A 41,794-nucleotide genomic window follows, 5' to 3' on the forward strand; every position below is an offset into this window, starting at 1 on the left:
GAGAAGAGCTACTGTTTTTGCCAGCTGACGGAGAGCCACCGGATATCTGGCAGGTGCCACGCTGTAACGAAGTACCACTGCGTGATAGCCCATTCCCATAAACCGGACAGCAATGGCTTCTGCCTCTCTGTCTGAAGTCATGCAATAAGCTCCGCCCGGACAGATCACTATGACCGGACGCTTCTGTCCCGGATAGAGTTCTTCCGACTCCTGCCAGAAATAGGTCTCTATCCATGCCTCATTATAGTCCTTTGTTTTTTCTTCGATCACAATTCTTTCGTTGATCATTCCGACTTTCCCTTCTTCATTTCATTGCTTCTCTGATCGCTGCAAGAAGTTCATCGTACTCTTCGTAAGCCGGAATTTCCGGATGATCTGCACGGATCTGCTCTGTACTGCGGAAAAGGAAGCCTGCTTTGCTTGCCTGGATCATTCCAAGATCATTGTAGGAATCTCCACTTGCAATAGTCTCAAATCCCATGGACTGCAGTGCCTTCACAGTTGTCAGCTTGGATTTTTCACAGCGCATCTTAAAGCCTGTGATCTCTCCGTTCTCTGCTACTTCCAGGGAATTACAGAAAAGTGTCGGACGTCCAAGCTTCTCCATCAGTGGAGTTGCAAACTGTGTAAAGGTATCACTGATCAGTATCACCTGGGAAAAGGATCTCAGCTCATCCAGAAATTCCTTCGCTCCCGGAAGGGGATCGATCTTTGCAATAGTCTCCTGGATCTCTTTCAGTCCCAGACCATGCTCTTTCAGAATTCCAAGTCTCCAGTTCATCAGCTTATCATAATCCGGCTCATCACGGGTTGTTCTCTTGAGCTCCGGGATTCCGCTTGCCTCTGCAAATGCGATCCAGATCTCCGGTACCAGTACACCTTCTACGTCCAGACATGTAATATACATCTTTCATATCCTCCTCTTGATCCAACTTACCGTTAATATTTCACAGAGTCTGACTCCTTCCGGCTGTCAGAACTCTTTAATCTTTTAGCACTTTACCCTGATATTACCATATGCTCTCAAGGTCTGTAAACAGTTTTATTTTTTCTTCTTTTCCGATTCATAGATTTTCAGCTCTTTCAGTGCTTTTTCCCCAAGAGGATACAGCATGAAAATATTAAAGATCGTCATCAGGCCGATTCCTACATCTCCCAGATCCCATACAAATGTGTAAGCCGCGATCCCACCGATAAACAGCATCACCAGTGCCAGCACCTTATATCCTGTCTGTGAACCCCAGTTATCACCAAAAAGATAAGCCACATTGCCTCTTGCATAAAACAGGATTCCCAGGAATGTGGAAAAGCTGAACATAAACAGTGTTGCAGCAATAAAGATCACTCCAAACTGCCCCATATGATAATGCATGGCAGTCTGAAGAAGTTCCATTCCGGAAAGCCCCTGTACCAGATCTTCCGGGGCCAGAAGCATGATCATAGCTGTACAGCTGCAGATCACGATCGTATCCACAAATACACCCAGGGCCTGGACAAATCCGGCTTTTACCGGACTGTCACATTCTGCTGCCGCTGCTGCACAGGGAGCGGAGCCGCTTCCCGCCTCATTGGAAAAAAGGCCTCTTTTTACTCCGTTCATCAGCACGACGCCAAATCCGCCGGCAACAGCCTGACGAAATCCGAAAGCTTCTTCAAAAATCCGTTTAAATACTCCCGGCATACTTCCAAGATTTGTAAATATAATAAACAGCGTGATCACAAAATAAAGCACTGCCATCACCGGTACCAGAAGATCCAGAACTTTAACCGTTGCATTCTTCCGAAGTACGATCACAGCTGCAATCACTACCAGCACGATGGTAGTATACAGCGGCGGAATATCAAAAGCATTTTTGAAAGACGCCGTGACGGAATTGCTGATAACCTGACTGATCCCACACCAGCAGATCAGGCCGGAAATGGCAAACAGAACGGAAAGCAGAACCTTTTTTCGTTTTCTGCCCTGTTTTTCTTCCCAGTAGCGGTGGATATAGTAGGCAGGACCGCCCCTGTAGCCACCATAAAGAGGATCCTTTTCTTTATAGAGCTGTGCCAGGGTTGCTTCGATAAAAGCAGTGGAGGAACCGATCAGCGCCGTGATCCACATCCAGAATACCGCTCCTGCACCTCCTGCCGAGATCGCAGCTACCACACCGACCAGGTTTCCCATTCCCACACGGGTAGCTGTAGACACGATCAGCGTCTGAAATGCTGAAAGATTATTTTTGTCACTTTTCTTTTCTGACAGGGCTCGTACCATATCCGGAAAAAGACGGATCGGCAGAAGCTTTGTCCTGATGGTAAAATAGATACCGGTCGGAATCAGAAGCAGGATCAGAAGTGAGATTCCCAGCGTACTTCCTCCCGGAAGCGGGATCTTTATCAGATCTCCCCACAGAAATGTATAGACCTTTTCGATCATTGTTACTATCATGTTACTGTTTCCTTTCCCCAATCACCCCATGTGATCGTTTTGTTCTCTTTTTCTGCCCGTTGTTTGTATTTATTTCTGCAACGTTTTAAACGGGCAAAGCGTATCTTTCATTATAATAGCTTTCTGTTTGTATGTAAAGAAAAATCCCGAATCTTTCGATCCGGAATTTTTTTGTATTGGTAACTTTTCTGTTATTCGACAGATTTCTGATATCTGTCTGTTTTTATGTGCATAGCTGCATTTTACTCTCAGCCAGCCAGGTGGAATATCTCGATCAGGAATATCCAGCTCATTCCATAGTATGTTATCACGGCTACAAGGTCATTCACCGTAGTGATCAGAGGACCTGAGGCTACTGCCGGGTCCACACCAACCTTTTTCAAAAACAGCGGTATGCAGGTTCCCACTGCACTGGATACCAGCATAGCCACCAGCAGGGATAATCCGATACAGCCGGATACCGCATAGGCAAATACGAGTGTTTTTCCTTTGAATAAGAAAATATACAATCCGATCAGTACAAAAGACAGAATGCCGAGCAGACCACCGTTGCAAAGACCGATCCGCATTTCCTTCAGCACAAGCTCTGCTTTCTGTCTGCCCGTCAGCGTCTCATCCATCAGTACACGAATGGTTACAGCCAGGGACTGGGTTCCAACATTTCCTGCCATATCCAGGATCAGCGACTGAAAGCACATGATGATCGGCAGACAGGTAACTACTTTTTCAAACATTCCCACAACAGAAGATACCACCATACCAAGGCCCAGAAGAACGATCAGCCAGGGCATTCTTTTTTTCATGCTTTCAAAAAGAGGTTCTTTCAGATCTTCCTCTGCAGTCAGACCAGCCAGCTTTGCATAATCCTCTCCCATCTCATCGTCTACCAGATCGATGATCCCTGCGGATGTGATCACTCCAAGGAAACGATTGTCATCGTCCAGTACAGGAATGGAATCTTCAGAATAATCCTTCAGCCGTTCCATACAGTCATCGATCTGCTCAGTACCATACACATATGGATAGGAGGTTACGATCAGCTCTTCCATAGGGTGGTCCTGTCTTGCTGTGATCAGATCCTTCAGATCCAGGGCTCCATAAAACTCCCCTCTGTCCGTCACTGCAAAGATCGTAGAAATATTATCATTATCTGCCGCCTGGGAAACCAGCTCACTCATGGCCTGCTTTACGGTCAGGTTTTCACGGATCACAATGCAGTTCGTTGTCATTCTGCTTCCGATCTCATCCTCATCAAAAGAGCGGATCATTTCGATATCTTTCCGCACCTGTTCATCCAGAAGCTGGATCAGAAGCTTGCGTTTTTCTTTATCGATCTGCTTTAAAACATCTGCCAGGGCATCGGTTTCCATTTTGGAAAGAATGGCTGCCGCTTTTTTTACATCCATCTCTTCCAGATATTGTACAGTTTCTTCTTCCTCCAGATATTCAAAAACATCTGCCAGCATACTGCTTTCCAGGATACGGTATAGTCTGCTGCGCTCTGCAGTGCTTAATTCTCTTAATACTTCCGCCAGATCGTTTTCGTGGAAATCCTGCAGCCTTTCACTTAAAACTGCCGGAGAAACACTGCTTCGGATCAGACTCAGAATATCTTTTGAAAAATCCTGATTTCTTTTTGTCATTTTCTCATCCTCCTCACATAGTTTCGCATAAAACACGCACACCAAAAACAGACATGTTAAAGCGCATGTCTATGTGCTGTTTGATTTTCGATTGTGTTTCCTTGGGATTTGAGTATAAAGCGAAATGAATTTATACATGATCGCCTTACTGTAAGATTCTCAGAATGAGAAGAATGAAAAAGATATCTATTATAATCCTGCTACAATTATAATGTAATAATATCGTACAGATTCTGATGACACCGATACATCCTGTCAAATATATCCTTCTGATATATAGATATAATATTCCCACAGATATTCCGTACACTTAAAACAGAATGTAACAGTCTCATCCCGCTCTGTTCTTTCCATCTTTCACTCTGAGAGCTACAACTTCGCCCATGAGAATCACAACTGTCCATTCTGTTCACCTGCCTTTTTTTCTTAAATTTTTTTATCAACCCGGCCATTATAACGTTCCCGGCCGGGTTTTGTCAACCGGATTTATGGTTAAATTTATTGTAAATCCGGGTAAATTTTTATGCTTCACAGAGGAGGATGTTTATGCAGCAGCATTTGCGTTGATCGTATCAATGATGTTTTTTCAAAAAGGATCAAATTAAAAAGTCCAACAACAAATGCTTCTACACGGATCTTCAGCATTTACTGTCGGACTTTTATCCTTTTTATTTCTTTTTGAAATATATCACAATATCATATTGTAGAGCAAAAGATTATTCTGCATGGTCTTTCAGGTACTCTGCACGCCCCTCTTCGTAGAGGTTATTTCCCTCGCTGTCAATGATGACTACAAGCGGCATGTCTTCCACATAAAGCTTGCGGAGTGCTTCTGCTCCGAGGTCTTCGTAAGCGATAAGCTCTGCTTTTTTGATGCATTTTGCAAGAAGTGCACCTGCACCGCCGATGGCTCCGAAATATACACCGTCATATTTTTTCATTGCATCTACGACTTCCGGAAGGCGGGCACCTTTTCCGATCATTCCTCTGGCGCCTACGGACATCATGGTCGGTGCATAAGCATCCATACGGCCGCTGGTTGTAGGGCCTGCGGAGCCGATGACTTCGCCTGGTTTTGCCGGAGTCGGACCTACATAGTAAATGGTAGCATCTGTAGGGTCAAAAGGAATCTTTTCTCCTTTTGCAAGGGCCTCGCACATTCTCTTGTGACCTGCATCACGGGATGTATAGATGGTTCCTGTCAGTAAAACCTGGTCGCCTGCATGGAGAGTTCTTGCCAGCTCTCTTGTCAGAGGCAGTGTGATCTTTCTTCTTTCCATATTAAAGCACCTCCGTTTTATGACGTGTTACATGGCAGTTGATGTTAACTGCACATGGCATACCTGCGATATGGGTAGGCATAGTCTCAATGTTCAGACCGATAGCTGTGGTCTTTCCGCCAAAGCCCTGAGGTCCGATACCAAGCTTGTTGATCTTCTCAAGCATCTCTTTCTCAAGATCTGCATAGTAAGGATCCGGGTTCTCTGTATTCAGAGGACGCATCAGCGCTTTCTTTGCAAGAAGTGCACATTTGTCAAAAGTTCCTCCGATACCAACACCAACTACCATAGGCGGACATGGGTTCGGACCTGCAGTTTCTACAACCTCAAGAATGAAATCCTTGATTCCCTGAAGGCCTGCAGATGGCTTGAACATACGGATCTGGCTCATATTCTCGCTTCCGAAGCCTTTTGGTCCTACAGTTACTTTCACCTGATCTCCAGGAACGATCTCTGTATAGATCATAGCCGGTGTATTGTCACCTGTGTTTCCACGGCGTATCGGATCCTTGACAACGGATTTTCTCAGGTAACCTTTATCGTATCCGCGGCGTACACCTTCATTGATGGCATCATTTAAATCTCCGCCTGTAAAGTGGACATCCTGGCCAATTTCAAGGAATACGCATGCCATTCCGGTATCCTGACAGATCGGAACATTCTCACTGTCTGCGATATCAAAATTCTCGATAATGTTATCAAGGACACCTTTTGCGATCTCGCCGTCCTCGCAGGCACGGCAGGTTTTGATGGCATCCTTCACATCTTCCGGGAGATGTTCATTGGCTTCGATACAGAGTTTTTCGATAACCTCTGTAAGTCTGCTTACTTCGATTTCTCTCATAATAGACTCCTTTCGCTTATCTCATATGTTTTTATTATCATAACATATTTTTAACTTAACGTTCGTGGCGGGCATATTTCGGCAGAAGCATGGGAGATACGTCTCCTGTATCAACTCCTGCATTTTTCAGTTCCTCTTCATATTTTCTGATATGATCCAGATTCATGGTGCCAAGCTCTACCTCTTTGCATTTGGCAGCTGCTTTTTTACCTGCATTTCGTCCGAATACAATTACATCAAGAAGAGAGTTGCCCATCAGTCGGTTTCTTCCGTGGATTCCGCCTGCTGCCTCTCCTGCAACCAGAAGGTTCGGGATTTCTTTTGTAAAGCCGTCTCCGTTGATCTCAAGTCCGCCGTTCTGATAATGAAGGGTCGGGTAGATCACGATCGGAACTTTTCTCATATCAATGCCGTAATTCATGTACATACGGAACATGGCAGGGATCCTCTTTTCGATAGTTCCCTCACCGCCCAGGATCTCGATCATCGGAGTATCCAGCCATACACCTTTTCGTCCACCTGGAACTTCCACGCCACGGCCTTCCTCACACTCACGGATAACACCGGAAGCATTTACGTCACGGGTTTCCAGCGGATGAATATAAGCTTCTCCGTTTGCATTTACAAGCTGTGCACCAACGGAACGAACCTTCTCTGTTACCAGGGCACCAAGGATCTGTGACGGATAGATCGCACCTGTTGGATGATACTGGATAGAATCCTGGTAAAGAAGGGAAGCGCCTGCTCTGTATCCAAGCACGAGTCCGTCAGCAGTTGCTCCGTAGTGATTGGAGGTCGGGAATCCCTGATAATGCATTCTTCCTGCACCACCGGTTGCAATTACAACTGTTTTTGCTCTTGCAACGGAATAGTCTCCGGTTTCCATGTTGAGAAGAACTGCACCGGCAGTCTGACCTTTTTCATCCTTCAGAAGTTCTACAGCGGAGGTAAATTCCACTACCGGGATCTTAAGATTTAAGACCTCATCACGGATAGTACGCATGATCTCTGATCCGGAATAATCCTTTGCAGCATGCATTCTCTTTCTGGATGTACCGCCGCCATGTGTAGTGACCATGGTTCCGTCTTCTGCTTTATCAAACTCAACACCAAGGTCGTTGAGCCATTTGATCGCATCCGGGGCTTCCATTACCAGTCTTTTTACCAGCTCCGGTTTTGCTGCAAAATGTCCGCCTCCAAAGCAGTCCAGATAATGCTGTACCGGGGAATCATTTTCTTTATCTGCTGCCTGGATCCCGCCTTCTGCCATCATGGTGTTGGCATCACCGATACGGAGCTTTGTAACGATCATAACGTTGGCACCTGCGTTGTGAGCCTCGATGGCACAGGAAGAGCCTGCTCCGCCACCGCCGATGATCAGTACATCTACATCATAATCGATTTTTGTAAGATCGATTTTTTCGTTGAGCAGACGGCTTTCTGAATGGAGCATTTTTGTCAGTTCCAGTGGTGCTTTCTGTCCCTTGTTCGGTCCTACCTTGATCTCTGCAAATGCATCCGGGTTATAGTCCGGATGGAATTTTTTGAGAAGAGCATCTTTCTCATCTGCACTCAGACGTCTTGGCTCTGTTGCCATACGCTCCGCTCTTGTAGCCTCTACCTTTTTGATGGATTCCATCATATTTTCTGGATATGGTGCATACATGTTTTACGCCCTCCTACTTCTCGATTTCTCTGCTGTTGTAAAGTTCCTGCATCTCTGTGATCGGCTTCTGCATGATTTTCTCGATCATATCGTCAAATTTGCCCTCGTGGATCTCTTCCACACGTTTCTCCAGATGCTCGCTTTTCGGCGCAATATATTTTCCGGTGAGACGTCTTGCAAGAAGGCCTACCATCGGATGGGAAATTCCTGCCGGACATCTTACGGAACAGCAGCCGCAGCTTACACAGTCAAAGGATTCCTCTGCACATTTTTCAAGCTCGCCTCTCTGCGCATATGCAATATACTGCATGACATTTAAGTCCTGTGTACAGGCCTTTGTGCAGGCATTGCATCCGATGCAGCTGTAGATCTCCGGATAAAGCTCCATCATTACCTGCTGGTTCGGCTTAAGATCTTCTATATTATAAAGTCTCTTGTCTGTAGGGAAGAACGGGATACTTGCCACATACATTCCCTCCTGCACCTGTGTCTGACAGGCGAGACAGGTTTTCAGCTCATTCTGTCCCTTGATCCTGTAGATGGTCGCGCAGGCACCGCAGAATCCGTGTCTGCAGCCGCATCCTCTTTTTAATGTATAACCGGCATATTCCATAGCTGTCATAATGGTCAGATCACCGGGAACGCTGTATTTCTTACCGAAAAAATATACGTTTACCATATTATTTTCCATGTTGGTGTCCTTTCTTTTATCCAAATCGTACGCCATGTGGAACAGCCATCTCACACGTGCCCGTCGCAACGCTCTGCTGAACTAAGTACTAACTGCGACTAAGGAGTTCAGGAGAGCCTTCACTCCTAAGTCTTCGTAAGTACTGGATTTCAGCGCCGCTAAAACCGCTCCTAAAATGGGCATCTTAGCGAGATGGCTGTTCCACATGGCTGTGTACTGGCTATAACCAGCGCATATATTTGAAAGTTTCTTAAGGTGCAATCTATAACTTAGTACTCATTAGGTAATTCATCCACCTCATCACATCGGAATACCGGGCCGTCTTTGCAGACGTATTTGTCTCCGATGTTGCAACGGCCGCATTTTCCGACACCGCATTTCATACGAAGCTCCAGTGTGGTATATACCTGCTCTCTGGAGAAGCCCAGCTCTTCCAGTCCTGCCAGAACGAATTTGATCATGATCGGCGGGCCGCAGACCAGAGCGGTCTTATTGGTATCAAAACCAATCTCCTTCAGATAATTCGGAACAAATCCTACATGACCGTCCCAGCCTTCCTGCTCGCGGTCAATGGTAAGATATACATTTACACCTTCTGTTTTCATCCATACTTCCTGGATTTCCTTAAGCTGCACCAGATCATCTGCGGAACGGGAACCATAGAGAATATCTACTGTTCCGTAATCCTCACGGTTATCCAGCACATAATTGATCACGGAACGAAGAGGTGCCAGACCGATTCCACCTGCGATAAACAGGAGATTTTTTCCCTTTAACTTATCTTCCACCGGAAAATGATTTCCGTATGGACCCCTAACCGCGATCTCATCTCCAACCTGAAGGCTATGGAGATAGTCGGTAAGGGATCCGCATTTTTTGATGCTGAATTCCTGATAATCTTTTACAGTAGGAGAAGAAGTAATAGAAAACATACCTTCACTGACACCTGGTGCACAGACCATGGCACACTGTCCTGGCATATGCTCGAAAAGCTTTCCACCCTCCGGAGCCTCCACACGGAAGGTTTTTACATCCGGTGTCTCCTGACGGATATCTGTGATCACGCCAACCTTGGGGATCAGCGTATCCAGTGTAAAATTCTTATGACAGGTACATTCACTCATTCTTTTCACCTCCCTGTTTTTCAAAGGCCTTGATGACTTTTACGATATTTAAAGATTCCGGACATTTCTCCACGCAGCGGCCGCAGCCAACACAGGAGAACATGCCGTCATTATTTAACGGATAATAAACAAGCTTATGCATAAATCTCTGACGGAATCTCTGCATCTGGCTGGTACGGTTGTTTCCATGAGCCATCATGGTAAAATCAGAGTACATGCAGGAATCCCAGCAGCGGTAACGGTGAACACCGTGCCCTGTGTCGTAATCCTTAATGTCATAGCACTGACAGGTCGGACATACGAAGGTACAGGTTCCGCAGGCAAGACAAGGCTTGTACAGTTTCTCCCATACAGGAGAATTGAAACGGTCCATGTATTCTTCCTGCGCCCATCCTTCCAGTGAAAGATGTGTATATGGAAGAAGCTCGATAATACCACGGATCGCCTTCTTCTCCTCTTCTACCTTTGTCTCATCAGCATCTGCCAAAAGCTCCTTCACAACTTCTGTCAGAGCATTTCCCTTTTCTGTGAGAGGCTTCCAGAAAAGCTCTCCCTCGATGATCCAGGCTGCAACATCTGCTTCCGGATCTGCAGCATCAATGCCAAATACTTTACAAAAGCAGCTTTCCTCCGGTTCATGACAGGCAAGAGCTACGATAGTTCCATGTTCTCTTCTTGCCTGGTAAAAAGTATCCACCGGATCCCCAAGGAATACCTTGTCGAGAACCTTCACACCCTGTACATCACAGGCTCTCATTCCGAATACGACAAAATTCTGGTCTTTCAGTGCCTGAGGCTCAATGCTGATATTTTTTCCGTCTTTTTTACAGGTATAGAGATTTTCACTCTGCGGAAAGAAAGCATCCTTCGGTGATTTCACGGTTTTCAGTGTTTCAAGGGAAACCTCTGCATCCTCGCTCCATGCCTTGAAGTTTACCTGTTCACTTACCTTTACCGGTAAATATAATTCCTGATCTGCGGCAATTTTCCGGAATAATGCCGGCAGATTTTCTACTGCGATCTTATACATACATTATCCCCTTTCTGCCACGATCCCTGGCTCTACATCCTCAAAGGTAAAGCTGGTAAGCGGACCCTTTGACTCCGCATCCTCGCCTGCCTGATACTCACCGTAAAACGCATCAATATCCTTGATAAACTTACGGTTAAACAGATGAAGGGGAATTCCCTGCGGGCAGACTCTGCTGCACTCGCCACAGTCCGTACATCTTCCGGCTACATGGAAGGCACGGATCACATGGAACATCTTTTCTTCAAAGGAATCCACATTTGCCTTCTGGGCGCTGTCGAACTTGTTGCTGTCAAAAACGCATTTGCGGCAGCTGCAGGCCGGACATACATTACGGCAGGCATTACAGCGGATACATTTACTCAGCTCGCTCTGCCAGAATGCAAATTTTTCTTCCGGACTCATTGCCTCGATCCGCTCAACTTCTGCGAAACGGTCAGCGTCCTTTGTCTCCTTTGACTCACCGATCAGTTCATCGTAAATTTTATGCTCTTTTCCTTTACATACATGGCAGCGTTCCAGCATGGCATCTTTGTATGCACAGGTTTTTTCTCCGTAAACAGTATCCACAGTCAGTGTCTCGGCATCTCCGGTAATCTCTGCTCCGGAAATTCCCCGGATACCCTTGATCCCCATTTTGCGGATCTTTTCAATATCCAGTTTTCCTTTACAGCCAACACCTACGATATAGGCTTTTTCTCTGTCTACACGATGCTCTTTCAAAAGCTGGTTAAAGCTATATGTATCGCAGGGCTTCAGACAGACCATGGTTTTTCCTTCCAGCCTGGAAGCTTCGATCATATATTTGCTTAAATTGGCACCGCAGAATCCATCATAGACAAAATCCTCCAGAGATTCCGGTGTTTCAAAATAGGCTGGTTCCGGATTAAAGGCAAGATCTCCGGCTTTCCACCCAAGAACCCGGACTACCGTGCCATCTGCAAGCAGTTCTTTTGCACGTTTTATCAGCTCCTGCATCTTATATCCTCCAATCTCACGTTTTTACCAAGTGAATGGATCTTCTCAACAAACTCATTCATAGTCTGTGAAAATTTCACGCCTTCTGCGGCAGATACCCATTCCACACGTGTTCTTCCGTTTTCCACCCCAATATAATCCAGCATTGAAAACAGAAGTGTCATACGTCTTCTTGCATAATAGTTTCCGGTACTGTAATGGCAGTCTCCCGGATGGCATCCGCACATGATCACACCATCGGCTCCTTTTTCAAAGGCACGGAGGATGAACATGGGATTGACACGGCAGGAACATGGAACACGGATGATCTTTACATCCGCCGGATAGCTCAAACGGCTGCTTCCGGCAAGGTCTGCTCCGGCGTAGCTGCACCAGTTACAGCAGAATGCCACGATCTTTGGTCTGAATTCTTCCTTTGTTTCTATCGACATATTGCATCCACCTCCGCGATAATCTGTCTGTTGGAGAAGCCCTGAAGGTCCATGGCTCCTGACGGGCAGGCTACTGTGCAGGCACCGCAGCCCTGGCAAAGTGCTGTATTGACAACCGCAACTCTTCTTGTCTCACGGATACCGTGATCGTTGACCTGTTTCTCCTCATAGGAAATCGCTCCGTAAGGACATACATTTGCACAGGTAGAGCATCCGTTACAGAGAAGCTCGTCAGATCTTGCCGTACATGGATTGGTTGTCAGCTTGTCCTTTGCAAGAAGTCCTATGGCCTTTACGGCCGCAGCTCCTGCCTGGGCAACTGTCTCCGGGATATCCTTTGGTCCCTGGCATACACCGGAAAGGAAAATTCCTGCTGTCGGTGATTCTACAGGACGAAGCTTTGCATGAGCTTCTGTAAGGAAATTGTTGGTGTCAATACTTGCAGTAAGCATGGTAGCGATCTTACGTACATCCGGATTCGGTTCAATGGCTGTTGCAAGAACTACCATATCTGCTTTCTTGAAGATCTGCTTATTATCAAGAAGATCCGAGCCCTGAACAAGAAGTGTTCCATCCGGCTGCGGGATTACTTTTCCTACCTGACCTTTGATATAGTTTACGTTATACTGCTCAACTGCTCTTCTGTAAAACTCATCGAAGTTTTTACCAGGTGTACGGACATCAATATAAAATACCGTCACATTGGTATCCGGATATTTATCACGGATCAGCATGGCATGCTTAGCTGTGTACATACAGCAGATCTTGGAACAGTATGGCTTTCCACGGTCATCGGAGCAACGGCTTCCAACACACTGGATAAATACGATCTCCTTGGGTGCTTTTCCATCGGAAAGGCGCTCAAGATGTCCTTTTGTAGGTCCTGCAGCATTCATGATACGCTCCAGCTCCAGAGATGTGATCACATCCTTGCTCTGGCTGTATGCGTATTCATCATATTTGTCAAGCTTGATGGTATCAAATCCGGTTGCCACCACGATCGCTCCGTATTTCTGTGTTACGATTTCATCCTGCTGATCGTAATCAATGGCTCCTGCCTGACATACTTTGGAGCAGACACCACATTTGCCTGTCTTAAATTTCAGGCAATGCTCTCTGTCGATCACAGGAACGTTTGGAATCGCCTGTGCAAACGGAGTATAAATAGCTGACCGGTTGTTCAGCCCTCTGTTGAACTCATTTGGAATCTTTTTGGAAGGACATTTTTCCTGGCAGACTCCACAGCCTGTACATTTGTCCATGTTGACACTTCGCGCTTTTTTGCGGATATCAACAGTAAAATCTCCTACAAAACCTGCAACTTTTTCTACTTCACTGTATGTATAGATATTGATCTTTTCGTGAGCTGCAGCCTCCACCATTTTCGGAGTAAGGATACATGCGGAGCAATCCAGAGTAGGGAAGGTTTTGTCAAGCTGTGACATTCTTCCGCCGATACTTGGTGTTTTTTCCACAATATCAACTTCATAGCCTGCATCGGCAATATCAAGAGCCGTCTGGATTCCGGCGATACCGCCTCCGATGATCAGGGCTCTCTTTGTAACCTGGCTTTCTCCCGGCTGAAGAGGAGCATTTAAATTGACTTTTGCTACTGCTGCTCTTGCAAGGATCACGGCCTTCTCCGTAGCCTCCTGCATATCCTTGTGGATCCAGGAACAGTGCTCACGGATATTTGCGATCTCCACCATATATGGATTCAGGCCGGCCTTTCCCGCTGCTTTACGGAAAGTTGCCTCATGCATACGCGGAGAACAGGAACAGACAACCACTCCTGTGAGATTTTTTTCACGGATGGCTTCCTGGATCCTGGACTGTCCTGCTTCAGAACACATATACTGATAATCTTCTGCATGGACAACTCCTGGCTCTTTTGCAATGATCTCCACAACCTTTTTCACGTCTACCGTAGCGGCAATATTACTTCCGCAATGACAGACAAATACACCGATTCTCTGCACTTTCTCACCTCCTGTATCTTCTGAACGCACTTACGAGCAGCTGCTGAGGAAGCTCCGGATCAAGAAGCTCCGGAATTTCATTTGGTGAAAGATAGTCTCCACCTTTTTCCCGGACAACCAGCTGTCTTGCCCCGTCAATGATCTTTCCGGGTTTTACGTCTCGCGGACAGCGCTCCACACAGGCAAAACAGGAAAGACATTTCCACAGGGATGCTGAATTTACAAGTGCTTCGATATTTTCATTGATCACGTAGGACACAAACTGATGAGGCTTGATATCCATCTCGTCAAAGGATGGGCAGGTAGCAGAGCATTTGCCACACTTCATACATTTCAGAGGATTGGTCCCGCTGATCTCCTTTATTTTTTCCGCAGCAGAATGGTTATCTCTCATTTTGCCACCTCCTCATTGACGCCAAGGGCTTCTGCCAGAAGCTCTGTAAAATAGTAAACCGGCATTTTATTTCCGGAATTTTTATTCAGATTGTATTTGCAAAGCGGACAGGCAGTGATCAGCATATCTGCGCCAAAGCCTGCTGCGCTTTCTTCAATCTTTTCACACATATTCTGTGACATTTCTTTTTCTTTCAGGGATATATATCCTCCACAGCATTCATTTCTGTAAGGATAGATCACAGGCTCAGCGCCAAGGGCACGGATAAAATCCTCCATGATCCTTGGATTTTCCGGATCATCAAATGCCATGATCTTTCCAGGTCTCAGAAGCAGACATCCGTAATAGGCTCCGATCTTCTTTCCGGTAAAAGGATTTACTACTTTTTCTTTCAGTTTATCAAAACCGACTCTGTCCCGGAGAACCTCCAGATAATGGAGAACGGTTGTCTCTCCTTCATAGGGAGCTTCCAACTGCATATAATTGTTGGCTCTGGTCCGGATATCTTCCACATTTTTCATATCATCATTGACACGCTTGATCACATGATGACAGGCTGAACAGATCGTCACCAGATCCTGGCCTTTTTCTTTTGCCTGGTTTAACGCACGGACGGAAGAAAGCTTTGTGGCGATCTCGTCTGTGCCAAGCGGATAAACACCACCACAACACTGCCAGTCCTCGATCTCCTCAAGCTCAAACCCAAGGGCTGTGGCACTGGCTCTGGCATACTCATCCAGATCTTTGGCCTTTGTTCTCAGGGTGCACCCCGGATAATAACTGTACTTCATACCTTTCATTATCCTTTCTTAGTCTAAAATCTGACGTTTATAGTAGATATTCTTGTTCATATATTGTCTTTTTTTTAACGATACATGAATAAAAAAATGAAATCTCAACTAACACTTATTTGAGTTTTTTTATCAATTTGCACTCAAATAAAAGAGAAAAACACTCTTCCTCCGCAATTAAGAAGTGTATTAGCTCGATTTCCGAAATCATCATATCACGTTATTTCTGTTTCGACAAGGCTTTTTCGATATTTTTTTGTGTTTTTTTTAACGTACTTTTGAAAAACCTTATCATTTACGATCCTGCTTCCATGATAATTTTCATTTTCGGGCATAAAAAAAGCTCCGGATCTCTCCGAAGCTTTTTTGCTCCTATCAGTAAATAATGATCGGATAACCTGCATCAATAGTGTTATAGATCAGTGCTGCCTGATCCTTAGGCAGATTGATGCAGCCGTGGCTTCCGTTGGTTTTATAACGGTTCCCGCCAAAGGATGACTGCCAGGACGCATCATGAAGTCCCTGTCCGTAGACAAAAGGCATCCAGTAATTAACCTTTACATCGTAACCATATTCATTGCTGGTAAGGTTAAAGGGACTCGCCTTGTAGGCGATCGGCCATGCACCACGATATGTTTCACGCCCCTTCACCGGCTTACCGCTGACAATATCTGTTTCCGTCACAAGGCTTCCGTCCTTATACAGCCACAAATGCTGTGCATCCAGACTGACCTCTATGTAACTGCCTGCCAGATCGTCTGTTCCGTTTCTCTGGTATCCTTTTTTGCTGTAAACAGGCTCTCTTGTTACAGCAGTACCACTTTTCAGGTCTTCCAGAAGCTGAGCATACTCTCCGTCCTGATCGATCCGGTATCCGTACTCATTTCCCTCAATGGTCACATCCGTTCCCGCAGATGTATGAAAGGTACGGGGAACATAAATGGTATTGTATTTGTTGGCAAGCTCACTGATGTAGGCTTTAATGGCTTCTTCATCTAAAGTCAGCGTCTCCCCTTCAGTCTTCAGCCAGGATGTGATCGTATCGGAATCCAGAACAGCCGTTTCACTTCCGAATGTATAAGTTACTGTACTGCTGCGGTATTTCTTCAGCTGGCTGTTCAGGTCTGTAACCTTATTTTTCATATCCTCTGTTGCAGTGACAGTCGGACTTACATACACATGCTTGTTGATCGGTACTGTAATGATATCTCCAAGAAGAGCCGTATCAAATGCTGCGTTCAGATTTGTGTCCACAGTAGTCTCCAGCTTATCCGGATCGATTTCCGTCCCCTGTACCTGCTTCACAAGAGTGAATTCTTTTTTCTCCTTATCGTACTGAATGGCTGCATCAACAGAAGCTTTTCTTTCTTCCGTACCGAAATTTGAAAGATCGAGAGCCTGCTTTTCCTGCTCCTCATCTTCCTCGATCTGACATTCCGGTTCTATATTTTCTTCCTTTGGAAAAAGCTTCCGACTCTCTTCCCGCTGTTTCTGAATTTCTGTAAGCTTACTCAGAAGGGCTTCTTCATTGAGACTGTAGCCCAGCTCTTTCAAAGTAGTACTGTAAACTTCCTGATCATTTTCCTGAAAGGATACCGGACGATCTGCAAATTCCGCAGCGATCTTTTCTTCTGCCTGCTTTGCATCCAGTCTGGAAACATCCACTCCCCATATGGAAATCTTCCGTCCTAGCGTATTGTGATCTGCCAAGTATGTATAGACAAATAACCCTGCCACTGCCAGGATTGTTACGCCAATGCAGATTCCAAGTATGATCTTCAGTGTCTTTTTACTGATGGTTGATCTTTTCTCCATACCCTTATCCCTCGAGTCTTATGTAATATATGTTATGTTGTCACACTGGCTGTTATTATAATACAATAAATCCCATTTTCTGTAAAAATGACTTATCCCGGATCCTTCTGATCCGGTAAAAAAAGACAGACTGACGCCTCTGCGAAAATCTGTCTTTCTCATACGTTTCTTTATCTGTTTCTGGCAACAGTATTTCTCTCAGGATCTTCTGCTTCTTATTCCGGCATTACGATCTTGCCTGCAACGGCACAGGCTGCTGCTGTTTTCGGAGATGCCAGATAGATCTGGACCTTGGAAGTTCCCATACGTCCCAGGAAATTACGATTGTTGGTTGCCACGACCTTTTCACCGTCTGTCAGGATTCCGCCGGTCCTTCCGCAGCAAAGTCCGCAGCCCGGATGTGTAATGACAGCCCCAGCTTCCGCAAGAGTATCCAGAATGCCAAGCTCAATAGCCTGACGGTAAATTTTGCGGCTGGCAGGAGTCACGATCAGCTTTACAAAGTCTGCAACCTTTTTGCCCTTCAGCACCTCTGCTGCCGCCATAAGGTCCTCCAGACGTCCGTTGGTACAGGAACCGATGAATACCTGGTCGATGGTCTCACCCTGAAGCTCACTGACATCACGGATCTTGTCCACCTGAGACGGACATGCCATTACCGGCACAAAATCCTCTGCTTTATAAGTTATGGTCTTCATGTAGACAGCATCCTCATCTCCCACAAGACTCTTCTGATAATCATCAAGCTCTACGTTGCAGTAAGCAGCTGTCTTCTCATCCGGTGTGAAAAGTGCACATTTCGCACCGGCCTCAATTGCCATATTCGCCATAGTCATACGGCTTGCCACAGACATATTTTCAATGGTGCTTCCGCAAAATTCCAGAGCACGGTAAGTAGCTCCATCTGCACGAAGATCACCGATCAGGCGGAGGATGATATCCTTGGACATGACATTCTCCGGAAGTTCTCCGTCGATCACAACCTTTATGGTTTCCGGAACCTTGATCCACATGGTTCCTGTTCCCAGGATGCTGGCCATCTCTGTGTAACCGATGCCGGAAGAAAACGCACCGACACATCCATAAGTCGTGGTATGGCTGTCTGTGCCAAATACAATATTACCGGGTTTAACATAACCTGCCTCAGTCATAAGCTGATGACAGATACCGTCACTTCTGTGTACGTTTTTCATGCCATATTTAGCTGCAAAAGCATCTCCCACATGGAAATGTCTGGTATCATCCTGCTGACTTGCCGGTACAAGATGGTCATAGATCAGAACAACCTTGTCCGGATCCCACAGCTTCTGAAAGCCCATCTCCTCAAATTTTTCCGCTACAAACGGAATAAAGATATCATGGATCATCACTCTGTCCACATTGACCGTCACGATATCACCAGGCTTTACTGCCTTGCCTGTATTATGTCTGATAATTTTTTCAATGATCGTCTCGCCCATTATTTCTCTCCTCTCCGTTTTTTAGTCCAGGCCGTTCAGCTTACGCATGGCTTTTACCAGTCCGCCAGCCTGGATGATATCCATCAGATTCTCCGGAAGAGACGCGATCGGGTACTGTTTTCCATTGTGCTCTACATGCTCATTCATTACTACCGTAACCTGATCTCCCTCTTTTACATTGTCATGAAGATCCGGCTGCTCAATAAGAAGAAGGCCGTTGTTAATGGAGTTGCGGAAAAAGATCCGGGCAAAAGATTTCGCAATGACACACTGCACACCCAGTGCCTTGATGATCTCCGGTGCCTGCTCTCGGGAGGATCCGCATCCGAAGTTCTTTCCTGCTACAATAATGTCGCCCTTTTGGATCTGTCCGGCCAGCTCCGGACGAAGGGGACTGAATCCGTACTGTTTCATATCGTCAATGGTTTTCAGTGCAAGGTACTCCGTCGGGATAATGATATCCGTATCAATATCATCACCAAGTACCCACACTTTTCCTGTAAATGCTTCCATATGTATATCTCCTGTTTATTCCGTTCCGTATCATCAGGCAAATGTTTTCTGTCTGCCCAGTTATAAGAACCCACGCCGAAACGGATCATCCTCTGATAATTTCTGAATATATTATTTAAATCTTTTCTGAAACTCTTATACTCTGTCAGCAGTTGCAATCTCACCTGCAACGGCAGATGCAGTAACTGTTGCCGCAGATCCCAGGTAAACCTTAGAGCTCGGATGCCCTGCACGTCCCTTGAAATTACGGGTTCCTGTGCTGATCAGAACCTCATTCTCGCCGATAACACCCTGGCAGCTTCCCCAGCATACACTGCAGTTCGGGTTCATAACAATAGCCCCTGCTTCCATGAAGATATCGATAAGCCCCTCCTTTAATGCCTGACGATAGATGGTCTGGCTTGCAGGAACAACCAGGAAACGAACTCCCTCTGCAACTTTTTTGCCTTTGATCACCTCTGCGCCTACACGGAGATCTTCAATACGGCCGTTATTGCAGGAGCCAAGGAACGCTTCGTTGATCTTGATGCCGCAGGTTTCCTCAGCCGGAACCACATTGTCAACAAAGTCTGGCTTCGCTACAACCGGACGGACTTTTGAAAGATCAAAGGTATACTCTCTTGCGTAAACAGCATCCGGATCGCTGTGATATACCGCTTTTGGCTCACGTCCATGCTCTTTCAGATATTCCAGAGCTTTATCATCAGCCTCAAAGATTCCTGTCTTCGCACCGGCCTCAACAGCCATGTTGCAAAGTGCCATACGGTCGCTGATGCTTAAGGTTCTGGCGCCCTCACCGGTAAACTCCATTGCCTGATAGTTGCAGCCGTTTGCCCCGATCTCACCGATAATGGTAAGGATCAGATCTCTTGCGTAAACACCCTCAGGAAGCTTCCCTGTCAGGTTAAATTTTACGGTTTCCGGAACCATGACCCAGGAAGTTCCGGTTACCATTCCGTAAAGGAAATCTGTACATCCTACACCGGTACCGAAAGCACCAAGTGCTCCGTAGGAACAGGTATGGCTGTCAGCACCGAAGATCAACTGTCCCGGACGGACATAATTCTCGATCATGATCTGGTGGCAGACACCCTTTCCTTCCCAGAAATCAATATTATTTTCTCTTGCAAAATCTCTCATCTTTTTCTGGGATGCCGCTGTTTTCGGGCTGTCAGACGGTACGTTATGGTCTACGATAAATACCAGCTTCTTTGTATCTGCAATATGAGGATTTTTTAATTTATTGTTGTACATATCAACAGTCAGATGTGTGGTTCCGTCATTGCTCATCAGATGATCCAGTGAAACCGTATAGATATCTCCGGGTTTTACACTGTCCACTCCAGCCGCTGCCGCGATGATTTTTTCTGCGATCGTCATTCCCATCTCTTATTCCTCCTCACGGTTCAGAGAAGCGATAAGGCCGCCCTGATTCAGTATATTCTGCATGTATTCCGGCAGTTTTGTGCAGGAATAAGTCTTACCATTGGCAACAGCAGTTCCCTCGGACATATGAAGCTCCAGGGTATCTCCTGTCTTCACAGCATCCGGAAGATCCTTACAGACAATTGCCGGAAGTCCGATATTAATGGCATTGCGGAAAAAAATACGGGCAAAAGATTTCGCAATAACTGCCTTTACTCCAAGTGCCTTAAGAACACCCGGTGCCTGCTCTCTGGAGGATCCGCATCCGAAGTTCTCTCCTCCAACTACAAAATCTCCCGGTTTAACCTTTTTGGAAAAATCCGGATCCAGTGATTCAAATGTGTGGCCCTTCATTTCATCCAGATTCGGCAGGAGCAGATACTGGGATGCAATGATCTGATCGGTATCAAGGTCATTATGAAATTTAAAAATTGTTCCCTTATCCATAAAACAAGTTCCTTTCTGATCGTTATCTATTTCAGGGCAGTCATTCCTCCGCTGCCCTATTCGTCCTATATTCTAACACAAAACATCATATAATTAAAATGTATATTTTTGATACTTAATATAATCTCAGGTTATAAAATCAATTTCCAGGCTGTAAGCATTGTCTGCTGTCCAGGAGCAGACGCTGAACCGGCTTATTTTATTTTCCCTGTAAATGCAGAAAAGCGGAACTATGTCCGCTTTCTCTGATATTCTACGTATTAATTTTATTATGCAGTTTCTCGCAAAAGCCGACTATGCACCTTCCGTCTTACAAACCAGAAACAGATCACCTGCATAACGATCGTAAAGATCCAGGATGCCGGGTAGGAAATAAACAGTACCTTCAATGATCTGTGTGCCGGGAAAATTCCGAATATCCACACGATCCGGAGCCCGACGGTTCCAATGATCGACAGGATCATGGGGACACCGGAGCGGCCCATTCCGCGCAGTGCTCCCGGAAACAGATCCATCTGTCCGCAGAGGAAATAGGTAACTGTGGTATAGGCAAGAATCTCCATTCCGCATTGGATAACCTTAGGGTTTTCCGTATAGATCTTCAGAAGCTGCGGACCGAAAAAGTATGCACCACAGCCCATGGCAAAGGATACGACAAAGGACAGGATCATACAGTCAACAAGTACCCGGTCCATACGTTTCGGTTTTCGCACACCATAATTCTGACTGGTAAAGCTCATGCAGGCCTGGGTAACTGAATTTACAGACACATACAGAAATCCGAAGATATTGTTTGCTGCCGTATATCCTGCCATTGCAATGGAGCCAAAAGAATTTACAGAGGACTGGAGCAGCACATTGGAAAAATTGATCACTGTACTCTGGATTCCTGCTGGAAGCCCTACCTGAAAAATCTGTTTCAGATATTCCATATTTATGGAAAGACTCGAAAAACGCAGCTGATAGCTTCCCTCTGTCTGATACAGGCATCGGAGAACAAGGATACAGGAGATCAGCTGAGAAATCACGGTTCCGATTCCGACACCTGCCACACTTAAATGACAAATGATCACAAAAAACAGGTTCAGAAGCGCATTGGCACAACCGGAAATGATCAAAAAGACCAACGGCCGCTTGGTATCTCCCACTGCACGCAAAATTGCTGCGCCATAGTTATACAGCATAAAAAACGGCATTCCCAGAAAATAGATACGCATATAAAGAGTAGAAAGATCGATCACATCCTCCGGCGTATCCATCAGCTCCAGGCAGATTCTGGCAAAGATCACTCCCAGAAATGCCATGATGATCCCGCTGATCAGAGCCAGCAGGATCGATGTATGTACTGTTTCTGACATTTCTTCATCCTTACCGGCAGCATAAAATCTGGCTGCCAGCACATTGGCACCAAGAGAGATCCCGATAAAAAGGTTGGTAAACACATTAATCAGTGCGGTAGTGGAGCCTACTGCCGCCAGTGCCTCACTTCCGCTGAAACGTCCCACTACCACGATATCCACTGCATTGAACATCAGCTGCAGGATACCGGACAGCATCAGCGGCAGTGAAAACGAAATCAGCTTGTCCATGATCGACCCATTGCACATATCGATCTCATACTTGTTTTTTTTCACGATTTCATCCCCCATAATCATACTTAGACAAAAATATTATAGCACCTTTCGTCGGAAAGCTACAATGAAATATTTTTATGGAGAATATGCAGCGGCTGCATAAAATACGCAGCCGCACATTAACGTGTGTTTATCATTTCACTATCTTTCCAGGAGTCCTGCATCACGAAGGTTTGCAAGAAGTGCATTAAAATCCTCCACAATATCATCTACCGTTGTTGCATTTCCAACAGCAGCTGCCGGGGTTACTGTTCCAGCAGGGCCGGTGGCTCCGGCTGCTCCTGCCGGGCCAGTGGCTCCTGTTGCTCCTGTTGAACCTGCTGGACCGGTGGCTCCTGTTGCTCCTGTCGCTCCCATTGCTCCCGCTGGACCAGTGGCTCCCGTTGCTCCCGTCGGACCTGTTACTCCTGCCGGACCGGTGGCTCCTGTTGCTCCAGCCGGACCAGTGGCTCCCGTATATCCCTGTATTCCCGGTTCCCCCTGCGGTCCCTGAGGACCCATAGGACCCGGAACTCCCGGACAGCCTCTGGGACCGGTTGGTCCTGTAGGTCCCACAGGGCCTGGGCAGCCTCTTGTTCCACATCTGTCACATCCACAGGAACTATGATTTCCATAACAGGACATACAGGACAAATCCTCATGACTGTCCTGCTGCATTTCCATTTCCTTACGTTTTCGATGCCTGAACAGCATTCTTCGATCACCTCATAGGATAATAACTTTCCCTACAGTATATGACAACAGCTTTTACCTGTGCATAGGATCCCCGCAAGCTTGTACCCTGCCAGAAAAATATAATAAAGATATCTTTTCTTTTATGCCAGACCATATTTTTCCCAGAAATATTTCTGATCATACAATACTCCCGGATCTTCCGGCTTCAGTCCCTTCGCTTTCTTATGAAAAAAGAATGCCTGCTCCGGACATCCCATCTTATCATAACAAACGCAAAGCTGCATATATGGCACAAATCCATGACACTCAGCCATAAAAAATCCACATTTTTTCTTATCTGACGGCACAGTGAGCGCCTGCCCGTACCAGTAGCCAGCCTGTCTGGGAAGCTCTCTTTCCAGAAAAATCTTTCCGACCTCACAACAGATTTCCGCCCTCGGCACATCCATAGTCAGACTGTACAGAAAAGCTTCCAGTGCGTACTTTTTTTCTCCCATTTTCCGGTAGCACTGTCCAAGTACAAAACAGGCATCGATCTTATTTTCCAGCCATCCGGACGGATTTTTCAGGAACTCCACCAACACAGCCTCTGTCTCCGGATAACGCTGATGATAATACAGTTCTCTCCCATAATAAAGCTGATGTCTGGGTTCCAGCGTTTCTCCTCCTGCCAGCATTTTTTCATAAATGCGAAGATTACGGTCCGGATCACCTTTTCCACATTTCCGGTGCCGGATCACCACATCTGAATAAATGATATTTCCCTCCGGAATCACAGTTTCATGAACTGCCCCATTCCATCTGAAATTTCTGGATGTTTTCATTATCCGCTCCCGAAAATAAGAAAATGTTGTTCTCCCGCTCTGGTCAAATCCTGCCGCATATTCCATCATTACAACATCTGTTCCGGGATCCAGAGTTTCTTTAAGACTCTTCAGTTTTTCCAGATTTTCTTCATCCAGGACATCATCCGCATCCAGCCACATCCAGTAATCGGTGCGGACTTTTTCCAGAAGAAAATTACGCGGAGCAGAAAAATCATCACACCAGGGAAAATCAAACACCTGCGACGTATACTGCTCCGCGATCTCTTTTGTTCTGTCTGAAGAACCGGTATCTGCAATCAGGATCGCATCCATCACCTGAGAAACCGGCTTTAAAATCCTCTCAAGAACTGCTTCTTCATTTTTTACGATCATACATAGACTGAGGGAAATCATATTTCAGGATCCTTCGGATTTTTATAATATTTATGCCGTTCCCGTCAGTCCTATGCCTTCTGTCAGTGTACAGCTTCTGCTTTCGGATAAAGCTGAGCTCATCCTCATATCACCAACTGTGGTATATCCTCTATATGTTCTGCAAGACGATCTGCTCCGTTCAGCTCCCCGCTCTCACCATATCCATACAGGCATCCTATAAATGGGCTTTTGCAGGCTCTGGCACATTCCAGATCCTGCCTCCTGTCTCCGACCACCAGATAAGGGCCTGTATATTCCCGGATGATTTCCTGCACGATTTCTGTCTTTGGACGGAATCCATACGATTCGCAGTCATAAAAATGATCGAACCATCGTTCCATCCCAAATTCCTTCCAGTGCGCCTCACGATAGGAAGCTTTACAGTTACTTAAGATCACAAGATGATATCCCCGGTTCTTCAGGGCTGTAAGCATCTCCTCTGCTCCCGGATACCACACTGCCTTATGCTTCCTGATCTGTCTGACCATCAGTTCTCCTACCATCCTGCTCGCCTGCTCTTTATAGCTCTGATCCAGCTCCGGCAAAAATGTATTCCACATCTCCTTACTGTTAAATCCCAGCCAGCCGGCAATTTCCACCGAGCCTATCTCCCGTTCTTCTGCAGCCTTCTGTTCTGTCAGCCACTGATAGGTTTCACGAAATGCCGGTTCATAGATTCCAATGGTATGATGGATCGTTCCATCATAATCGAATATGATCGTTTTTGTCATCATTTATTTCCCTATCTATTAGAGCTGCTTCATCAGATTGACCATCTCGATCGCAGATAACGCACAGTCATAGCCTTTATTTCCCGCTTTGCTTCCTGCACGCGCAATAGCCTGCTCGATATTCTCAGTCGTGATCACTCCGAATAAGACCGGGATCCCTGTTGCAAGTTCAACCTGTGCGATCCCCTTGGCAGATTCATTGCACACCAGATCATAATGTGAAGTATCTCCACGAATGACAGCTCCCACGCAGATAACTGCATCATATTTTCCGGACTGTGCCATTTTCTGTGCTGTAAGCGGAATCTCAAATGCTCCCGGCACCCATGCTGCAGTAATATTCTCTTCTTCTACTCCATGTCTTACCAGTCCGTCGACTGCCCCTCCCAATAATTTATTCACAATGATCTCATTGAATCTCGCTGCCACGATGCCAACCTTCATTCCCTCCGGTGCTACTACTTTTCCTTCTACTAAATTGATCTGTCTCATTTTTTCTTCCTCCTGCTATTTGCTGTTTTTTATAAATTTATTTCCTTAAAAATATGACCCATCTTTTCCTGCTTCGTCTTCATATACTTCCGGTCATATTTTTGTACCGGAATCTCCAGAGGTACTCTCTCATTGATCTTCAGCCCGAATTCACCAAGCCCATAGACTTTATCCGGGTTATTGGTCAGTAATCTTAATGATTTCACACCAAGGTCTGACAGTATCTGTGCCCCAACCCAGTACTCTCTGAGATCCGGTGCAAACCCTAACTTCACATTAGCCTCCACGGTATCATATCCCTGTTCCTGAAGCGCATAGGCTTTGATCTTATTGATCAGTCCGATCCCTCTGCCTTCCTGTCTCATATACAGAATGATCCCTCTGCCTTCCGCCTCTACCTGGCGCATCGCTGTCTGCAGCTGCAGTCCGCAGTCACATCTGAGCGATCCGAATGCATCGCCTGTCAGGCACTCCGAATGTACACGGCAAAGCACATCCTCACCATCTCCTAGATCACCTTTTACCAGTGCCAGATGATGCTCTCCTGTAATGTCATTGATATAGCCATACATTTTAAAATCACCGTACTGCGTTGGGAGGTTTGCAGCTGCTTCCTCCTTTACATGCTTTTCATGTATTCTTATATAATCCTGCAGATCACGAATCGTAATAAATGTAAGGTTATGCTCTTTTGCCATTTCCCATAGCTGTGATGTACGCATCATAGTGCCATCTTCTTTCATAACTTCACAGCACACACCGCATTCTTTCAGTCCGGCAAGTCTCATAAGATCTGTTGTTGCCTCCGTATGGCCATTTCGTACCAGAACCCCGCCTTTTCTGGAAATAAGCGGAAATACATGTCCCGGTCTTCTGAAATCCTCCGGTTTTGACTGATCATCCACACACTTCGTAATGGTATAGGAGCGTTCTGCCGCAGAGATACCGGTGGTTGTATCTGCGTGGTCCACTGCCACGGTAAATGCTGTACTGTGATTGTCCGTGTTCTCAGCAACCATCGGCGGAAAGTTCAATCTCGCCGCAATTTCTGCACTCATCGGTGTACAGATAAGACCCTTTGCATAAGTCGCCATGAAATTAATATTTTCCCGGGTTGCAAACTCTGCCGCACATATCAGATCTCCCTCATTTTCTCTGTCCGGATCATCTGTGACCAGAATTATTTTTCCTTTCTTAAGATCCCTAAGTGCCTCTTCAATTGTGTTGTACTGATAATTTTGTGACATAGTGTATATCCTCCTGTTCTAAAACCCGAATTCTTCAAGAAACTCCATCGTAATTCCGGATTCTTTTTTCTCTTCTTCGTTTTTTCTGATGCCAAGCAGTTTTTCTACATATTTTCCAATCACATCATTTTCCAGATTAACCAGATCCCCCGGCACCTTTTCCAAAAGGGTGGTTTCTTCTCCTGTATGTGGAATGACCGACACCTGAAAACCAGTTTCATCAACCCTTGCAACTGTCAGGCTGATCCCATCAATACAAACGGATCCTTTTTCCACGATCAGATGCAAGATCTGTGGCGATGTCTCAATCGATACCCAGATGGCATTTTCTTCCCGGAGCATGGAACGTATCACTCCAGTTCCATCAATATGACCGCTTACTATGTGTCCCCCGAACCTGCCATCTGCAGCCATTGCACGTTCCAGGTTTACCTGGCTTCCGGCTTTACAGCTGCCAAGACTGCTTCTTCTGATCGTCTCTGCCATCACATCGGCAGTAAATCCGTCCGGCTGAATCGACGTAACTGTCAGACACACACCATTCACAGCAATACTGTCACCGATCCTTGTCCCTTTCAGGACTTTCCGGGCTTTCACTGCCAGGATCCCTGATTCTCCTGTCAGCTGTATATAACGGACTTTTCCTTTCTCTTCTACGATTCCTGTAAACATGATTCCTCCTGTTTTTTCTCACACACCTGACATCTTATCCGGATGTCCTCACCGATCTGGCAGATATCTGTATATTTCAGTTCTACTGCTTCAGACGGGAATTCAACTCCGATACCTTCTACCGGTGTCTTCCCGGCCACACCACCAAACAGCTTTGGTGCCACAAAAGCCTGTACTTCCTTTACAATTCCGGCTCGCAGGGCACTGTCATTTAACGTACCGCCTCCCTCCAGGAGGATGCTGTCAATACCCCTGTTTCCAAGATCTGTCATCAGCTTCTTAAGGTCTATCTGATCCTTTTCATCCGGACAGTAAATGGTCTCAACTCCCATGGTATGTAATATTTTTATTTTTTCTTCTGTATTTTTCTGATCTGCATAAGCCACGATCGTCCGGTACTTTTCCGCACTTTTTACGATCTGACTGTCCGGCGGGATCCTGAGCTTACTGTCGCACACAATCCTGACAGGACTTTTCCAGCCTTCTACCCGGACGTTTAACATCGGATCATCTGCAAGCACAGTTCCAATACCTGCCATAATCCCCATGTACTGATGCCGCATATGCTGTACTTCTTTTCTTGCCGCTTCTCCGGTGATCCATTTTGATGCTCCTGTCTTCGTTGCGATCTTCCCATCCAGTGTCATGGCATACTTCATCACCACGTATGGGGTTTTCGTAGTAATATAATGGAAAAACACCGGATTCAGCTGATCACATTCTTCTCTCATAAAATCTTCAACTACTGTTACACCGGCTTCTCTTAACATCTGTACACCTTTTCCTGCCACTTTCGGATTCGGATCCCGGGAACCGATCACCACTTTTCTGATCTTCTGTTCAATGATCGCTTCCGTACATGGAGGTGTTTTTCCATGATGACAGCAAGGCTCCAGCGTAACATAAATCACCGCACCTTCTGCTGGTTCTGTAAGAGAAGCAATAGCATTACGTTCTGCGTGAAGTTCTCCATACTTTTTATGATAGCCTTCCCCGATGATCCTTCCGTCTTTTACGATCACTGCCCCTACCATCGGATTGGGATTCGTCCAGCCTTCTCCTTTTTTGGCCAGCTGAATCGCCCGAAGCATATATTCCTGATCCGTCATTTTTATTCCTTCTTTCTTATTCCTGTTCTTTGCCTGGTACGCCGAGTCTTTTAGACCTGTGCAATCGGATTCACAGACAAGTGAGTGGTATATTTATTTCGAAAACGATGTGCCAAATACAAAAAAAACCTGCAGAAATATCTGCAGGGTGGAATTGATCTGTTACATATGATCAATAAATGAATGTCTGATTATTTCCTACATAAAAAGCTCTGAAATGGATCACCATCTCAGAGCTCTGATACTACATTCATTCATACAAAAATCAACTGTACTATCATCTTCTTCCATCCAGACTATACTGTCGGCCCCGGAATCTCACCGGATCATGCCTTTCGGCTCGCGGGCTCTACCGCCGGTAGGGAATCACACCCTGCCCTGAAGATATCTTTTTGTTTATTTTAATACTTTATCTGTTATTTGTAAAGCGGAATTTTTATTTTACTCATTCCATGCGGAATATTATCAGTGAACGGTAACGAAACTAATCACTAATCCGCATACTATACTCATCTTTTTTTGTATATAACCAATTCAGGATTTTCACCGTCTTTCTCATATGTACATATCATAATAAAATCCATATTTGCCAGAATACCGAAGTATCTGTCCCCTCCGAATTCAGATTCCATTTGATTTCCCAAATAAGTTTTCTGGTCATCCAGAAATTTCACTTTTTGTCCATTTGGCAGTGCATATTCCAGATTTACATATTTACCTACAAGTGCATTCAGTCTGTCTACCCTTGGAAGTCCATCTATATGTAAATCATTTATTTCATTTATCAATTGCATTTTAAACTCTTCAAACTGCCCATTGTCACTAAGTTCCTCATACCTTTTCCAGTAATCTAACTTTGGAAGCATTTCTTTCAGATAAGAACGTGCCTGTTCTTCGGTAAAGTTTTCATTTACCATATTCTTAACACACACATCAATCAATTCATCCATATCATTATATGTGTATGTTCCATCTGCATAGCACCACTTACAATACTCCTCATTTAATGTGCCATCCTTATCACGTCCCAATATGGAATCATCATCAATTGGCATCCCGCAGCACTGGCAGATCAGCTTTCTGGGTTCTCCCAAAAGCGTATTGATCGATACATCAAATTCTTTCGATAAGAGCTTAAGTGTATCCGTGTTTGGAACGGTATCTCCATTTTCCCAACGGGATACTGCCTGCCTTGTAACCATGATTTTATCTGCCAGCTCGTCTTGTGACATTCCTCTTTCAGTACGAAGTTTCAAAATAATATTTTTTGTTTCCATAGTCGTCACCTCCATAACCACATCATATAGATAAATCCATATTTTGAAAAGCAACCTGCTGTTGCCATACCCTGTCTATATGATTTGATTATCACTCTTTGGTCATGACTTTCTTGCACCAGGTTCTTGTCTTACAGTGAGGACCTTTTAAATATCCTATCTATCTTCCTGTCTCCCCATATTGCAACATAAATCCAACATCAAACACACTTATCGCAATAATCATCAGCACAATCTTAAAGCTGACCATCTATCTTTTTATATATTTTTGCTTTCTTACTTTTCACCATTTTTGTTGTCCTTAGAACTTCACTTCTTCCGGTTCATGTGTAAATGATGAAAATATAGCTGTCGCATTCGATTTTCTCAGACCTAAGCTATTGTCCAGACTACAGTAACTGTAATCTTTTATTATCAGCTTCAAACTCTATTCTCCCTTTTCCTGTAACTTTAATTGTTCTCACCATCTTTGCTCTTCCTTTCATTCTCATAATATTCATATCCGCTGATTAAAAGCTCTATCATCTTCTTTGTCATCTGAATATACTTACCAAATGGATTAATCACAATTCCATTAATCTTTTCCCATTCCAATGCCAGTTTAAGGATTGATAAAATAGGCTGATTCATCTGAACATTTCCTGCTGAGCCCTTATGCATTTCCTCAGAAGATGTAAATACTCCAATCCATTCTTTTCCACCAGCATCTTTCACAGTTTCCATTTTAAGTTTTACATCATGATCAAGCGAAATTGTGTCACCCACCTTTACTTTGTTAATCTGCTCTTCGGATATGAAAGAATCCACAGTAATATAAGGCACCACAAATTCTCCTGCCTGCTGCATTCTTGTCACCATAGCTTCCATAAACAACAACATTCCATTTGCATCCTGCTGAACATAATACTGATCTATTGCAGCTTCAATCATTTGATTTGCCTGTGTCCCATTCTTATCATCTGAATCGACATTTCTATCTCTGCCAAGAGCATGATCAAACTCATCAAGAAGATCCGTCATCAAGCCTTCATCAAGCCGGCTTCTACACTCTGCAATCAATACAGCCGGAATTCCATAAAATGCTTCTGCAATACTACCTGTAATAGCACCAAGCGTATCAGTATCTCCACCAAGTGATACTGCATTCCGTATGGCATCCTCAAAATCTTTGGATTCCAGAAATGCAATAATTGCCTCCGGTACTGTTCTCTGACAAGTCTCATCCATATGATATCCTGGTCTGATCTCATCAAGTGTTCTATCAAGATTGTAATGAAACTCCCTCTCGATGTATTCTTTAATTTCTTCTTTTGAAGATTCATTCCTAGCCATGTATATTGCACTGGCGGTTGCCTCTGCACCCTTAATGCCTTCCGGATGATTATGTGTCACATTTGCTGTCGCTCTTGCTACCTCTCTTGTTCTTTCCAGCGAATCATAAAGCCATCCTGCGGCTGATACTCTCATAGCTGAACCATTCCCATAACTTCCGTATGGCTTAGGATTTCTTTCTCTAAGCCAATACCTGAATCTTCCACCATAACCTGCATATGGATATCTTTTCCCCCAATCCTGCATGTTAGTTACTACCGCCTCTTCAATTTCCCGTACTGTAGCTTCCGGTCCAACTGCAAGAAGAGCTTCTCCAACCGCTATTGTCATAACAGAATCATCTGTAAAGTCACAGCCTTTAGTAAACAAATCAAATTCCTTTGTTTTATCTCCTCTATCAAACTCAAATGGACTTCCTATAATATCTCCTAAAATTGCTCCGTACATATATGCCTCCAATCCCCGGATTACTCCGGCAACTCTTTTTCTTTGTTACAATATGAGTATAGTTAAGAAGCATCTTTATATGGTCGCTGTCCGGGCGACACTTTTTAAGACAAAACAAACGCCGATGCTATAAGTACCGACGTAACATATGCTAATCAATATTTACTTGTAAACTCTTCATAGAAAATGTCTTCTTCCTCAGCAGTTGTACCCTTATCAATAAATTCCTGTAGATCTTTTTTCATGTTATCAAAGACTTCCTGACTATGCCTTTTATCACAAAAAGCTGTATGCATCATACTTCCATATAACCACATGTAATTGCATCATACCTTTTACATCTTTCCAATGTTATCCTGCACGATTCTTTATATTCCTCATCTGCAATAATCGTGCCGCCCTCACTGCCAATTGAATCAGGCTTATATATGTCATTCCACATATGCATCTTGCTCCTATACTCCAAGAATTTCATTCGTATATTTAAACAAAGTTACATTCAACTGTATAATATCATACTGCTTATCTATTATTGCCTTCTGTACAATCAGATCCACCTTACTGCTTGGACTAAATGCCCAGTCTGCTCTGGCAAGTAAATCTCTTGACTGTTCCAGATCAAGCTGCAGTGCAATGCAAAGTGCCATTACAGTCTTCTTCTTCGGATGATAATTCTGGTCACACTGGATCTTTGAAAAATGTTTCCTGTCAAGATTTGCCCGTTTCCACACATCTTTATTATCAAGATGTGCTTCGTAAATCAGTTCAAATAATTTATCATGAAAGGAAACTCCTATGTTTGCCAGCTGCTCTTCCAATGAAATATTTTCTAACGGCATGAGCAATTCTGTCATGCCAGTATCTGTCATTTCCTCAAATGGATAGTTGTCTTCTTCTCTTTGAAGCATTTCTTCATTGAAATCTTCTTCTGCCAATTCTTTTATACGAATACATCTTCTGCTCCTTATCGGATACTCTTTTCTATGGATTTCTCTGACATAATTTGCATCTATATAAGAATCAATATCCCCAACAATCTGACCGGACAGCTGAAAAGACCTTTTATCAAACACTACCAGTATGATTTCCATTTCATTTTCGGTAAGAAACCGGCTGAATGCTGACACAGCGATCTGTAATGCCTTGTCCTTCGGAAATCCATATACTCCTGTCGAAATCAGGGGAAATGCTATACTTTCGCACTCAAGTTCCAATGCTTTCTGTAATGACTTTCGATAGCAATTCTCAAGGATTTCTAATTCACGATGCTTTCCATCTGTCCATACCGGTCCTACTGTATGAATAATATATTTTGCCTTTAAGTTATATGCACCAGTAACAGCAATATTACCTCTTGCAATTTTGCCGATACTTGCTCTTTCGGCAAGAAGCTGTTCTTTTCCTGCCGCCTTATATATGGCTAAATCTGTACCGCTTGCACATATCGGATTCGGATTTGCAGTATTTACAATCACATCTGCTTTGACCTTTGTTATATCGTTGCGGACAATCTTAAATGGCATTGTAACACCTCCTTATCCATGCCTGCATTGCGTTAATATCTTCCTTATCTGCTTATCTGTTGAATTCGGATACATCTCATGCATATAATCTACATTCTCCATATCTGCCGGGTCTGCTAATCCAACTGTGGCAATTATTATTTTCTTATTCTGACATTGCGAAATCTTTGCAGGGGTTTTCTTCATTCCTGAAATACAACTTACTGTTCTTCTATTGATTCGATATTTTCAATCCGCATCAGCTTAACTATCTGTTTATCTTTTTTCTCTGTATAACAAATCGAAACCGCCACATTTTTCTTAAAAATCATGCGAAGTTTGCGTTAATGAATTCGTATAGCAGTTTTACGAAAACACTGATGAACATTTTACGAAAATCCGCCCAAAAAGTTACATAAATTTATAATGCAATATATGAAGTGGATAATATAAGAAAAACCCTTGAAAATACTGGATTTTCAAGGGTTTTATGGATCTTATTAAAGATCTGCAGATATCAGATTATTTACCCATCTGCTTTGCAACTTCCTCAGCGAAGTTCTCTTCTTTTTTCTCAAGACCATCGCCTGTCTCGTAGCGAACGAAGCCTTTGATCTGGATCTTAGCGCCGTTCTCTTTTGCTACCTGCTCTACGTATTTAGCAACGGACTGTTTTCCGTCCTCTGCTTTTACGTATGTCTGGTCAAGAAGGCAGATTTCTTTAAGCTCTTTCTTGATACGTCCTGTGATCATTCCCTCGATAACCTTAGCCGGTTTCTGGGACTCCTTCGGATCGTTCTGGATCTGAGCCATAAGAATCTCTTTCTCATGCTCGATGTAGTCAGCGCTTACTTCCTTGTCGCTTGTGTACTGCGGTTTCAGAGCTGCGATCTGCATAGCTACGTTCTTAGCCATCTCTTTAACAGCATCGTTAACAACATCTGTCTCAACGTCTACAAGAACGCCGATCTTTCCACCCATATGAGTGTAGGAAGCGATGAATCCGTTCTGCTCCTCAACCTGAGCAAATCTACGGATGTTCATGTTCTCGCCGATTACTGCGATCTGAGCTGCAAGAGCCTCTTTTACAGTCTTAGTTGTATCAAGTGCCCATGCCTCAGCAAGGAAAGCATCGATATCAGCTGCTGTTGTGTTAAGTGCCTGTGCTGCAACATCTGCAACATAGCTCTGGAATTTCTCATTCTTTGCAACGAAGTCTGTCTCAGCATTAACCTCAACAACGACTGCTTTCTTTCCATCCTCTGTTACCAGAGTTTTGCAAAGACCCTCTGCTGCGATACGGCTTGCTTTCTTCTGTGCTGTAGCAAGACCCTTCTCACGCAGGAACTCAACTGCTTTATCCATATCACCATCTGTAGATGTAAGAGCTTTCTTACAATCCATCATTCCGGCGCCGGTCATCTCTCTTAACTCTTTTACCTGTGCTGCTGTAATAGCCATTGTTCGTTTCCTCCTGAAATATTCTGTTTATACGAATTATTCCTCTGTAGCTGCAAACTCCTCAGACTCAGCCTCGATCTCGCCATCTGCCTCAGCAGTTCCCTGCTTAGCCTCGATAACAGCGTCAGCCATCTTGGAAACGATGAGTTTTACTGCACGGATAGCATCGTCATTTCCCGGGATCACATAGTCAAGCTCTTCCGGATCACAGTTAGTATCGCAGATACCGATAAGCGGGATTCCAAGTGTATGAGCCTCCTGTACGCAGATTCTCTCTTTTTTAGGATCTACGATAAAGATAGCATCCGGGATTCTCTTCATCTCTTTGATTCCGCCAAGGTTCTTCTGAAGCTTAACAAGCTCTTTGCGAAGCTCGATAACTTCTTTCTTAGGAAGTACGTCGAATGTTCCGTCAGCTTCCATTGTCTCGATCTCTTTCAGTCTTGCGATACGGCTCTGGATTGTCTTGAAGTTTGTAAGCATACCACCAAGCCATCTCTCATTTACGAAGAACTCTCCACAACGCTCTGCCTCTGTACGGATAGCATCCTGAGCCTGTTTCTTAGTTCCTACGAAAAGGATGTGTCCACCGTTGGCAACGATATCTGCTACTGCATTGTAAGCATCGTCAACCATTCCTACAGACTGCTGAAGATCGATGATATAGATACCATTTCTCTCTGTGTAGATGTACGGAGCCATTTTAGGGTTCCATCTTCTTGTCTGATGTCCGAAATGAACACCTGCCTCTAAAAGCTGCTTCATTGAAATAACGCTCATGTCTTTTCTCCTTTTTGGTTAAATTCTTCCGCACAGGTCGCCTTCTCTCTGGACCCATCCTCACACCGTAGGGCACCATCCTTATAGAATCGCCGTGCGTGCTTATTTTTGCAACTTCTGAATTATAGCATAGAAAATCCCCTTATGTAAAGGGGATTTTTCCAATTTTTTTCTGTTTTTCAGCGGTTTCCGGCAGACTTCAGAAGCTCCAGCTCTTTTTCGGTGAGTGAACGATATTTTCCTGTCGGAAGATCTGAAGGAAGCTCCAGCGGCCCCATGGATAGTCTTTCCAAATAAGTTACTTTTTTTCCCAGTGCCTCCATCATCCGTTTTACCTGATGGAATTTTCCCTCGTGGATGGTAAGTCGGATCTCAGATTCCCAGTTCTTACCGGCTTCTGCAGATTCTGTACCGGACTCCCAGGTAGAAAGGATCTCCAGCCTTGCCGGTCGTGTGAGATCTTTTTCCCCGATATCCACGCCTTCTGCCAGCTTCACGACATCTTCTTCTGTCACTTTCCCGGATACTTTTGCATAGTAGGTCTTATCCACATGCTTTTTCGGAGAAAGAAGCTCGTGTGCCAGAGGACCGTCATCTGTGATCAGAAGAAAGCCTTCTGTATCTTTATCCAGGCGTCCCACCGGAAAAAGACCCTTTCTTCTGTCTTTCTCTTCAATGTAGTCGAGAACCGTTTTATGTCTGGAGTCCTCCGTTGCGCTGACACAGCCTGCCGGCTTGTTAAAAAGATAATATACATATTCCGGTGCAGCATGGATCTCCTGCCCGTTCATAACCACCTGATCTTCTTCTGTTACTTTCAGCTCCGGTTTCTTCACAGATTTCCCGTTAACCTGCACCTGACCCTTCTGTATGTATTTTTTTACCTCGCTTCTTGTACCTGCGCCGGCATCTGCCAGAAATTTATCTAACCGGACTGGTTTTTCCATTAATCATTTACCTCCCATTCTGTTACATGGGCTGCCTTTGCATCTGCTCTGATAAAATCCGGGATCTCACCGGCAAATGTCATATAAAGTCCGGAATCCCCGCCGGTGCTCTCCTGTCCTTCCAGAACCACTTCCATTGTGGCATCTGCATTCCAGATAGTCCATCCGTTTACCAGCTGTGATGGACGGATACATTTTTTCAGAGCTTCCAGCTGTTCCTTTTTATCGTAACGGACTTTATAACCGTTATCTGTTTCTTCAAGATCCGAAATGGGCTCAGCGTCGGAAAAAGCTTCATCATCTTCGCCGGCAGCTTCGGAGCTGAAGTAATAAACATCAATATACTCAACAGACAGCTTATCCATAGAAAGAGGATATCCTGTTTCTTCCAAAATTGCAAGTGTTCTCTTATATGCCGGATACACCAGAACGGAGGTAGACACACTCTCTCCTTCCTGAACAGCCGGTACATTCATTCCCCATTCATCCATGTATCCTTCTGACGGAATTCCCGCATAATCGAACATCAGCATTGCACATGGCTGGTCTTTTACTGTCTGACCGCCGTTTTCCAGAATGTCCTTTCTCAGCGCCTCTGCCAGCGCCTGACGCTTCTCTGCATTTTTCTCAAATAAGGTTTGAATATCTCCGTCACAGAAAATACCGGTGACCTCTTTCAGATACTGTTTGTCCAGCTGGAAAAATGAATATCTGTTTTCTTTCCATATCTGCTCATCATACAGGGCTTCCATAAGATTCTGTGCCTGTGCAGAGGATACATTATAGCTTCTGCATACACTGAATCCCTGTTTGTTTATGTAGCGCACATACATGCGCCTTCCTGATTTTTTTCCTTTTTCATTCTGAAGCCTGATATCCTTCAGACTGTTATATAATGCTTTACTTTTCATCACCGGCTGATCCAGCAGACCGGAACTATTGTCTGAGGTGGCAGTATACCGGATCTTATAGATTCCGTTTTCTTTTTTTTCCACATTGCAAAGCTGCTCTGTATATGAAAGATTGCTTACATTTATCACAACTCCCTGAAGATTGTCATAAGCCGGAAAATAACTGTCATATCCCAGAAGATCCATTTTCATGGTCAGCGCACAGATTGCCACAACACCTCCAAAGATCATAAGCTGCACTTTTCTGCGGAAAAATCTGCGAAAATCCATTTCATAGATCACTTCCAGAATTCCATGAACCAGGATCGTTCCCAGTATCATTCCGAAGATCCACCATGCTGTTTTGGATGAATCTTCCGGAATCATATAAAAGATCAGACCGATCCCCAGTCCGGATGGTATTGTGATCAGTGCACTTAAGACCGGCTCCATCCAGGTATATACCAGAGCTTTTCCGGTATTCTCTGACCTTCGTCTGCAAAATGCCATCCAGGAAAGTGCTGCCATGATAAACAGCGTAAGGATCAGTATCAGCAACTGCTTTCCAAAGCTTCCGCTGCTGTATCTATCTATAAAGCTTACGATCACCATAAGAGGAGATCCCAGATTCCGCACTGCTGCCAGAATTCCGTAACTGCCCTCGTACCAGGTATCAAAAAATAAATGTCCGCTTAACTGCAGCATCACTGCCAGAACGATACTGTAGGTAAACAGCCCTGCCCATGCAAGTGCTCCCATCAACATGGTACCGGTGCAGGCGATCACCAGTACTGTGGAAAAATACACCAGAAGATACATCAGGAGATGGAGCACCAGCAGGATCAGTGCCTTTTTCATAATGGAAAGGCTGTAATATCCTCTGGCTGCCCCGATGCATACCGCAGCAAATTCCATGATCACATATGGCACCAGATAATAAAGAACAGCCAACAATACTCTGTGCAGAAACAGTGCACTTCGCTTTACCGGAAGGCTGTGATAGAAATCCACTTTTCTCGGGGAATACAGATACCAGAAGCCGCTTACTGCTGCAAAAAATGCGGTTACCGCAACCACAGCTACTCCCATTGTGAGAAAGTCACTGCTCCACAGGCTGGAATACAGATAGGAAAGCTGACTCTGAGTATAACTGCGCTCATTCCATTTTCCCATCAGAATAAGTTCCGCTACCGGAAATGCAAGGAGAAATGCGATCATGGCAAATGCCGGGATCCATCTTTGTCCTTTAGAAGAAGATTTCATATACTCACTGGAATAAATTTTTGACTTCATAGCCTGCCACCTCCGTTTCGCTGATAAATATTTCTTCCAGAGTCAGTGGGAGCACTTCGCAGAAAAGAGGATTTTTTGCCTGTATCTTCTCCATGATCTCTCTTCTTGTTCCCCTTGCAGTAATAAGCAACAGGGAGCCCTGATGCTCTGTTTTCAAAACCTCCAGCTCTTTCTTTAATTCTTCTTCTTTCTTTTTGTCAGTAAGTACACACTGGATCTTATGGATGTGGAATTTCATATCCTCCAGATCTCTGGAAAGGAGAATTCCTCCCTGATGAAGAAGCCCGATGTGATCACAGATATCTTCCAGCTCACGAAGATTGTGGGAAGCGATCACCGGCGTAAATTCACGACTCATGATCTCCGATGCAAAAATACTTTTTACTGCCTGGCGCATTACCGGGTCCAGGCCATCAAAGGTTTCATCACAAAACAGATATTTCGTTCCTGTACTGATTCCCAGGATCACCAGAAGCTGTTTCTTCATTCCCTTGGAAAAAGTACTGATTTTTCGTTTTCCATCCAGATGAAACTGCTTCATCATTGTCTCAAAACGCGCCTGCTGAAATCCCGGATAAATACAACGGTAAAATTCTGCCATGTCCAGAGCATTGTAATTTGCCGGAATATATGCATCGTCCGGGATGTAGAAAAAATGCTCTTTGATCCTTTCATTTTCAAAAACCGGTTCTTCATCCATCAGCACCTCTCCTCTGTCCTGACGGATAATCCCGGCCATGATACGAAGCAGAGTACTTTTTCCCGCACCGTTGGAACCGATCAGTCCAAAAACCTCCCGTTCCCCGATATCCATGGTGACCTTATTTACTGCCTGTATCTTACCAAAAGCTTTGCTGCAGTTTTTTATCTCAATCATCGTTTCCCTCCTTATAGCATGAGCAGATCACATCAATCATTTCTTCCTCCCCTACTCCCAGAGCCATTCCCTTTTCTGTGATCTTTTTCAGCTCACTTAAGGTTTCTTCCATACCGATCTGCCTGATCCTGCTGCTGTCTGTGACAAAACTACCTTTTCCCTTCACCGGACAGATCAGCCCCTGCTGCTCCAGTTCCATATATGCCCGCTGGATGGTATTGGGATTGATGGATAATTCCACGGCCAACTGCCGCACAGACGGCATCTTGGAAGATGGCTCCACAGCTCCTGACAGGATCAGCATCCGGAATTTCTCTACGATCTGTTCGTAAATGGGACGTCTGTCCTGATAGTCCAAGAATAACATACGACGCTCCTTTCTCTGTAATCTGTGTATTAAGTGTATTAATTCTTTTAATACACTTATGATAGCACGTGATACAAAGGTACGCAAGAAATGGTCTCTTAAATAAATATAAAATCTATATAAATTTACCGGCAGCAAAAGATTCCGGCATATTTTTATAAAAAAAATCTGTAATGGCATCCTTATACTATGATTCCACTACAGATTCTCTGTAAAGCAAATATTCATCTATCACTCTGCCTGATCCAGTAGCAGGCAGACATTCGTGTTCCACATTGGATCAGACAGCCCGGTAGCCACGTTTTTCTCCCCGGCGTGCAAAATACTGATATCCTCCGATCATCGCTGCCGCAAAAACACCATAGATCATCAGAAGGCTTCCTGCTCCGGCTTTTTCCACCAGAGTCTGGGCGTATTCACTGAAAATAAGTATCCAGGTATTGGCTCCGATGTGCATCAGCACACTGGTCCACTTATTACCGCCCATCTCCAGAAACCACGCAAAAATCCCTCCCAGAACAAACGCATACACAGCCTGCAGGACATTTCCGTGATAAATTCCGAAAAACGCCGCAGAGATCACAGCGGAAACCAGCACTGAAAAGTGATCCCGAAGTCGCAGATAGATCAGCCAGCGAAAGATCATTTCTTCCGCAACAGGCGCTATGATACCCATCCAGAAGATCATTATAAATAAACTCTTTCCTGAAGTAATCTTCGTCATCGTCTCTCCATAGCTGGATGAGATCCAGTTCTGCAGGATCGCCACCAGCACATTGGCATACTGGGCAAATCCGGCTCCAGCAGCAAGAAGAAGCAGCATTTCAGGAATAGATAGCCTTTGTTCCTCAACGGAAGTCAAACCGCCGATCAGCCTTCCTATACGATCCTTCCGATAAAAATATACTGCCGGAAACATAACCAGCACTCCGGTAAGTCCGGTGATCACCAGCGTATAACTATAGTACCTTTCCTGTGCGTTGCCGACATGCCCTGCCAGCCAGAGAAGCACGGCGCTTCCGAGGATCTGTCCGATAAGATAATGGATTCCTGCCGGATAAAGCTCCCTCCACACTATTTGAAAAATATTCTGTCTGTGCAGAGGGGTCAGACGAAAAAATTCAGAAGTTCATCTGCGGAAGCTACGATCTGAAGAGGCTGTGCCTTTTCCAGTTCTTCTCTGCTTCCATATCCGTAAGATACAGCCACACACTGGATCCCGCATCGTCTGGCTCCGAGAATGTCATGTTCTCTGTCACCCACCATGATCACCTGGTCACGGTGGTCAGAAAGGCTCATTCTTTCCAGAGCTTCCTCGATCACCTGAGATTTGGTTACTTTCGGTCCATTGAAATCCGTCCCGGCGATCACCTCAAAATACCGACTCAGATTAAAATGGTCCATGATCTGTGTTACGTAAAAGGTTGGTTTCGCAGACGCCACTGCCAGCCGGTAGCCACGACGTTTCAGTTCTGCCAGGGCATTTTCCACACCCGGATAAACGGTGTTCTCATACATTCCTTTTTCTGAATACCGCTCTCTGTAATATTCAATTCCCTTCTGTGCTGTCTCTTTATCAAATCCCGCATATTTCATAAACTGTTCCAGAAGCGGCGGACCCACAAAAACCTTCAATGGCTCCAGCTCCGGTGCCGAAACTCCAAGTTTCTCCAGTGCATACTGTACAGATTTCGTAATCCCCTCTCCGGATTCTGTCAGTGTTCCGTCCAGATCAAAAAAGATTGCCTTATACATAAATTCCTCCTGTTGTATAAAATAATCAGTAACTAAGACTTCCCATACCCCAAATGGGCTTCGCACCTTAAAAATTCAATATTTCAGCTAACAAAATAGCAATTTATGCCATCGCAGTCC

Annotated in this window: 40 protein-coding genes and 1 riboswitch (1 of these 41 running past the window's edge); all 40 genes read right to left on the bottom strand. The window is 44.8% G+C overall.

The features are described 5' to 3' along the window. Window positions 1–288: the 5' portion of an alpha/beta hydrolase gene (locus tag ACTNDQ_RS06670; RefSeq protein ID WP_320810704.1), read on the bottom strand. The gene continues 561 nt to the left of window position 1, outside the view; the window shows 288 of its 849 coding nt (coding positions 1–288); its start codon is at window positions 286–288; the stop codon falls past the left edge of the window. A gap of 16 nt (window positions 289–304) precedes the next feature. Further along, a complete protein-coding gene (gene thrH, locus ACTNDQ_RS06675) occupies window positions 305–907 on the bottom strand; it encodes a bifunctional phosphoserine phosphatase/homoserine phosphotransferase ThrH (protein ID WP_015524708.1) in 603 nt (200 codons plus the stop codon). A 135-nt stretch (window positions 908–1,042) separates the two neighbouring features. After that, window positions 1,043–2,434, bottom strand: a complete 1,392-nt coding sequence (locus tag ACTNDQ_RS06680) for an alanine/glycine:cation symporter family protein (protein ID WP_059085580.1) — start codon at window positions 2,432–2,434, stop codon at window positions 1,043–1,045. A 248-nt stretch (window positions 2,435–2,682) separates the two neighbouring features. After that, on the bottom strand, window positions 2,683–4,077 hold the full coding sequence (gene mgtE / locus ACTNDQ_RS06685; protein WP_441064256.1) for a magnesium transporter: 1,395 nt from the start codon (window positions 4,075–4,077) through the stop codon (window positions 2,683–2,685). Between the two features lie 716 nt (window positions 4,078–4,793). Then, entirely contained in the window at window positions 4,794–5,357 is a 564-nt protein-coding gene (locus ACTNDQ_RS06690; protein ID WP_022426051.1) for a Fe-S-containing hydro-lyase, read from the bottom strand. A gap of 1 nt (window position 5,358) precedes the next feature. Beyond that, window positions 5,359–6,201: a fumarate hydratase gene (locus ACTNDQ_RS06695; protein ID WP_441064259.1), complete on the bottom strand. Its 843-nt coding sequence runs from the start codon at window positions 6,199–6,201 to the stop codon at window positions 5,359–5,361. A gap of 55 nt (window positions 6,202–6,256) precedes the next feature. Next, on the bottom strand, window positions 6,257–7,867 hold the full coding sequence (locus ACTNDQ_RS06700) for an FAD-dependent oxidoreductase (protein WP_022426050.1): 1,611 nt from the start codon (window positions 7,865–7,867) through the stop codon (window positions 6,257–6,259). A 13-nt stretch (window positions 7,868–7,880) separates the two neighbouring features. After that, on the bottom strand, window positions 7,881–8,594 hold the full coding sequence (locus ACTNDQ_RS06705; RefSeq protein ID WP_330383239.1) for a 2Fe-2S iron-sulfur cluster-binding protein: 714 nt from the start codon (window positions 8,592–8,594) through the stop codon (window positions 7,881–7,883). 233 nt (window positions 8,595–8,827) lie between these two features. Continuing rightward, window positions 8,828–9,682 carry an FAD/NAD(P)-binding protein gene (locus ACTNDQ_RS06710; RefSeq protein WP_441064262.1) on the bottom strand — a complete coding sequence of 285 codons (855 nt, stop codon included), beginning with the start codon at window positions 9,680–9,682 and terminating at the stop codon, window positions 8,828–8,830. Then, entirely contained in the window at window positions 9,675–10,712 is a 1,038-nt protein-coding gene (locus tag ACTNDQ_RS06715; RefSeq protein WP_278796153.1) for a 4Fe-4S dicluster domain-containing protein, read from the bottom strand. Before ACTNDQ_RS06715 ends, ACTNDQ_RS06710 begins: the two co-directional genes overlap by 8 nt. A 3-nt stretch (window positions 10,713–10,715) precedes the next feature. Next, window positions 10,716–11,690: a 4Fe-4S dicluster domain-containing protein gene (locus tag ACTNDQ_RS06720; protein ID WP_441064264.1), complete on the bottom strand. Its 975-nt coding sequence runs from the start codon at window positions 11,688–11,690 to the stop codon at window positions 10,716–10,718. Next, window positions 11,678–12,121 (bottom strand): hydrogenase iron-sulfur subunit, encoded by a 444-nt coding sequence (locus ACTNDQ_RS06725; protein ID WP_015524686.1) that lies wholly within the window; start codon window positions 12,119–12,121, stop codon window positions 11,678–11,680. Before ACTNDQ_RS06725 ends, ACTNDQ_RS06720 begins: the two co-directional genes overlap by 13 nt. Beyond that, window positions 12,112–14,100, bottom strand: a complete 1,989-nt coding sequence (locus ACTNDQ_RS06730) for a 4Fe-4S binding protein (RefSeq protein WP_441064266.1) — start codon at window positions 14,098–14,100, stop codon at window positions 12,112–12,114. The genes ACTNDQ_RS06725 and ACTNDQ_RS06730 overlap by 10 nt, the downstream gene beginning before the upstream one ends. Window positions 14,101–14,104: 4 nt before the next feature. Beyond that, complete coding sequence (locus ACTNDQ_RS06735; protein WP_015524685.1) at window positions 14,105–14,494, bottom strand: 4Fe-4S dicluster domain-containing protein; 390 nt, start codon at window positions 14,492–14,494, stop codon at window positions 14,105–14,107. Beyond that, entirely contained in the window at window positions 14,491–15,285 is a 795-nt protein-coding gene (locus tag ACTNDQ_RS06740) for a CoB--CoM heterodisulfide reductase iron-sulfur subunit B family protein (protein ID WP_441064269.1), read from the bottom strand. Before ACTNDQ_RS06740 ends, ACTNDQ_RS06735 begins: the two co-directional genes overlap by 4 nt. Before the next feature lie 375 nt (window positions 15,286–15,660). Further along, window positions 15,661–17,100, bottom strand: coding sequence for a L,D-transpeptidase family protein (locus tag ACTNDQ_RS06745; protein WP_441064271.1), 1,440 nt, complete (start codon window positions 17,098–17,100; stop codon window positions 15,661–15,663). A 215-nt stretch (window positions 17,101–17,315) separates the two neighbouring features. Beyond that, the gene (locus tag ACTNDQ_RS06750) at window positions 17,316–18,560 is read right to left on the bottom strand and encodes a 3-isopropylmalate dehydratase large subunit (protein ID WP_173733213.1); all 1,245 of its coding nucleotides are present in this window, start codon (window positions 18,558–18,560) and stop codon (window positions 17,316–17,318) included. 21 nt (window positions 18,561–18,581) lie between these two features. Continuing rightward, on the bottom strand, window positions 18,582–19,073 hold the full coding sequence (locus ACTNDQ_RS06755) for a LeuD/DmdB family oxidoreductase small subunit (protein WP_015524680.1): 492 nt from the start codon (window positions 19,071–19,073) through the stop codon (window positions 18,582–18,584). Window positions 19,074–19,208: 135 nt separating this feature from the next. Continuing rightward, complete coding sequence (locus ACTNDQ_RS06760; RefSeq protein WP_138277378.1) at window positions 19,209–20,459, bottom strand: 3-isopropylmalate dehydratase large subunit; 1,251 nt, start codon at window positions 20,457–20,459, stop codon at window positions 19,209–19,211. 3 nt (window positions 20,460–20,462) lie between these two features. Then, window positions 20,463–20,945, bottom strand: a complete 483-nt coding sequence (locus ACTNDQ_RS06765; RefSeq protein ID WP_022426042.1) for a LeuD/DmdB family oxidoreductase small subunit — start codon at window positions 20,943–20,945, stop codon at window positions 20,463–20,465. A 269-nt stretch (window positions 20,946–21,214) separates the two neighbouring features. Continuing rightward, entirely contained in the window at window positions 21,215–22,594 is a 1,380-nt protein-coding gene (locus ACTNDQ_RS06770) for an MATE family efflux transporter (RefSeq protein WP_334303510.1), read from the bottom strand. Between the two features lie 126 nt (window positions 22,595–22,720). After that, on the bottom strand, window positions 22,721–23,272 hold the full coding sequence (locus ACTNDQ_RS06775; RefSeq protein ID WP_278796145.1) for a collagen-like protein: 552 nt from the start codon (window positions 23,270–23,272) through the stop codon (window positions 22,721–22,723). 122 nt (window positions 23,273–23,394) lie between these two features. Next, window positions 23,395–24,474 carry a tetratricopeptide repeat-containing glycosyltransferase family 2 protein gene (locus ACTNDQ_RS06780; protein ID WP_279199179.1) on the bottom strand — a complete coding sequence of 360 codons (1,080 nt, stop codon included), beginning with the start codon at window positions 24,472–24,474 and terminating at the stop codon, window positions 23,395–23,397. A gap of 104 nt (window positions 24,475–24,578) precedes the next feature. Next, on the bottom strand, window positions 24,579–25,226 hold the full coding sequence (locus tag ACTNDQ_RS06785) for an HAD family hydrolase (protein WP_441064275.1): 648 nt from the start codon (window positions 25,224–25,226) through the stop codon (window positions 24,579–24,581). An 18-nt stretch (window positions 25,227–25,244) separates the two neighbouring features. Beyond that, window positions 25,245–25,718 carry a 6,7-dimethyl-8-ribityllumazine synthase gene (ribH, locus tag ACTNDQ_RS06790; protein ID WP_006427673.1) on the bottom strand — a complete coding sequence of 158 codons (474 nt, stop codon included), beginning with the start codon at window positions 25,716–25,718 and terminating at the stop codon, window positions 25,245–25,247. Between the two features lie 29 nt (window positions 25,719–25,747). Further along, window positions 25,748–26,965 (bottom strand): bifunctional 3,4-dihydroxy-2-butanone-4-phosphate synthase/GTP cyclohydrolase II, encoded by a 1,218-nt coding sequence (locus ACTNDQ_RS06795; protein ID WP_278796142.1) that lies wholly within the window; start codon window positions 26,963–26,965, stop codon window positions 25,748–25,750. Window positions 26,966–26,983: 18 nt separating this feature from the next. Continuing rightward, the gene (ribE, locus tag ACTNDQ_RS06800; RefSeq protein WP_278796141.1) at window positions 26,984–27,637 is read right to left on the bottom strand and encodes a riboflavin synthase; all 654 of its coding nucleotides are present in this window, start codon (window positions 27,635–27,637) and stop codon (window positions 26,984–26,986) included. Beyond that, a complete protein-coding gene (gene ribD, locus ACTNDQ_RS06805) occupies window positions 27,619–28,746 on the bottom strand; it encodes a bifunctional diaminohydroxyphosphoribosylaminopyrimidine deaminase/5-amino-6-(5-phosphoribosylamino)uracil reductase RibD (protein ID WP_173722393.1) in 1,128 nt (375 codons plus the stop codon). Before ribD ends, ribE begins: the two co-directional genes overlap by 19 nt. A 275-nt stretch (window positions 28,747–29,021) precedes the next feature. After that, window positions 29,022–29,136, bottom strand: a riboswitch (FMN riboswitch). A gap of 119 nt (window positions 29,137–29,255) precedes the next feature. After that, window positions 29,256–30,023 carry a zinc ribbon domain-containing protein gene (locus ACTNDQ_RS06810; protein WP_278796139.1) on the bottom strand — a complete coding sequence of 256 codons (768 nt, stop codon included), beginning with the start codon at window positions 30,021–30,023 and terminating at the stop codon, window positions 29,256–29,258. Between the two features lie 450 nt (window positions 30,024–30,473). After that, window positions 30,474–31,802, bottom strand: a complete 1,329-nt coding sequence (locus tag ACTNDQ_RS06815; protein WP_441064279.1) for an ADP-ribosylglycohydrolase family protein — start codon at window positions 31,800–31,802, stop codon at window positions 30,474–30,476. A 295-nt stretch (window positions 31,803–32,097) separates the two neighbouring features. After that, on the bottom strand, window positions 32,098–32,244 hold the full coding sequence (locus tag ACTNDQ_RS06820; RefSeq protein WP_278796136.1) for a hypothetical protein: 147 nt from the start codon (window positions 32,242–32,244) through the stop codon (window positions 32,098–32,100). Between the two features lie 13 nt (window positions 32,245–32,257). Further along, the gene (locus ACTNDQ_RS06825) at window positions 32,258–33,325 is read right to left on the bottom strand and encodes a macro domain-containing protein (RefSeq protein WP_441064281.1); all 1,068 of its coding nucleotides are present in this window, start codon (window positions 33,323–33,325) and stop codon (window positions 32,258–32,260) included. Window positions 33,326–33,826: 501 nt separating this feature from the next. Next, window positions 33,827–34,765, bottom strand: coding sequence for a translation elongation factor Ts (tsf, locus tag ACTNDQ_RS06830; RefSeq protein WP_110102467.1), 939 nt, complete (start codon window positions 34,763–34,765; stop codon window positions 33,827–33,829). A 36-nt stretch (window positions 34,766–34,801) separates the two neighbouring features. Then, on the bottom strand, window positions 34,802–35,545 hold the full coding sequence (rpsB, locus tag ACTNDQ_RS06835; protein WP_044960678.1) for a 30S ribosomal protein S2: 744 nt from the start codon (window positions 35,543–35,545) through the stop codon (window positions 34,802–34,804). 179 nt (window positions 35,546–35,724) lie between these two features. After that, the gene (locus ACTNDQ_RS06840; RefSeq protein WP_441064284.1) at window positions 35,725–36,492 is read right to left on the bottom strand and encodes a pseudouridine synthase; all 768 of its coding nucleotides are present in this window, start codon (window positions 36,490–36,492) and stop codon (window positions 35,725–35,727) included. After that, window positions 36,492–38,675 carry a DUF6449 domain-containing protein gene (locus tag ACTNDQ_RS06845; RefSeq protein WP_441064285.1) on the bottom strand — a complete coding sequence of 728 codons (2,184 nt, stop codon included), beginning with the start codon at window positions 38,673–38,675 and terminating at the stop codon, window positions 36,492–36,494. Before ACTNDQ_RS06845 ends, ACTNDQ_RS06840 begins: the two co-directional genes overlap by 1 nt. After that, window positions 38,650–39,552: an ABC transporter ATP-binding protein gene (locus ACTNDQ_RS06850; protein WP_059085567.1), complete on the bottom strand. Its 903-nt coding sequence runs from the start codon at window positions 39,550–39,552 to the stop codon at window positions 38,650–38,652. The genes ACTNDQ_RS06845 and ACTNDQ_RS06850 overlap by 26 nt, the downstream gene beginning before the upstream one ends. Continuing rightward, window positions 39,545–39,919, bottom strand: a complete 375-nt coding sequence (locus ACTNDQ_RS06855) for a GntR family transcriptional regulator (RefSeq protein ID WP_441064286.1) — start codon at window positions 39,917–39,919, stop codon at window positions 39,545–39,547. Before ACTNDQ_RS06855 ends, ACTNDQ_RS06850 begins: the two co-directional genes overlap by 8 nt. 280 nt (window positions 39,920–40,199) lie before the next feature. Beyond that, the gene (locus tag ACTNDQ_RS06860; RefSeq protein ID WP_287085214.1) at window positions 40,200–40,994 is read right to left on the bottom strand and encodes a CPBP family intramembrane glutamic endopeptidase; all 795 of its coding nucleotides are present in this window, start codon (window positions 40,992–40,994) and stop codon (window positions 40,200–40,202) included. 32 nt (window positions 40,995–41,026) lie between these two features. After that, window positions 41,027–41,674, bottom strand: coding sequence for an HAD family hydrolase (locus ACTNDQ_RS06865; RefSeq protein WP_279201401.1), 648 nt, complete (start codon window positions 41,672–41,674; stop codon window positions 41,027–41,029). Window positions 41,675–41,794 lie beyond the last annotated feature (120 nt).

It is taken from the genome of Blautia massiliensis (ex Liu et al. 2021) (genome assembly GCF_052064225.1).
GTDB classification, from domain to species: Bacteria; Bacillota; Clostridia; order Lachnospirales; family Lachnospiraceae; genus Blautia_A; species Blautia_A fusiformis.

Bases quoted from the DNA above. Each gene is read 5' to 3' on its own strand.
- thrH (WP_015524708.1), bottom strand. From the start codon at position 907: ATGTATATTACATGTCTGGACGTAGAAGGTGTACTGGTACCGGAGATC.
- ACTNDQ_RS06680 (WP_059085580.1), bottom strand. From the start codon at position 2,434: ATGATAGTAACAATGATCGAAAAGGTCTATACATTTCTGTGGGGAGAT.
- mgtE (WP_441064256.1), bottom strand. From the start codon at position 4,077: ATGACAAAAAGAAATCAGGATTTTTCAAAAGATATTCTGAGTCTGATC.
- ACTNDQ_RS06690 (WP_022426051.1), bottom strand. From the start codon at position 5,357: ATGGAAAGAAGAAAGATCACACTGCCTCTGACAAGAGAGCTGGCAAGA.
- ACTNDQ_RS06695 (WP_441064259.1), bottom strand. From the start codon at position 6,201: ATGAGAGAAATCGAAGTAAGCAGACTTACAGAGGTTATCGAAAAACTC.
- ACTNDQ_RS06700 (WP_022426050.1), bottom strand. From the start codon at position 7,867: ATGTATGCACCATATCCAGAAAATATGATGGAATCCATCAAAAAGGTA.
- ACTNDQ_RS06705 (WP_330383239.1), bottom strand. From the start codon at position 8,594: ATGGCGTACGATTTGGATAAAAGAAAGGACACCAACATGGAAAATAAT.
- ACTNDQ_RS06710 (WP_441064262.1), bottom strand. From the start codon at position 9,682: ATGAGTGAATGTACCTGTCATAAGAATTTTACACTGGATACGCTGATC.
- ACTNDQ_RS06715 (WP_278796153.1), bottom strand. From the start codon at position 10,712: ATGTATAAGATCGCAGTAGAAAATCTGCCGGCATTATTCCGGAAAATT.
- ACTNDQ_RS06720 (WP_441064264.1), bottom strand. From the start codon at position 11,690: ATGCAGGAGCTGATAAAACGTGCAAAAGAACTGCTTGCAGATGGCACG.
- ACTNDQ_RS06725 (WP_015524686.1), bottom strand. From the start codon at position 12,121: ATGTCGATAGAAACAAAGGAAGAATTCAGACCAAAGATCGTGGCATTC.
- ACTNDQ_RS06735 (WP_015524685.1), bottom strand. From the start codon at position 14,494: ATGAGAGATAACCATTCTGCTGCGGAAAAAATAAAGGAGATCAGCGGG.
- ACTNDQ_RS06740 (WP_441064269.1), bottom strand. From the start codon at position 15,285: ATGAAGTACAGTTATTATCCGGGGTGCACCCTGAGAACAAAGGCCAAA.
- ACTNDQ_RS06745 (WP_441064271.1), bottom strand. From the start codon at position 17,100: ATGGAGAAAAGATCAACCATCAGTAAAAAGACACTGAAGATCATACTT.
- ACTNDQ_RS06750 (WP_173733213.1), bottom strand. From the start codon at position 18,560: ATGGGCGAGACGATCATTGAAAAAATTATCAGACATAATACAGGCAAG.
- ACTNDQ_RS06755 (WP_015524680.1), bottom strand. From the start codon at position 19,073: ATGGAAGCATTTACAGGAAAAGTGTGGGTACTTGGTGATGATATTGAT.
- ACTNDQ_RS06760 (WP_138277378.1), bottom strand. From the start codon at position 20,459: ATGGGAATGACGATCGCAGAAAAAATCATCGCGGCAGCGGCTGGAGTG.
- ACTNDQ_RS06765 (WP_022426042.1), bottom strand. From the start codon at position 20,945: ATGGATAAGGGAACAATTTTTAAATTTCATAATGACCTTGATACCGAT.
- ACTNDQ_RS06770 (WP_334303510.1), bottom strand. From the start codon at position 22,594: ATGGGGGATGAAATCGTGAAAAAAAACAAGTATGAGATCGATATGTGC.
- ACTNDQ_RS06775 (WP_278796145.1), bottom strand. From the start codon at position 23,272: ATGCTGTTCAGGCATCGAAAACGTAAGGAAATGGAAATGCAGCAGGAC.
- ACTNDQ_RS06780 (WP_279199179.1), bottom strand. From the start codon at position 24,474: ATGATTTCCCTCAGTCTATGTATGATCGTAAAAAATGAAGAAGCAGTT.
- ACTNDQ_RS06785 (WP_441064275.1), bottom strand. From the start codon at position 25,226: ATGACAAAAACGATCATATTCGATTATGATGGAACGATCCATCATACC.
- ribH (WP_006427673.1), bottom strand. From the start codon at position 25,718: ATGAGACAGATCAATTTAGTAGAAGGAAAAGTAGTAGCACCGGAGGGA.
- ACTNDQ_RS06795 (WP_278796142.1), bottom strand. From the start codon at position 26,965: ATGTCACAAAATTATCAGTACAACACAATTGAAGAGGCACTTAGGGAT.
- ribE (WP_278796141.1), bottom strand. From the start codon at position 27,637: ATGTTTACAGGAATCGTAGAAGAGAAAGGAAAAGTCCGTTATATACAG.
- ribD (WP_173722393.1), bottom strand. From the start codon at position 28,746: ATGACGGATCAGGAATATATGCTTCGGGCGATTCAGCTGGCCAAAAAA.
- ACTNDQ_RS06810 (WP_278796139.1), bottom strand. From the start codon at position 30,023: ATGGAAACAAAAAATATTATTTTGAAACTTCGTACTGAAAGAGGAATG.
- ACTNDQ_RS06815 (WP_441064279.1), bottom strand. From the start codon at position 31,802: ATGTACGGAGCAATTTTAGGAGATATTATAGGAAGTCCATTTGAGTTT.
- ACTNDQ_RS06820 (WP_278796136.1), bottom strand. From the start codon at position 32,244: ATGTGGAATGACATATATAAGCCTGATTCAATTGGCAGTGAGGGCGGC.
- ACTNDQ_RS06825 (WP_441064281.1), bottom strand. From the start codon at position 33,325: ATGCCATTTAAGATTGTCCGCAACGATATAACAAAGGTCAAAGCAGAT.
- tsf (WP_110102467.1), bottom strand. From the start codon at position 34,765: ATGGCTATTACAGCAGCACAGGTAAAAGAGTTAAGAGAGATGACCGGC.
- rpsB (WP_044960678.1), bottom strand. From the start codon at position 35,545: ATGAGCGTTATTTCAATGAAGCAGCTTTTAGAGGCAGGTGTTCATTTC.
- ACTNDQ_RS06840 (WP_441064284.1), bottom strand. From the start codon at position 36,492: ATGGAAAAACCAGTCCGGTTAGATAAATTTCTGGCAGATGCCGGCGCA.
- ACTNDQ_RS06845 (WP_441064285.1), bottom strand. From the start codon at position 38,675: ATGAAGTCAAAAATTTATTCCAGTGAGTATATGAAATCTTCTTCTAAA.
- ACTNDQ_RS06850 (WP_059085567.1), bottom strand. From the start codon at position 39,552: ATGATTGAGATAAAAAACTGCAGCAAAGCTTTTGGTAAGATACAGGCA.
- ACTNDQ_RS06855 (WP_441064286.1), bottom strand. From the start codon at position 39,919: ATGTTATTCTTGGACTATCAGGACAGACGTCCCATTTACGAACAGATC.
- ACTNDQ_RS06865 (WP_279201401.1), bottom strand. From the start codon at position 41,674: ATGTATAAGGCAATCTTTTTTGATCTGGACGGAACACTGACAGAATCC.